54 protein-coding genes (2 of these 54 running past the window's edge) are annotated in these 56,938 nt (G+C 59.6%); 19 read left to right on the top strand and 35 right to left on the bottom strand.

Annotated features, from left to right (window positions below):
- Positions 1-290, top strand: partial view of a hypothetical protein gene (locus AACW87_RS10640; protein WP_241324969.1) — the final stretch only. Its footprint begins 625 nt before the window's first position; only the last 290 of its 915 coding nucleotides appear in the window; its start codon lies off the left edge, out of view; its stop codon occupies positions 288-290.
- A 510-nt stretch (positions 291-800) separates the two neighbouring features.
- On the top strand, positions 801-1,055 hold the full coding sequence (locus tag AACW87_RS10635; protein WP_241324968.1) for a hypothetical protein: 255 nt from the start codon (positions 801-803) through the stop codon (positions 1,053-1,055).
- Positions 1,056-1,090: 35 nt separating this feature from the next.
- Here AACW87_RS10635 and AACW87_RS10630 read toward each other — a convergent pair whose 3' ends face one another.
- The 3 genes from AACW87_RS10630 to AACW87_RS10620 form a co-directional block, all read right to left on the bottom strand.
- Positions 1,091-1,441, bottom strand: a complete 351-nt coding sequence (locus tag AACW87_RS10630; RefSeq protein WP_241324967.1) for a DUF3653 domain-containing protein — start codon at positions 1,439-1,441, stop codon at positions 1,091-1,093.
- Positions 1,442-1,653: 212 nt separating this feature from the next.
- Positions 1,654-2,931, bottom strand: a complete 1,278-nt coding sequence (locus AACW87_RS10625) for a tyrosine-type recombinase/integrase (RefSeq protein WP_241324966.1) — start codon at positions 2,929-2,931, stop codon at positions 1,654-1,656.
- 292 nt (positions 2,932-3,223) lie between these two features.
- A complete protein-coding gene (locus AACW87_RS10620; RefSeq protein ID WP_241324965.1) occupies positions 3,224-3,544 on the bottom strand; it encodes a YebG family protein in 321 nt (106 codons plus the stop codon).
- 172 nt (positions 3,545-3,716) lie between these two features.
- Between AACW87_RS10620 and AACW87_RS10615 the strand changes: the two genes are divergently transcribed.
- Positions 3,717-4,613: an esterase/lipase family protein gene (locus tag AACW87_RS10615; RefSeq protein ID WP_098984040.1), complete on the top strand. Its 897-nt coding sequence runs from the start codon at positions 3,717-3,719 to the stop codon at positions 4,611-4,613.
- Between the two features lie 36 nt (positions 4,614-4,649).
- On the opposite strand, the gene AACW87_RS10610 is transcribed toward AACW87_RS10615, so the two are convergent.
- Entirely contained in the window at positions 4,650-6,620 is a 1,971-nt protein-coding gene (locus AACW87_RS10610; RefSeq protein WP_241324964.1) for an SDR family oxidoreductase, read from the bottom strand.
- A gap of 247 nt (positions 6,621-6,867) precedes the next feature.
- On the opposite strand from AACW87_RS10610, the gene AACW87_RS10605 reads away from it, so the two are divergent.
- From AACW87_RS10605 to AACW87_RS10590, 4 genes are all read left to right on the top strand, one after another.
- Positions 6,868-7,449 carry a phasin family protein gene (locus AACW87_RS10605; RefSeq protein WP_043555724.1) on the top strand — a complete coding sequence of 194 codons (582 nt, stop codon included), beginning with the start codon at positions 6,868-6,870 and terminating at the stop codon, positions 7,447-7,449.
- A gap of 93 nt (positions 7,450-7,542) precedes the next feature.
- Positions 7,543-8,727, top strand: a complete 1,185-nt coding sequence (locus AACW87_RS10600) for a patatin-like phospholipase family protein (protein ID WP_241324963.1) — start codon at positions 7,543-7,545, stop codon at positions 8,725-8,727.
- A gap of 1 nt (position 8,728) precedes the next feature.
- A complete protein-coding gene (locus tag AACW87_RS10595; protein ID WP_241324962.1) occupies positions 8,729-9,379 on the top strand; it encodes a TetR/AcrR family transcriptional regulator in 651 nt (216 codons plus the stop codon).
- A 42-nt stretch (positions 9,380-9,421) separates the two neighbouring features.
- Positions 9,422-10,222: a hypothetical protein gene (locus tag AACW87_RS10590; protein WP_241324961.1), complete on the top strand. Its 801-nt coding sequence runs from the start codon at positions 9,422-9,424 to the stop codon at positions 10,220-10,222.
- Between the two features lie 80 nt (positions 10,223-10,302).
- Here AACW87_RS10590 and AACW87_RS10585 read toward each other — a convergent pair whose 3' ends face one another.
- Together AACW87_RS10585 and AACW87_RS10580 are read right to left on the bottom strand one after the other, a co-directional pair.
- Entirely contained in the window at positions 10,303-11,730 is a 1,428-nt protein-coding gene (locus AACW87_RS10585; protein ID WP_241324960.1) for a wax ester/triacylglycerol synthase family O-acyltransferase, read from the bottom strand.
- Positions 11,731-12,031: 301 nt separating this feature from the next.
- Positions 12,032-12,364 (bottom strand): polyhydroxyalkanoic acid system family protein, encoded by a 333-nt coding sequence (locus AACW87_RS10580; RefSeq protein ID WP_043555719.1) that lies wholly within the window; start codon positions 12,362-12,364, stop codon positions 12,032-12,034.
- Between the two features lie 258 nt (positions 12,365-12,622).
- On the opposite strand from AACW87_RS10580, the gene AACW87_RS10575 reads away from it, so the two are divergent.
- A complete protein-coding gene (locus AACW87_RS10575; RefSeq protein ID WP_241324959.1) occupies positions 12,623-13,366 on the top strand; it encodes an FFLEELY motif protein in 744 nt (247 codons plus the stop codon).
- Positions 13,367-13,450: 84 nt separating this feature from the next.
- Here the strand turns inward: AACW87_RS10575 and AACW87_RS10570 are convergent, their stop codons facing one another.
- From AACW87_RS10570 to prpB, 3 genes are all read right to left on the bottom strand, one after another.
- Entirely contained in the window at positions 13,451-14,896 is a 1,446-nt protein-coding gene (locus AACW87_RS10570; protein WP_103470754.1) for a bifunctional 2-methylcitrate dehydratase/aconitate hydratase, read from the bottom strand.
- A gap of 137 nt (positions 14,897-15,033) precedes the next feature.
- A complete protein-coding gene (gene prpC, locus AACW87_RS10565; RefSeq protein ID WP_098984050.1) occupies positions 15,034-16,161 on the bottom strand; it encodes a bifunctional 2-methylcitrate synthase/citrate synthase in 1,128 nt (375 codons plus the stop codon).
- 11 nt (positions 16,162-16,172) lie between these two features.
- Complete coding sequence (prpB, locus tag AACW87_RS10560) at positions 16,173-17,060, bottom strand: methylisocitrate lyase (protein WP_241324958.1); 888 nt, start codon at positions 17,058-17,060, stop codon at positions 16,173-16,175.
- Between the two features lie 148 nt (positions 17,061-17,208).
- Between prpB and AACW87_RS10555 the strand changes: the two genes are divergently transcribed.
- The 4 genes from AACW87_RS10555 (at position 17,209) to rsmF (ending at position 22,675) form a co-directional block, all read left to right on the top strand.
- Complete coding sequence (locus AACW87_RS10555; RefSeq protein WP_043134795.1) at positions 17,209-17,841, top strand: paraquat-inducible protein A; 633 nt, start codon at positions 17,209-17,211, stop codon at positions 17,839-17,841.
- On the top strand, positions 17,819-18,427 hold the full coding sequence (locus AACW87_RS10550; protein WP_043134796.1) for a paraquat-inducible protein A: 609 nt from the start codon (positions 17,819-17,821) through the stop codon (positions 18,425-18,427). The genes AACW87_RS10555 and AACW87_RS10550 overlap by 23 nt, the downstream gene beginning before the upstream one ends.
- 133 nt (positions 18,428-18,560) lie before the next feature.
- Positions 18,561-21,113 carry an MlaD family protein gene (locus tag AACW87_RS10545; RefSeq protein ID WP_241324957.1) on the top strand — a complete coding sequence of 851 codons (2,553 nt, stop codon included), beginning with the start codon at positions 18,561-18,563 and terminating at the stop codon, positions 21,111-21,113.
- Positions 21,114-21,244: 131 nt separating this feature from the next.
- Entirely contained in the window at positions 21,245-22,675 is a 1,431-nt protein-coding gene (gene rsmF / locus AACW87_RS10540; RefSeq protein ID WP_098985132.1) for a 16S rRNA (cytosine(1407)-C(5))-methyltransferase RsmF, read from the top strand.
- Between the two features lie 212 nt (positions 22,676-22,887).
- Here the strand turns inward: rsmF and AACW87_RS10535 are convergent, their stop codons facing one another.
- The 16 genes from AACW87_RS10535 to AACW87_RS10460 all read right to left on the bottom strand — a co-directional run bounded on the left by AACW87_RS10535 (position 22,888) and on the right by AACW87_RS10460 (position 36,183).
- Positions 22,888-23,160 (bottom strand): RepB family protein, encoded by a 273-nt coding sequence (locus tag AACW87_RS10535; RefSeq protein ID WP_241324956.1) that lies wholly within the window; start codon positions 23,158-23,160, stop codon positions 22,888-22,890.
- Positions 23,161-23,329: 169 nt separating this feature from the next.
- Positions 23,330-24,271: a site-specific integrase gene (locus tag AACW87_RS10530; protein WP_241325031.1), complete on the bottom strand. Its 942-nt coding sequence runs from the start codon at positions 24,269-24,271 to the stop codon at positions 23,330-23,332.
- Between the two features lie 375 nt (positions 24,272-24,646).
- Positions 24,647-25,426 (bottom strand): TatD family hydrolase, encoded by a 780-nt coding sequence (locus AACW87_RS10525; protein WP_241324955.1) that lies wholly within the window; start codon positions 25,424-25,426, stop codon positions 24,647-24,649.
- 25 nt (positions 25,427-25,451) lie between these two features.
- On the bottom strand, positions 25,452-26,399 hold the full coding sequence (holB, locus tag AACW87_RS10520; protein ID WP_241278753.1) for a DNA polymerase III subunit delta': 948 nt from the start codon (positions 26,397-26,399) through the stop codon (positions 25,452-25,454).
- Entirely contained in the window at positions 26,384-27,025 is a 642-nt protein-coding gene (tmk, locus tag AACW87_RS10515) for a dTMP kinase (RefSeq protein ID WP_103470764.1), read from the bottom strand. The genes holB and tmk overlap by 16 nt, the downstream gene beginning before the upstream one ends.
- Complete coding sequence (gene mltG, locus AACW87_RS10510) at positions 27,025-28,026, bottom strand: endolytic transglycosylase MltG (protein WP_043555702.1); 1,002 nt, start codon at positions 28,024-28,026, stop codon at positions 27,025-27,027. The genes tmk and mltG overlap by 1 nt, the downstream gene beginning before the upstream one ends.
- Positions 28,016-28,870 carry an aminodeoxychorismate lyase gene (pabC, locus tag AACW87_RS10505; protein WP_241324954.1) on the bottom strand — a complete coding sequence of 285 codons (855 nt, stop codon included), beginning with the start codon at positions 28,868-28,870 and terminating at the stop codon, positions 28,016-28,018. Before pabC ends, mltG begins: the two co-directional genes overlap by 11 nt.
- Positions 28,871-28,890: 20 nt before the next feature.
- Positions 28,891-30,132: a beta-ketoacyl-ACP synthase II gene (fabF, locus tag AACW87_RS10500; protein ID WP_241324953.1), complete on the bottom strand. Its 1,242-nt coding sequence runs from the start codon at positions 30,130-30,132 to the stop codon at positions 28,891-28,893.
- Positions 30,133-30,213: 81 nt separating this feature from the next.
- On the bottom strand, positions 30,214-30,450 hold the full coding sequence (gene acpP / locus AACW87_RS10495) for an acyl carrier protein (protein ID WP_005300909.1): 237 nt from the start codon (positions 30,448-30,450) through the stop codon (positions 30,214-30,216).
- Positions 30,451-30,607: 157 nt separating this feature from the next.
- Positions 30,608-31,342 carry a 3-oxoacyl-ACP reductase FabG gene (gene fabG / locus AACW87_RS10490; RefSeq protein WP_043555697.1) on the bottom strand — a complete coding sequence of 245 codons (735 nt, stop codon included), beginning with the start codon at positions 31,340-31,342 and terminating at the stop codon, positions 30,608-30,610.
- A 13-nt stretch (positions 31,343-31,355) separates the two neighbouring features.
- Positions 31,356-32,291 (bottom strand): ACP S-malonyltransferase, encoded by a 936-nt coding sequence (gene fabD, locus AACW87_RS10485; RefSeq protein ID WP_042866378.1) that lies wholly within the window; start codon positions 32,289-32,291, stop codon positions 31,356-31,358.
- A gap of 72 nt (positions 32,292-32,363) precedes the next feature.
- Positions 32,364-33,323: a beta-ketoacyl-ACP synthase III gene (locus AACW87_RS10480; RefSeq protein ID WP_043555695.1), complete on the bottom strand. Its 960-nt coding sequence runs from the start codon at positions 33,321-33,323 to the stop codon at positions 32,364-32,366.
- Positions 33,324-33,330: 7 nt separating this feature from the next.
- The gene (gene plsX / locus AACW87_RS10475) at positions 33,331-34,350 is read right to left on the bottom strand and encodes a phosphate acyltransferase PlsX (protein ID WP_241324952.1); all 1,020 of its coding nucleotides are present in this window, start codon (positions 34,348-34,350) and stop codon (positions 33,331-33,333) included.
- A gap of 9 nt (positions 34,351-34,359) precedes the next feature.
- The gene (gene rpmF, locus AACW87_RS10470; RefSeq protein ID WP_005311492.1) at positions 34,360-34,527 is read right to left on the bottom strand and encodes a 50S ribosomal protein L32; all 168 of its coding nucleotides are present in this window, start codon (positions 34,525-34,527) and stop codon (positions 34,360-34,362) included.
- Positions 34,528-34,546: 19 nt separating this feature from the next.
- Positions 34,547-35,068: a 23S rRNA accumulation protein YceD gene (gene yceD / locus AACW87_RS10465; RefSeq protein WP_241324951.1), complete on the bottom strand. Its 522-nt coding sequence runs from the start codon at positions 35,066-35,068 to the stop codon at positions 34,547-34,549.
- Between the two features lie 716 nt (positions 35,069-35,784).
- Positions 35,785-36,183, bottom strand: coding sequence for a hypothetical protein (locus tag AACW87_RS10460; protein ID WP_241324950.1), 399 nt, complete (start codon positions 36,181-36,183; stop codon positions 35,785-35,787).
- A 55-nt stretch (positions 36,184-36,238) separates the two neighbouring features.
- On the opposite strand from AACW87_RS10460, the gene AACW87_RS10455 reads away from it, so the two are divergent.
- A complete protein-coding gene (locus tag AACW87_RS10455; protein WP_241324949.1) occupies positions 36,239-36,550 on the top strand; it encodes a hypothetical protein in 312 nt (103 codons plus the stop codon).
- An 84-nt stretch (positions 36,551-36,634) separates the two neighbouring features.
- Here AACW87_RS10455 and AACW87_RS10450 read toward each other — a convergent pair whose 3' ends face one another.
- The 3 genes from AACW87_RS10450 to AACW87_RS10440 all read right to left on the bottom strand — a co-directional run bounded on the left by AACW87_RS10450 (position 36,635) and on the right by AACW87_RS10440 (position 39,600).
- Positions 36,635-37,300: an START domain-containing protein gene (locus AACW87_RS10450; RefSeq protein ID WP_241324948.1), complete on the bottom strand. Its 666-nt coding sequence runs from the start codon at positions 37,298-37,300 to the stop codon at positions 36,635-36,637.
- A 99-nt stretch (positions 37,301-37,399) separates the two neighbouring features.
- A complete protein-coding gene (gene yidZ / locus AACW87_RS10445) occupies positions 37,400-38,368 on the bottom strand; it encodes an HTH-type transcriptional regulator YidZ (protein WP_241324947.1) in 969 nt (322 codons plus the stop codon).
- A gap of 2 nt (positions 38,369-38,370) precedes the next feature.
- Entirely contained in the window at positions 38,371-39,600 is a 1,230-nt protein-coding gene (locus AACW87_RS10440) for an MdtL family multidrug efflux MFS transporter (protein WP_241324946.1), read from the bottom strand.
- 272 nt (positions 39,601-39,872) lie between these two features.
- Between AACW87_RS10440 and AACW87_RS10435 the strand changes: the two genes are divergently transcribed.
- Entirely contained in the window at positions 39,873-40,454 is a 582-nt protein-coding gene (locus AACW87_RS10435) for a Maf family protein (protein ID WP_241324945.1), read from the top strand.
- A 78-nt stretch (positions 40,455-40,532) separates the two neighbouring features.
- Here AACW87_RS10435 and AACW87_RS10430 read toward each other — a convergent pair whose 3' ends face one another.
- Positions 40,533-41,180, bottom strand: a complete 648-nt coding sequence (locus AACW87_RS10430) for an HAD-IA family hydrolase (RefSeq protein ID WP_241324944.1) — start codon at positions 41,178-41,180, stop codon at positions 40,533-40,535.
- Complete coding sequence (gene rluC, locus AACW87_RS10425) at positions 41,180-42,124, bottom strand: 23S rRNA pseudouridine(955/2504/2580) synthase RluC (RefSeq protein WP_241324943.1); 945 nt, start codon at positions 42,122-42,124, stop codon at positions 41,180-41,182. The genes AACW87_RS10430 and rluC overlap by 1 nt, the downstream gene beginning before the upstream one ends.
- A gap of 413 nt (positions 42,125-42,537) precedes the next feature.
- Here rluC and rne point away from each other — a divergent pair, with 413 nt between their 5' ends.
- Positions 42,538-45,699, top strand: coding sequence for a ribonuclease E (gene rne, locus AACW87_RS10420; protein WP_241324942.1), 3,162 nt, complete (start codon positions 42,538-42,540; stop codon positions 45,697-45,699).
- Positions 45,700-46,534: 835 nt separating this feature from the next.
- Here rne and AACW87_RS10415 read toward each other — a convergent pair.
- The 4 genes from AACW87_RS10415 to apbC all read right to left on the bottom strand — a co-directional run bounded on the left by AACW87_RS10415 (position 46,535) and on the right by apbC (position 50,922).
- Positions 46,535-48,007, bottom strand: a complete 1,473-nt coding sequence (locus AACW87_RS10415; protein ID WP_042866360.1) for an inorganic phosphate transporter — start codon at positions 48,005-48,007, stop codon at positions 46,535-46,537.
- Positions 48,008-48,440: 433 nt separating this feature from the next.
- Positions 48,441-49,022, bottom strand: coding sequence for a dCTP deaminase (dcd, locus tag AACW87_RS10410; protein WP_043134827.1), 582 nt, complete (start codon positions 49,020-49,022; stop codon positions 48,441-48,443).
- 63 nt (positions 49,023-49,085) lie between these two features.
- Entirely contained in the window at positions 49,086-49,730 is a 645-nt protein-coding gene (udk, locus tag AACW87_RS10405; protein WP_042866357.1) for a uridine kinase, read from the bottom strand.
- Between the two features lie 109 nt (positions 49,731-49,839).
- Positions 49,840-50,922, bottom strand: a complete 1,083-nt coding sequence (gene apbC / locus AACW87_RS10400) for an iron-sulfur cluster carrier protein ApbC (RefSeq protein ID WP_241324941.1) — start codon at positions 50,920-50,922, stop codon at positions 49,840-49,842.
- A 186-nt stretch (positions 50,923-51,108) separates the two neighbouring features.
- Between apbC and metG the strand changes: the two genes are divergently transcribed.
- Together metG and AACW87_RS10390 are read left to right on the top strand one after the other, a co-directional pair.
- Complete coding sequence (gene metG, locus AACW87_RS10395; RefSeq protein ID WP_241324940.1) at positions 51,109-53,142, top strand: methionine--tRNA ligase; 2,034 nt, start codon at positions 51,109-51,111, stop codon at positions 53,140-53,142.
- A gap of 195 nt (positions 53,143-53,337) precedes the next feature.
- Positions 53,338-53,973: a glutathione S-transferase family protein gene (locus AACW87_RS10390; RefSeq protein ID WP_241324939.1), complete on the top strand. Its 636-nt coding sequence runs from the start codon at positions 53,338-53,340 to the stop codon at positions 53,971-53,973.
- Positions 53,974-54,042: 69 nt separating this feature from the next.
- On the opposite strand, the gene AACW87_RS10385 is transcribed toward AACW87_RS10390, so the two are convergent.
- Complete coding sequence (locus AACW87_RS10385; RefSeq protein WP_241324938.1) at positions 54,043-54,315, bottom strand: acylphosphatase; 273 nt, start codon at positions 54,313-54,315, stop codon at positions 54,043-54,045.
- Positions 54,316-54,400: 85 nt separating this feature from the next.
- Between AACW87_RS10385 and AACW87_RS10380 the strand changes: the two genes are divergently transcribed.
- Both AACW87_RS10380 and AACW87_RS10375 read left to right on the top strand, forming a co-directional pair.
- Positions 54,401-55,831 carry a methyl-accepting chemotaxis protein gene (locus tag AACW87_RS10380; protein ID WP_241324937.1) on the top strand — a complete coding sequence of 477 codons (1,431 nt, stop codon included), beginning with the start codon at positions 54,401-54,403 and terminating at the stop codon, positions 55,829-55,831.
- 114 nt (positions 55,832-55,945) lie between these two features.
- On the top strand, positions 55,946-56,938 hold the 5' portion of the coding sequence (locus AACW87_RS10375; RefSeq protein WP_241324936.1) for a class I SAM-dependent methyltransferase. Its footprint extends 198 nt past the window's final position; only the first 993 of its 1,191 coding nucleotides appear in the window; its start codon is at positions 55,946-55,948; the stop codon falls past the right edge of the window.

The raw sequence follows: 56,938 nt of genomic DNA, 5'->3' as shown, positions 1-56,938 counted from the left end.
ATTCACAGATGCGCATTGAGTCCGAAGAAGATTTTGCGGTGCCAATATCTTTGCAGAGATACCTTTTGAAGAAAAGTTCAGATACCTCAATGCAAGTTGTAGAAATGACTAGCGAGTTTAAAAAGCAATATCCAAATACAGCTGGAATTAAACCGCTGAGCGAAAATTCTCCTGAAACGAAAGCTTATAGGGCTCTGGCTGAGTCAGCTTCGGCTATTGGAAAGGTCTCGCCTTATTCAGCTGGAACGGTTGGTGGATTATTAAATGGGGCTCATGATGTTAACAAATAAAATGAAAGTTATTATTAGATGGGGCGGGATTATATTCGTCTCATTAGGCTATTACTTTTGGATAGCAATTGCGGCTATGTCCTTCGGGCATATATCGGAAAAGGAAAGCGTATTATTATCTGGCCCGATCTCCCTGGAACAGCACCAAGCAGTTGTGGCAAGCCTTAGAGAGGCTACAGGCGTTGTATTTGATGCAGCTACATGGGGCTTCTTGGTGTGTGTCTCATTGATATTGCTCATCTTCAAGAGGGTAAGGTAAGTCCCCTAGCCCGCCGATGCTGTGGCCTCCCCCCGTGTAGTAATACGGGGGGAATTCATTGCACAGTGCCTCCTGATGCTCAGGGTTACCTTGATAGGTGTTATCTCTCCTTAGATTAGTATCAATGCTTGCTCTGTCTCCTGTTTTACCGCCAGAAAAAATGATGAAAAAGCCATCAGCAAAGGGTTGATTTATAAGCAATCGCCCCCACATCACTATCGAGCATGTAGCTCGCTAACCTAGGTAATTTTATGTCTGATAAAATTGTGCTTGAAACAGAGAAGGCTGGTGTTTTTGCTGAATATTTTGGTATCCCGAAGCGCTCGGCTGCTTCTGGTGTGAGGTTTAATGAAGCGACTCCTGAAGATCAGCGTGCCATTGCTGTAGCTTGTGCTCTTGAACTGATCAAAGTTCGCATTGCTACAGGTGGGGTTGCTCCTCAGCTGGAGCTTAATAGCCTCTCTGTGTATGCAGATCGTATTGAGGCTGCGTTGAAGACTAAGTAGTAGATTTTACTAGGGGGCTCCTGCCCCCTCCCCTGTCAATTGATGCCTAGTTTCTTCCGCCAGTAGAAAGCCGCCATCTGCCGTTCGGATCTCTCGACCTGAATGATGGCCAGGGCCTCAATCCTTCTTCTATCGAACATCACACCGTTAGGCGAGATAAGGCAGTCGTTCTTCATCCGCCAGCCTTCCCAGGCTTTGAAAATGGTGGGCAGTTCCCGCCCACATGCCATACGCATAAGCCGTTTATAGACAGGGGGTATCTCTGTACCCTTATCCCAATACGTGACCTGCCTCACAGAAACGAAACATAGATTTGCCACCTCTTCAACGGATAAGCCGCATTCAAACCAGCGAAAAATGAAGTTTTTGGTCAACTCTCGTTCCATCCAAGTAAATACCTGATAAACCAGCAAAATTGCGTGGAGTGGCTTATCGGCGGGTTTCGGATGGGCATTTAACAAAACGTGGCATTATGCGCAGTTGTGGTTTGTTGGGCCGAGCGAGGTGCTAGGTCCGGGTTTATCAGGCCGGAGATTCTCGCTATTGGGTTGGCCATTGAGCATGTCATCTTGATTGTTATCTCTCACTCATTGCCCGTTCATTCGTGTAACCGGTCCAGCGGTTTGTGGTTGGCACTTTCATGGCGTTCGCTGTTGCCTGTGTGCAGATACTTTGAGGTGGTGTCTATGCTGTCATGGCCCGCATCGGCCTGTACATGGGATAGCGGCCGCCCGTTGAGATTGATGTCGTGGGTAATGCCGGTGTGGCGAATGGAATGCGGGGTCAGGTTGCTCATCTCGGCGGCGTCCTGGCTAAAGCCGTCTTGCTCAGCCAGGTTCGCTGCGGTTTGGATGACCGTCATGACCAGTTCACGCAGTTGGCGGATCCCGAGATTGGCATTGAGTTCGCCTCGTTCCCGGCCGTGTGCGGCAGCCTTGTGGCGTACAAAGAGCGGCGTCTGCTCATTGGGTGCCGGTAATGGCGACAATCCCAGAAAGATGCGATAGCGTTCGAGAGCCTCCAGCAAGGCATGGGATACCGCCACTGTGCGCCGCTTGCCACCCTTGCTGCGTGGAATGTAATACCCCCAGACGCCGGTTTTTCCATCGCGGCGAAACTGGCCCATGACGGGCGTGAAACCGGGTCTGGCTGCCACCTCGGAGATGCGCAGATAACAGGCGTACATCAGGCTTATCAGGAAGCGGCTGCGCTCGTGCTGATCCTGTGATTCGGTTGCCAGCCGGTCGGCGGCCTGCATCACGTAGGACCATTGCAACTCACTGAAGGCCTGGCCCTGATCATCAGGCTCCTGCTGGACCGGTCGCTTGACTCGCTGCAGCAGCAGAGCCGGATTTCTGTCCATGTACTCTTCCTGGATCAAAAACTGGAAGAAGGCCGACAGGATGGCGAGCTTGGTCTTCATTGCCTGCTCGCTCAGACGGTATGGCAGCTCGCGGCCCAGTTCCCGTTTGCCGAGAAAGGGTCGCCACAAGGGATTGGGCAGCCGCTCTCCCCACTCCTTGTCGAGGATGAACTGTGCCACGTTGCGGTAGGCAATCAGCGGCTCTGGCGGTGCCTGGCAGTAGTCGAGATAACGCATCATGATGCGCCGGGTCAGATCTTTCGGGCTGATGGCCAGCTCGCTGAAACACCAGTGCAGAAACGTCGTCAACTCGCTGCGGTAGGTCTTGTAGTTGTTCTCGTTGTGGCGCTGTTCCAGCAGCCAGTCGACCGCCAGTTCGTAGACGAGACCCGCATCGGGCACGTCGTTCAGGCTGAGGTTGGCCAGATACTGGTTGACCTGGGGATTGCCCGCCTCCAGGTGAGCCAGGCCATCAAACAGCGGCATGGCGGGCGGAAGTAACATAGAGGTCATGGTGGTGCTTGCTTGGTTCATGGAATGGAGGCCGGCAGCCCCGCTCAAAAGCTGATGCCGATAAATGGGGTTATCGGCATCACTGTGTGACTGACAATCCGGGCGTGTGTGAGATTGAATCGTCCGTTGCAACCTGTGTGCACAACATGCCGTCATTACTCAATGGATATGCACGCTGGTTGGAAAATTCTCGGGACAAATAGCCGTAAAAATGATTTTTAATGCTCAATATGTGAATGGTTTGTGGAGGCGCCATGAGGATAATGTCAACCCGGCGCCTCTCCCCCGTCCCTCAGGCCACGCTCTTGAGGGATTTTCCCTTGGGCTTGTCGGCATCGCTCTTCTCTGCCGTCTTTTGGGGCTCCTCTTTGGGGCTCCCCTGCCCCTTGCCACCGCGCAGCACGTTTTGCAGTACATCACGCTGTTCGGCCAGGTAGAAGGCCAGGCTCTCCTGCTGGTCGGGTTCGAGGGCGACAGGTGCCCCCGCCAGCAGGGTCATCAACTCATCGGCGGTATCCAGCAGCTTGTCATAGGCATCCGCCTCTTTCTTGCTGGCAAAGGTCATCTTCTCCACTCCCCCACGCACGACAACATATTTGATCTCAACGGCCATAGTGGCGTCCTCCTCATGATAGTGACCACAAGTATATGTACGGATATACAGTATTGCAAATAACCCTGTCCAACGGGCGTTTATCATGGTGGTCGAGCCGATTACGCGGCCGTTATCACATTGATGAAAGGGTCATTTGACATCCGCTTTACGCAAGTCGGATGATGGGCTCATGACGATCACAAGACAACTGCTCATATTGCTGCTGGTTGAAGTGACGCTCCTCGGGGGCATCGCTCATCTGGTCATTGGTCTCTCTCCCCTGCTCTCCCTGCTGTTTGTGGTGCTGGCGCTGCTGGGGCTGCGCTGCCTGGTGGTATTGCTGACCTGGGGGTTCTCCCGTTTCTACCCTGTCCCCGCCATCGGTCTGCGTGCCTGGCTGCACATGGTGATCCGGGAGATGTTCGCCTACCTGCTCACCTTCACCTGGCTGCTGCCGTTTGAGCGGCTGCTGATGGCGCCGGACAGGCTCACCCCTTCTCCCCTGCCCCTGCTGCTGGTACACGGTTACGGCTGCAGTCGCGGGATCTGGCGGCTGCAGCGCGCCCGCCTGGAAGCCGCCGGCCACGTGGTTGCCACCGTGACCCTGACCCCTCCCTTCGGTCATCTCGATGACATGGTCCCCCTGCTGGCCAGGCGCATCGACGAGGTGCTGGCCGCCACCGGCGCCGCTCAGCTGGTGCTGATCGGCCACAGCATGGGCGGGCTGGTGTGCCGTGACTATCTGGCCCTGGCCGGTGGTGGCAAGGTGGCGCAACTCATCACCCTGGCGACCCCTCATCAGGGCAGTCAGCTGGCTGCCCTTGGCCTGGGAGACAACGCGCGGGAGATGGAGCCGGGCTCCGGCTGGCTGCAACGCTTCGCCGCCGTGCCACTGTGCGTGCCCGGGATTTCGGTGCGCACCAGCCATGACAACTTCGTGTTGCCCCAGTCCCGTCAGCGGATGGAGGGCATGGAGGACATAGAACTCGCCGCCCTTGGTCACCTCTCCCTCATCTACTCGCGCCGTACCACGGCCCTGCTGCTGACCCTGCTTGCCCGCTCCCAGCCACAAACGAAAAGGGCCTGATTGCTCAGGCCCCGGCTTATCGCATGCTTCCTCAAATCAGAAGTGAATGCCCTTGATCAGGGTAGATACCGCCATCTGATCCGCAGAGGCCTTGGACTCGCCGCCCTCTTTGGGATCCGAGAAGGTGCGGAAGCTGGTGTTCATGATCACCTGGGCCACCCGCGGCGCCAGGGCATGGATCACCTGACCGAACACCCCGAGCCGGGTGGCCAGTCGCACATGCTTGTTGATGATGGTGTCGCACACCAGATCGGCTGCCTCTTCCGGTGTCATCATGGGCACCTGTTCATACACCTTGGTCGGTGCCACCATGGGGGTTTTCACCAGCGGCATGTTGATGATGGAGAAGTTGACCCCCTTGTCGGCAAACTCGGACGCCGCGGTGCGCACCCAGGCGTCGAGCGCCGACTTGGAGGCGACGTAGGCGGAGAAGCGCGGCGCATTGGTCAGCACCCCGATGGAGGAGATGTTGATGATGTGGCCCTTCTTCTTCTCGATCATGGTGGGCAGCACCCCCATGATCACCTTGAGGGTGCCGAAGTAGTTGAGCTGCATGGTGCGCTCCAGATCGTGGAAGCGCTCGAAAGAGTCCTCGATGGCGCGGCGGATGGAGCGGCCGGCATTGTTGATGAGGATGTCCACCCCGCCATGCTCGGCCACTATCTGCCGGGTGATCGCCTCCCCCTGCGCCAGATCCGCCAGATCCCCCTGATAGACCTGCAGGGTCAAGCCCTGCTCGGCAAACTCGGCCTGGGTTTCGGCAATCTTGTGTTCGTCCCGGGCAATGGTCAGCACTGTTGCACCCGCCTCGGCCAGCTTTCTTGCGGTGGCCTTGCCGATGCCGGAGGTGGCGCCGGTGATCAGCACCACCTTGCCCTCGACCCGGCCGCGCAGGGTGCGATCGATGAACAGCTCGGGGTCGAGGTGACGCTCCCAGTAATCCCACAGCCGCCAGGCATAGCTGTGCAGCGGGGGCACTTCGATGCCGGTTCCTTTCAACACCCGCTGGGCTTCGCGGTTGTCGAAGCGGGTGGGATAGTTGATGAGCCGGAAGATGTCCTTGGGCAGGCCGAGATCGGCGATCGCGGCATCGCGAATGCGCCGCACCGGCGTCAGCGCCATCAGCATGGTCATCAAATGGCGGGGAATGAAGCTGAACAGGGCCGCATTGATGCGAATGGCGGGCTTGGGCGCATGGGCTGCGCGGGAGAAGGTGCTCAGCATGTCGCCAACCCGCATCGGATGGGAGTCGGTCAGGTGGAACGCCTTGTTGTCCTCCCCCTCCAGGTGGGCGATGTGATCGATGGCATCCACCACGAAGTTGACCGGCACCAGGTTGATGCGGCCCCCTTCGACCCCGATGGCGGGCATCCAGGGCGGCAGCATGCGGCGCAGCTTCTGGATGGTCTTGAAGAAGTAATAGGGGCCGTCCACCTTGTCCATCTCGCCTGTATTGGCATCCCCCACCACTATCCCGGGTCGGTAGATGCGCCAGGGGATGGTGCTCTCCTGGCGCACTATGCCCTCGGCCTCGTGCTTGGTCTGGAAATAGGGCATGTCGAGGTGTTCTGCCTCATCGAACATGTCTTCCCTGAACAGACCGTCGAACAGGCCGGCCACTGCTATGGAGCTGCAGTGATGGAAGCAGCGGGCGCCGAGTCGTTCGGCCAGTTGCAGTGCCTGGCGGGTACCCTCGGCATTGACCTGCTGCTGAATGCCCGCCTTGGCGTTGAGATCATAGATGGCGGCGAGATGGAGGAAGTGATCGATCCGGCCGATGAGTGGCTCCTGCTCGGCCACACTCACGCCGAGTTGCGGATGGGTCATGTCCCCGACAACCGGAATGGCGCGCTGCGCGTCGACCCCCCAGTAGGCCAGCAGATCGGGTACCCGCTCAAGATGGGCTGCGCGCATCAAGAAATGCACCCGGCTATTTGGGCGCTGCAGCAGTTTTTTAATCAGCCGGCGGCCGATAAAACCGCTGCCCCCCGTGATGAAATAGTCCATGGTATTTATTTCCCTTACTGATTGGGCTGTTAGTTGCTGTTAGATATATCACGCTTCAAATGGAAATATTCATTTGAACGTCATCTTCGTGACCCAGACCAAAATTACCACGACTGCCTGTTCCGTTATTAGGTAGAACCCTCTATTTTTTCTCCATAGACTGAGGATGAAAGCTCAGTAATGCCACAACGAATGTACCAAGGTTGTTGTCATTACCTATATCCCACTCACCAGTAAGGAAACAATCATGGCCAAGAAATTGAAAGCGCTGGCAAGCTCGGTGACCGACAACCAGCTCACCTCGACCATCAAGGAATCCACCCAGCAGATCTGGCTGGCGGGCTTGGGCGCCTACGCCAAGGCGCAAGAGGAAGGGGGCAAGATCTTCGAAGCCCTGGTACAGGAAGGCGAGGCATTGCAGACTCGTACCCGTCAGAGCGCAGATGAGAAGATCGCTGCCATGACCGACAAGACCACGGGTACCTGGGGCCGTCTGGAGCAAGTGTTCGAGGATCGCGTGGCCCGTGCCGTCGCCAGCCTCGGCATCCCGACCCGCAAGGACATCGACAAGCTCTCCAAGCGCATGGCCGAGCTGACCGAGGTGGTGCAACAACTCATCGATGCGCAGGATGAAGAGGACGCGCCGGCCGCGGAACACAAACCCGCCGCCGCGACTGCCGCCAAGAAACCCGTTGTCAAGAAGGCACCGGTGAAGAAAGCCGCCGCAGCCCCTATCGCCAAGGTGAAGGAAGAGGTCAAGGCGCTGGCGACCGAGGTCGAGAGCGTAGTGAAAGAGGTCAAGGAGAAAGGCGAGACCGCACTCTCCTGATCTGACAAGCAACGCCTGATTGGCCTTGCGTCATAACCCACCGGCCCATGCCCTCTTGCTGGGCCGGTTTTGCTTGAGAAGGGAGGCCATGTCATGAGCACGATTGCGATTGCCCTCGCCGGAGGTGGACCTCTGGGAGGGATTTACGAGATCGGAGCCTGCGCCGCCCTGGCCGACAGCATCAAGGGGCTGCGTTTCGAGCAGGCCGACATCTACGTGGGGGTCAGCTCGGGGGCCGTGATCGCCTCTGCGCTGGCCAATGGCATCTCCCCCGACAAGCTGGTGCGGATCCTGCTCAGCGACGACAGCGGCGAATTTTTCGATCCCTCCACCCTGTTGCGTCCCGCCTTCGGTGAATACGCGAAGCGGCTCTCCTCCTTGCCGCCACTGGCCTGGGAGTGCCTGGCCGATTACCTCTCCGCCCCCTGGCACAAGAGCCTGCTCGGTTCCTTGCAAGGCTTGGCCAAGGCGATCCCGACCGGCTTGTTCGACAGTCGCGGGGTGGACAGGATCCTGACCCAGTTCTTCTCTCGCCGGGGCCGCAGCAACGATTTTCGTGAACTCAAGAACCGCCTGTTCGTCATCGCCACCGAGCTCGATACCGGCCGCGCGGTCGCCTTTGGCAGCCCGGGGCTGGATCAGGTGCCCATCTCGGCGGCGGTGCAGGCCTCTGCCGCCCTGCCCGGTCTGTTTCCCCCGTCGCTGATCAATGGTCGCTACTACGTGGACGGGGCCCTCATCAAGACGCTGCACGCCTCGGTGGCGCTGCAGGAGGGGGCCGATCTGGTGTTCTGCATCAATCCGCTGGTGCCGTTTGATGCAGGGCTGGCCAGCGAACACCCCGCCAGCCTGGTGGATAGCGGCTTGCCGGTGGTGCTGGCCCAGACCTTTCGCGCCATCATCCACTCGCGCATGCACGTGGGCATGGATCGCTACAAGCACCAGTATCCACAGGCCGACGCCTTGCTGTTCGAGCCCTCTCCGGCCGATGGCAAGATGTTCTTCACCAATGTGTTCAGTTACCGGGATCGCCGCCGTCTGTGCGAGCACGCCTTCCAGCATACCCGCCGGGATCTGTGGCAGCGACGGGCTGAGCTTGGCCCCATTCTCGCCAGGCATGGTCTGGAGCTTGATCTGAGAGCACTGTCCGATGAACAGCGCTCCCTGCTCACCCCTGGCACCGGCTCGGTAGCGGCGCTGGATGCCTCACTGACCCAGTTGCAGCACTGGCTGACCCACCGTTATGGCGGCAAGGGTCATCGCCAATCGAAGGAGTAGCATGGATCGCAAACCCAAGCGGCGGACGCGGGATCGCATCCTGGCAACCGCCCTCGCCCAGTTCAACCTGCTGGGAGAGCCGACCGTCACCACCTCCGCCATCGCGGCCGAGCTGGAGATGAGTCCGGGCAACCTCTATTACCACTTCCATAACAAGGAGGAGATAGTCAACGCCCTGTTCGGCGAGTTCGAACAGGAGATGGCCCATCTGCTCGACACTGTCACCCCCCCGCTGGACGAGACGGAAGACATCTGGTTCTTCTTGCACCTGATGTTCGAGCTCATCTGGAAGTATCGCTTCTTTTACTACGACATCAGCACCCTGATGAGTGGCAACCACAAGGTGGAGCTGCGCTTCTCGGCCCTGCTGAGGCGCAAGGAGCAGACCGCAGCCGCCATCTGCCACAGCCTGTCCGGCAGTGGCTTGCTGCTGGGCAGCAACGCCCAGATCGGCGCCCTGGCGGCCAACATAGCGCTGGTGGGCACTTTCTGGATCTCCTATCAACGGGCGTTGCACCCGCGTGCGGATGCCGACATAGCCCTGGGGGTGTTTCAGGTGATGCAGCTGGTGGCACCTCGTCTGCGGCCCAATGCCCGCGCCCATCTGGATGCCATCGCCACCCATTACCAGCCCGCTACGACGGCGGGTTAACAGAACTGTGTTTTTGATTGTGTTTTTAACAGGGAGAATCATATGACCACTTCACAACCCAACTTGTCCGACTTCACCCCCTTCCCCTGGCCGGAGGCGGCCTATGACTATGCCGGGGAGCGCCTTGAGCAGAACTGGGATCGCCTGCACCAGGGGGATGCCGAACCCTGGCCGGAAGATGAGCAGGTACAGGAAGCCTGGCGGGCCTATCACGCCGGTGATTTCGCCCGGGCCGTCGCCCTGGGTCTGGGCGCCGGCGAGGATGGCCTCAACGTGGCGAACAAGGCGCTGGTGATCCACGCCAGCTACCTGCTGGATGACAAGTATGCCAAGCGGGAAGCATTCGAGCTGGCCGCCAGCAACGCCGAGAAGTTGCAAAAGCGTCAGCCCGACAACGTCAACGCCTGGTATTTTCACGCCCTGGCACTGGGCCGTTACAGCCAGGTGATTTCTGTCTCCAAGGCGTTATCCATCGGCATAGGTGACAAGATCAAGACCAGTCTGGAAAAGGCGCTGGCGCTGGCCCCCGACCATGCGGAAGCCCACATCGCCTTCGGTGCCTGGCACGCCGAGATCATCGACAAGCTGGGAGCCATGATAGGTGGCATCACCTATGGCGCCAAAAAAGAGGAGGCCGATCGCCACTTCAAGGCGGCGCTGGCCATCATCCCCCACTCCGCCATCGCTCGCATGGAGTACGCCAATGCCATGGTGATGATGCATGGCAAGAGCAAGATGGCGGCCGCCGAGGCGCTCTACGGCGAAGCGGCCGAATGCGAGCCGCTGGATGCCATGGAGCGGCTCGACGTGGAAGCCGCCCGTGAGGAGCTGGAGGACGAATAGTCCGGCGGCGCTGCGCAATGAGAGAGGCCAACCCCCGGGTTGGCCTCTTTGTTTCATGTCAGGTGGCGTGCCTGAGCGGTTCAGCCGTGCAGCAGCTGATCCAGCATCTCGGGATCGTAGAGCAAGTCCGGCTCCATCAGCACCAGCAGCAGCAGCTGTTCGAACTCCACGGCGAAGCGCAGGGCAATGAGATCAGGGTCCGGCACCCGCTTCTTGTCGGTGATGAGGCCGAGCTGCACCTTGTTGTCATAGGAGAGGATGGAGACGCCGACCCCGATGTCACCGGCCTGAGGTACCCAGAACAGCGGCTGGCGCAGGCGGGCACCGGCCAGATAGAGGGTCTGCTGGGGGCCGGGCACATTGGTGATGACGGCGCTGGCCTTGGCCGAGAGGATGTCGATGGCCTGTTGCTGTACCGCCCTGGGGGCCATGCCCATCACCTCCAGCAAATTCAGCACCACGGCCGGTTGCAGGGAGGATTTGAGCGCCTGCATCCGATCCCGCACCGCATGGAGCCGCTGCAGCGGGTGTGCTATGTCGATGGGCAGATCCAGGGCCACCAGCCCGAAACGGTTGCCTAGCGCCCCCTTGTCGTCGGGGGCGCGCATGTTGACCGGTACCAGCGCACGGATCTCGACGCCATCGACCTCGTCCCCCTGCGCCAGCAGATAGTGGCGAAACGCCCCTGCGGTGGCGGCGATCAGCAGATCGTTGACCGAACAGCCGAGCACCCGTCCCACCGCCTTCACGTCCGGCAGCGGGATCTGCTCAGACCAGGCCACCCGCTTGGTGCTGCCTGTCTCCCCCTTCAGCCGGGTCTTGGCATCGTCGGAGAGGGTGGCTATGGTGTAGAGTTCGGCGGTCACGTCCCGGCTGGTTTTGAGGTAATCCATCGCCTTGGTGGGATGGGTCAGCACCTCGACATACTTGGACCAGAGGGTGCCGGTCAGCTTGAGCCCGGCTCGCAGCAGGCGGCTGCCCTGATGATCGTGATCCTCGTCGCTGTCGTCGTTGGCCACCGGCTCGGGTTGCGGTCTGGGGGCCGAGATCGGGCTCTCGTCCATCATGGTCAGCATGGCCCGCACCAGGGAGAAGCCATCCCCCATGGCGTGATGGAAACGCACCACCAGTGCCTGCCCGCCGAGGGAGGTATCCACCAGGTGCATCTCCCACAGGGGGCGCTGGTGGTTGAGCGGGGTGGAGGCAAAATCGGCCACCAGCCGCTCCAGCTCCTCCTTGCCGGCCTTGCCCGGCAGGATCACCCGCTTGAGGTGCAGGTCGAGATCAAAATCGGGATCGGTGCGCCAGTAGTATTCGCCCCCCTCCAGACAGGCTTTCTGCCCAAAGCGCGGCTGTACCCGTACTGTGTGCAGCAGGCTTTCTCGCAGTCGGGTTTCATCCAGCTGACCGTCAAACATCAGTACGCCGACGATCTGCATCAGATTGTTGGGCCTGTCCATCCGCAGCCAGGCGGTATCGACACAGGAGATAAGTTCACAGGGTGACATGGTATTTTCCCTACCGTTTCGCTTATTTGTCCGCGCCCTTCTCATGAAAACCAAATACTCGATGGCGAACAAACAGGTGTCGTATATGTTGGTGCCAATACGCTTCGATTAATTCTTTCTGCCGGAGCAGAACAACACGTAGCGCCGTGAACATTTCATCGCAGAACACATAATCCGCCCGCTCGCATCCTCCCGAAATATGGTTATCCGGAGGATGTGCTTCGTTCAGTTAATATACAGGAACACGAACTCCCTGCTATTTCGGCGACTGTATTGGGTGAATGTTGAATGCCTGCTCGGGTTATCCCTGACTGGGACAAGGCAGACGATGATCGACATATTCGAGGATCTCCTGCTCCAGCACGCTGCGTACCGGCAGCAGCATCAGGCCGAGACGCACCTCCAGCTGCAGGCTGTTGTCGGTCAGGCAGAGAAAGCCATTGACCCCGGCACCACGAAACATCAGCCGGGTCTCTTCCTCATCTTCCCACTCACAGTCGAGTTCGTACTCTTCGCTCATGTCCTGCGCGATGGCTTCGGCGGCGAGCCGTGCCCCCGCCAATCCCAGGGGATGCTGGCGGTTGACCTTGATGGTCGACAGGCTGCTGCCGACAAGGGGATCGTATAGAAACATGCTAACTCTCTGAGCGGTGACAATATTTATTGATATTAAACATATGAATCAAACAAGTGAAAGCCATTTGCAACATAATTGGGACTCACTTAACAAAGCCGGTTGAGTAAATGCTCCATGCATTTCTCCTCGTTCCCGCTCGCGTTACACTAACAGGCAAAGGCGTACCCGAGTGGCAGTTCCGCTTCCCTTTCAGGGTTCATGTCCTCGTTTTATCTAGCCGTCAGGCCATTCGTGCAGGTCACCAGAGAGCAGCATATGACCCAAGAAACACACATAGCCGATGACCCAGAAGCTGACGACGAGAGTACCCTGGGGCGGCTCTATCGCCAGCTCAACCGGGTTGCCTCCCTGCGCGAACAGATGCGTACCCACCCGGAAGATCAACAAGACAGGGACAGCTTGCGCCAGTGGCAGGCGGATCGGTTGGGCCGCACCCACGGTGATCTGCTGCAGAGCAAACGCTACGGGCCGGCCGCACAGTTCTTCCTGACCGACCTCTACGGCCCGGGGGATTGCGCCCGCCGCGATGCAGACGTGATGCGGGTCATGCCCACCGCCGAGCGATTGCTGCCGGAGTCCGGCCTCAAGGTGCTGGCGCAGGCTATTGAACTCGATGCTCTCTCCGAGGAGCTCGACTACCTGATGGTGGTGGCGCTGCGCCGCAGGGGTGCCATCCATCGGCTGACGGCAGAGGCGTATGCCCTCGCCTATCGGGAGGTGGGCGAACCCGAACGGCGCGCCCATCAGATAATCCTGGTCACCGAGCTGGGGCTCACCCTGGACAGACTGGCCCGCAAGCCTTTCCTTGGCACCACTCTCAAGCTTATCTCGGGACCGGCCCATCTGGCGGGGCTCGGCGAGCTCTTCTCGTTTGTCGAGCGCGGCTATCGGGTCTGCCATCAGATGGGGCGGGCCAACGAGTTTCTGGAAACCATCGCCAGCCGCGAGACGGCCATCATGCAGGCGTTGCTGGCGGGTGACAGCACAGTGCTGGATTGACCTCGGGAGTCATGCAGGCAGACATGAAAAAGCGGGCCGAATGGCCCGCTTCTCGTTTCTCGCTGTACGCCGATAGGCGAGCGGTCAAATCACCAGCAAGTCCATAAAGGCGTGGACCGGCGTGGCGGCCAGTTGCTTGCCATCCTGGCAGAGGGCGAGGATCTCGTGTACCCGCTTGGCCGGGAAACGGGTGGCCAGGTTGTGCTGGAATTTTTCCACCAGCAGCGGTATCCCCTCCTCCCTGCGACGGCGGTGACCGACCGGGTATTCCACCTCTACCTTGGCGCTGTGGCTGCCATCCTTGAAGAAGACCTGGATGGCATTGGCAATCGACCGCTTGTCCGCTTCCAGGTATTCGCGGCTGTAGCGCTTCTCTTCCTGCACCACCATCTTGGCGCGCAGCGCATCGATGCGGGGATCGGCCGCTATGCCATCCTCGTAATCCTCGGCAATGAGGCGCCCGAATATGAGCGGCACGGCCACCATGTACTGCAGGCAGTGATCCCGGTCCGCCGGGTTGTTGAGGGCGCCGACCTTGCTGATGATACGAATGGCCGATTCGTGGGTAGTGAGCTCGATGCGGTCGATCTCGTCGAGCCGCCCTTTCACCTCCCCATGCAGTTTCATGGCGCACTCGACGGCGGTCTGGGCATGAAACTCGGCGGGGTAAGAGATCTTGAACAGCACGTTCTCCATCACATAGCTGCCGTAGCCCTGATGCAGGGCGAACTGATTGCCCTTGAACAGCACGTCGTAGAAGCCCCACTTGGGTGCGCTCAATACGCCGGGATAGCCCATCTCGCCGCTCATGGTGATGAGCGCCAGACGCACGGCGCGGGAAGTGGCATCCCCGGCGGCCCAGCTCTTGCGCGACCCGGCGTTCGGCGCATGGCGATAGGTGCGCAGGCTCTGGCCATCGACCCAGGCCTGGGAGACCGCATCGATCACCTGATCCCGACTCCCGCCCAGCATATGGGTCACCACTGCGGTGCTGGCGACCTTCACCAGCACCACGTGATCGAGACCGACCCGGTTGAAGGAGTTCTCGAGCGCGAGCACTCCCTGAATTTCATGAGCCTTGACCATGGCTGTCAGCACATCGGCCATGGTGAGCGGCGCCTTGCCCTCGGCCACGCGAGTGCGCGACAGCCAGTCGGCTGTGGCCAGAATGCCCCCCAGGTTGTCGGAAGGATGGCCCCATTCGGCGGCAAGCCAGGTGTCGTTGTAATCGAGCCAGCGGATGATGGCGCCTATGTCCCAGGCCGCCTTGACCGGATCGAGGCAGAGCTGGGTGCCGGGCACCCGGGCGCCATGGGGAACAGTGGTGCCCGCGACTATGGGGCCCAGGTGCTTGGTGCACTCGGGAAAGCGCAGGGCCAAGAGGCCGCAACCCAGGGTATCCATCAGGCAGTAGCGGGCGGTATCGAGGGCGGCCTGGCTGGTGATGGGGTGGCTGCAGACATAATCGGCAATATCGACCAGCACCTGATCGGGTTCGGGTCTGTGGTTGACGTCGACGTTGGCGGACATCGTGATTTCCTTATCGTTGTTGTGAATAGAAGGAGGTGACGAGCGGCTGGGCCGCCATCGCCGACACATGACCACACAGGCCTGCTTGCGCAGGCGCCGGGCCGTGGTGGATGTCAACGATGGCAGGGCGCTGCATCTTATCGTTGTTGCAAAGAGACGAAATGACGGGGGGCCGGGCCGACATAATCGGCGCTCGGGCGAATGATCCTGTTGTGCTCGCGCTGCTCCATCACGTGGGCGCACCAGCCGGTGACCCGCGAGCAGACGAAAATGGGGGTGAACAGCTTGGTCGGGATCCCCATGTAGTGATAGGCGCTGGCATGGAAGAAGTCGGCGTTGGGGAAAAGCGCTTTTTCCTCCCACATCACCTTCTCCGCCTCGCAGGAGACGCGGTAGAGACGGGTGTCCCCCACCGCCTCGGCCAGCTTGGCCGACCACGCCTTGATGATGACGTTGCGCGGATCCGAGGTGCGATAGACTGCGTGGCCAAAGCCCATGATCTTCTCCTTGGCTGCGAGTTTTGCCAGCAGCTCGCTCCTGGCCTGAGCCTCATCCTGCCAGGGTTCGATCATCGCCATGGCGGCCTCGTTGGCGCCGCCGTGCAGCGGGCCGCGCAGGGTACCGATGGCGGCGGTCACGCAGGAGAAGAGATCGGACAGGGTCGAGGCACAGACCCGGGCCGCGAAGGTGGAGGCGTTGAACTCGTGCTCGGCATAGAGAATGAGGGAGACGTGCATGACCCGGCGTTCCAGCTCGCTCGGGGCCTTCTGGTGCAAGAGGGCCAGGAAGTGCCCACCGATGCACTCCTCGTTGGTATCGAGTGCGATGCGCACCCCTTCATGACTGAACTTGTACCAATAAATCAATATGCCAGGGAAGGCGGCCAGCAGGCGATCGGCCACTTCATGTTCGTGCTCGAAGCCCTCTTCCGGCTCCAGATCGCCGAGCATGGAGCAGCCGGTGCGCAGCACATCCATGGGATGGGCATTGGCGGGGATGAGCTCAAGCACCTCCAGCAGGGCCTTGGGCAAGCTGCGCAGGCGACGCAGCTCGCGCTTGTAGTCCAGCAGTTGCTGTTCACTGGGCAACTCGCCCTTGAGCAGCAGATAGGCGACCTCCTCGAACTGGGCGCCGTCTGCCAGCTCCTGAATGTCATAGCCGCGATAGGTGAGCCCGGTACCGCTCTTGCCCACGGTACAGATGCTGGTCTCCCCCGCGCTCTGACCCCGCAGGCCGGCGCCGCCCAATGGCTTCTGTTGTCCCATAACCTTGCCTCCTAATCCCTGGATGTGAACAGACGATCCAGTGTCTGCTCGTAATGGTGATAGCCGAGGAAGTCATACAAGGCTTCCCGGGTCTGCATGGTGTCCACGACGGCCCTCTGGTGGCCATCCTGGCGAATGTGCTGGTAGACGTTGAGCGCGGCCTGATTGGCCGCCCGGCTGGCGCTTAACGGGTAGAGCACCATGTCGACGCCGTGGGCGGCGAGCGCCTCCTTGTCGAACAGATCTGTCTTGCCGAACTCTGTCATGTTGGCGAGGATGGGCACCCCGGCGGCCTGCTTGAAGCTGTCATACTGACCGAGCTCGGTCACCGCCTCGGCGAAGATCATGTCGGCCCCGGCTGCCACGTAGGCGGCGGCGCGCTCCAGCGCCGGGCCTATCCCCTCCACCGCCAGCGCATCGGTGCGGGCCATGATGACGAACTCCCCGTTCTCACGGGCATCCACCGCCGCCTTGATGCGATCGCACATCTCCTCCAGCGAGACCACCGCCTTGTTGGGCCTGTGGCCACAGCGCTTCTGGGCCACCTGATCTTCCATGTGCACGGCGGCCACTCCGGCGCGTTCGAAGGCGCGAATGGTGCGGGCGATATTGAAGGCGCCGCCCCAGCCGGTGTCGATGTCGACCAGCAGCGGCACCTTGGTCGCCGCAGTGATCCTTTCTGCGTCGATCAGCACGTCGTTGAGGGAGGTCATGCCGAGATCCGGCAGGCCATGGGAGGCATTGGCCACCCCGGCACCGGAGAGGTAGAGGGCCGCAAAGCCGCTACGCTCGGCCATCAGGGCCATGTAGGCATTGATGGTGCCGACGATCTGCAGTGGCCGTTCGTTGGCAAGGGCGGTGCGAAACCGCAGACCTGCCGAGGGGGTAAGGCTGGACATCATGACTCCTTTCATTTGTCTGGTTCGACTATCTAATATCACGTTTACGTTAACGTCAATCATACTTTCGTGGCAGAACGGCGCCAGGCAAGACAGGACGCGGGTTTTAGGGTAAATTTCACCAATTCCTTCAACAGGTTGAATCGTAATGTCGGATCCCAATCCCGTGATCGTCTGCCCGGCTTGCGACTTGCTGATCGAACGCAAGTTATTGCCTCTGCGCCGCCACGCTCACTGTCCCCGCTGTCACCAGCATCTGTATGGACGCTACGCCTTTCGCCCCTCCCAGTTGATGGCGCTGACCATCACGGGGTTCCTGTTGCTGCCCTCTGCCTTCTTCGAACCGCTCATCTACCTGCGTCTGGCCGGGGTGAACTCGGATGCGAACCTGCTCAAGGGCATTCTGGTGCTGATGGTCGAGCACGAATTCTGGGTGGCGGGACTGGTGTTCTGGTGCGCCGTGCTGGCGCCTGTGGGTTTGCTGCTCGGGATCTTTGCGCTGGCCTCCGGCCTTGCCAAGCGCTGGCACATACTGGCGCCGACCTTGAAGGCGGTGGAGGTGTTTCGTCACTGGGCCATGCTGGAGGTCTACATCGTCAGCCTGCTGGTCGCCCTGTTCAAACTGATAGACATCGCCGATGTGCGTCTCGGCGGCGGCTTGCTGAGCCTGGGGATCCTGATGCTGCTCAACATGACGCTGCTGATCCTGTTCGATCCCGCCCCCTACTGGGAGCGCGTACCCCTGGAGGAGCCTGATCATGTCCCAGACCAGCGCCCGTGAGCTGGGGCTGTGCCGCTGCCACACCTGCGGCCTGCTGGTGCGCTATCGGGCGGGCAGCGTCTGCCCCCGTTGCCACAGCCGGTTGCAGGTGCGCATCCCCCACTCCCTGGCCTGGTCCTGGGGTTTGCTGGCGCTGGCCACCTTCATGTTGCTGCCTGCCAATCTGCTGCCCATCACCCACTTCTACAACAAGGGATTATTGCAGTCCGACACCATCTTCAGCGGTATCATGATGCTCTATCGCAGCAAGATGTCGGGGATCGCCACCATAGTGCTGACCGCCAGCATCATAGTGCCGGTGGGCAAGATTTTGGGGCTGGGCTGGATCTGCTGGCAGCTGCAGCGGAGCAAGCCGGTGCGCCGCAAGCGCCAGCTCATCATGTATCGCATCATCGACTTCATCGGCCGCTGGTCCATGCTGGACTTGTTCGTCATCTCGCTGATGGTGGCCCTGGTGGACCGCGGCGTGCTGCTCAATGTGCGGGCTGGGCCCGGCGCCACGGCGTTTGCCGGTGTGGTGGTACTGACCATGATGTCGGCCCGCATGCTGGATACCCGCTTGCTATGGGACAAGGCGGCCCGTTGATGACCTGTTGAACACGCATCCCGCCTGTCCGTGGATGCCCGAATGGTGAATAACCGCCTGCGCTGTCACAAGGCAAAGCGCGGGGGATTATGTATCTGAACTGCTGTTTATCTCAGCCAATTAAGGAGTCGGTATGATCGGGGCTGAACCCGTCATTGAGAAGCGTCGCTGGTTGTCGCCAGTCTGGTTGTTGCCCGTTATCGCCCTCTTGCTGGCGGGTGGCTTCATCTACCAGCAGTTTGCGAGCAGTGGCCAACTTATTCGCATCAACTTTGCCCAGGGCAACGGCATCTTGCCGGGCAAAACTCAGCTGCGCTATCAGGGCGTGGCCATCGGTGTGGTGCAGGAGCTGGAGCTGGCCGCGGACGGCCGCAAGATAGCCGTGCTGGCCAAGATAGACAGCCGGGCCCGGCCGCTTATCCGCAAGGGCTCCGACTTCTGGCTGGTGAGCCCCAAGGCCTCGCTCACCGAGATCTCAGGCCTGGATACCCTGGTCTCCGGCAACTACATCAACCTGCAGCCCGGTCGGGACAACAACCCGCTGGAAGAGGAGTTCGATGCACTGGACGGCCCTCCCCCCGGCTATCAGGCACAGGGGCGCATGCTGCACCTGACCGCCGATTCGCTGGGATCGGTCGGCATCGGCGCCAAGCTCTATTTTCGCGGTATCGAAGTGGGCAGTGTCATCAACACCCGCCTCGGCCAGGACAACCAGAACGTTATCCTGGATCTGGTGATCGAGCCGCGTTTTGAACACCTCATCAAGGCCGACACCCGCTTCTGGAACATCAGCGGCATCAAGGGCTCCTTCAGCCTGGCCGGGGTCAATGTGGAAGCCGGCAGCCTCACCTCCATACTGAGCGGCGGCATAGCGTTTGACTCTCCCCAAGCCTCCCCCGAGCCGGAGAAAGGCCAGACCTTTGTCCTCTACAAGGGGCTGGCCGAAGCGGCCCGTGGCGAGCGGATCGACATAGTGGCTGGTGATCTGCCCATCAAGGAGGGGATGCCCATCCTCTATGAAGGGATCGAAATCGGCCGGGTTGACCCCATTCGTCTGACCGACAAGGGTCGGGTGGTGACGGCGCTGATCAACCCTGAACAGGCATTTAGGATCACCGGCAACAGCCGCCTCGTCTGGGAGACTGTCTCCCTCGGTGCGGCCGGTCTCAAGCATGCGGATCGCCTGCTGGCCGGCCCGGCCATTCGCCTCGACTACGTGGAAGGCGACAGGGTCAAGGCCATGACACTGAGCAGCAAGGATCAGGTCAGTGGCACCTGGGTCACTCTGCAGGCCGACGATCTGGCGGGGCTCAATGAAGGGGCGCCGCTCTGGTACAAGGGGCTGCAGGTCGGCCAGATCAGCCAGCTGACCCTGGATGCCAGGGGCAATGCCAGCGTCGCCCTGGTGGTCAACAGCCAGTATCAGCATCTGCTGGCACGGGCCCGTTTCTATCGGGCGGCGCCGCTGCAGATCGATGCCGATCTCAGCGGCATCAAGGTGGAGACAAGCCCGGCCAGCGCCTGGATCGGCGGCGGTATCAAGCTGGTGCAGGCGGCGAGTGGTGAGCGGATCAACCGTCTCTACCCGAGTCAGGAGCTGGCTCTGCTCGGCACCCGGGACGCCAAGCCCCAGCGCTGGTTGTTGAAAGCCGAACAGGCCGATGGCATCGGCATCGGCTCCCCCGTGCTCTATCTGGGGCTTGAGGCTGGCAAGGTCAAGCAGCTGCGCGCCGCCAAGGAAGGGGTCGAGATCGAGCTCGAAATTGACGGCGTCTATGCCCCTCTACTTTCACAGCTGCCGCAGTTCTGGAAAAAACCGGCGCTGGATACCCGAGTGCGGGTCGATGGTGTGCAGGTGAAGGTGGGCAATCTGGCCACCCTGCTGCGCGGCGCCATCGAGTTTGATCGGCTCGGCACCGGCCGCAGCAGTCACCAGCTGTTTGACAGCAAGGAGCAGGCCAAGGCGAAAGTGCGCAGCCTCTCCCTGGTAGCCGACAGCAACCCGGGTCTGGGCCTCGGCAGCCCGATCCGCTATCGCGGGGTCGACATCGGCAAGATTGAGCAGATCGAGCTGGAACCGTCGCTGGGTCAGGTGATCTTCAAGGCTGAGCTGGATGGGCAGTATGCCGAGCGATTCCTGCAATCCGGCGCCCGCTTCACCCTGGTGCAGGCCAAGCTGGGGCTGGGCGGCGTCGCCCACCTCGACACCCTGATCAAGGGGGCCTTCGTGGAGGCTCAGCCAGGTCAGGGAGCCGGCAAGGATCACTTCCCCTTGAGTCAGAGTGGCCCGGTTGGCCTGGCCTTGACCCTCAAGAGCCCCTCGGTCAATGGCCTGAGTGTCGGCAGCCCCTTGCTATTTCGCAAGATGGTGGTGGGCAGCGTGACCAAGGTGGCGCTGGCGCGCGATGGCAGCGAGGTGCTGATCGAGGTGAATGTCGACAAGGAATATGCCCATCTGGTGCGGGCCAACACCCGCTTCTGGAATGTCTCCGGGGTCAAGGCCGACATAGGCCTGACCGGCGGCACCATAGAGGTGGAAACAGTGCAGAGCCTGCTGGCGGGCGGCATCGCCTTCAATACCCCGGAGCGGGAGATGGGCTCGACCGTCAAGGCCGGCCACAGCTACCCGCTGTATGGCAAGGCGGAGAAGGAGTGGCAGGAGTGGAGTCCTCGCATCCAGCCCTGATCTTCTCACTTGTTTCAAGCCCGGCCCTGTGCCGGGCTTGTTCATTTTCCCCCTTGCTCATTGCCCGTTAAGAATATTCCTGGCCGTGTGATAAGATGTCGCCCCTCTTTTTGGGTCAGCGAGACGGCACAGTGCACGACAATACCTACCTTCCCGATCACTTCTTGCACCATATTGCGGCCATCATGCCGGCGCATCTCACCATGGATGCGTTCGTGGCCAGCTGCCGGCGCCCACTGCGCCGCAGCATACGGGTCAATACCCTGAAGATTTCGGTGCCCGCATTTGTCGAACAGATGCAACCGCAGGGCTGGCAGCTTGAGCCCGTACCCTGGTGCGAGACCGGCTTCTGGCTGAGTCGCAGCGACGAGAGCGTGCCCCTTGGCAATACCGCGGAACACCTGAGTGGCCTCTTCTATATCCAGGAAGCGAGTTCCATGCTGCCGGTGACGGCGCTATTTGCCAGCGCTCAGGTCAAGCGGGATGGCATGCTGCTGGACGCCGCCGCCGCCCCCGGCTCCAAGACTACCCAGATCGCGGCCTTGATGAACAACCAGGGCATGCTGGTTGCCAACGAATATTCCAGCAGCCGGCTCAAGGTGCTCAGCGCCAACATTCAGCGCTGCGGCGTGACCAATGTGGGCATGACCCACTTCGATGCCAAGGTATTTGGCCAGTGGTTGCCGGAGACCTTCGACGCCATACTGCTCGACGCCCCCTGCTCCGGCGAGGGGACGGTACGCAAGGATGAAGACGCCCTGCGCAACTGGAGCATCGAGAGCATCGATGAGATTGCGGCTGTGCAGCAAGGGCTGTTGGAGAGCGCCTTTCATGCCCTGAAGCCCGGTGGCGTGCTGGTCTACTCCACTTGCACCTTGAGCGAACAGGAGAACCAGGCGGTCTGTCAGTCCCTGCTGGACAAGTTCGGCGATGCCCTGAGCGTTGACTCGCTGGCCGACCTGTTCCCCCACGCGGAGCAGGCCTGTACGCCCGAAGGATATCTGCATGTTTGGCCCCAGATCTTCGACAGTGAGGGCTTTTTCGTCGCCAGATTGCGCAAACATCACTCTGTGCCCAACACCATGTTCAAGCCGGGTAAACTCGGCAAGTTCCCCTTCTCGCCACTACCTGTCAAAGAGGCCGAGCCCATGTTGCGCGAGATTGAAGCCAACTTTGGTGTGGCCCCCCTGGGTCAGCTGTTTGGTCGCAATGACGAGATCTGGCTGTTCCCTCACCTGTTTGGGCAGGTGCAGGGCAAGCTGCGGTTCGATCGCATCGGCATCAAGCTGGCGGAGACTTTCAAGAAGGGTTATCGCCTCACCCATGAGTGGGCGCTGGCCTATGGAGACAAGGCCACGCTCGGGGTTATCGAACTCGACAGCGCCAATGCACGGGAGTTCATGATGGGGCGGGATGTCTGGCCAGCGCAGGAAGCTGGCTCGGGCGAGGTGATAGTTCGTTATCAGGGTCATACCCTGGGCATGGGGAAATGGGTTGGCAGCCGGGTCAAGAATGCCCTGCCCCGCGAGCTGGTGCGCGACAACAATCTGTTCGGCGCCTGAGTGCGTGATGACTCACGTCTGATCGAGTCTTGAAAACCCACACTCGGGTTGAACTTTTGCTCGGATCTTGAAAAGCCTTGAGCCTTGTCTAAGCTTAAGGCTATCCGAACACCAGTTAGCGCACGGCTCTGCAAGGAGCCAATTCCCCTATGCCAGGTACAAGGAATTCGTACCTGGCTTTTTTTATGTCCGCACTTTCAGTTTCCCGTCTCTCACTCGAGTGCCTCAGCCATCTCTTGCTCAACCTGGGGTTGGGATGACAGCTCATGTTGATAGAGCAGATCTATCGCCTGCTCGATGAGCGAAGCCTGACTGTCTTCGAGGTGCAACCCCAACGCCTGCAGCCGCTCTGCGTGACGATTGCTGATCCAGCACTGCAACCGGCTGTGGGTTTCCTGTTTGCGTTTTACATGTTGACGCTGCCGCTCGGCATTGTTGTGCGGGACCGCCTCTTGGGCCTCATTCACATTTATTTCCTGGCTCATATGACCTTGCAATGTTCTGCTTTAACGTTTGTTATCTCTAACCTGTGGCGCATTGTTGCCTGAACAAAAGAACTCTCCCCTCCCATCGAGCTCCTTGGCAAAGCGCGATAAATATATCATCAGATCAACAAGATGTAATTTAACATAAAAAATGCAGTGACGCGGAATGTCACAACAAGCCATCCAGTGCGTGATCGGAGAACTTGTGGGCGTCGTCGAAATACTCCTGCAGGGTACGCATGTCCTTGTGACGAGTCACCTCGATGATCTTGTTCATGGGTTTGCCAGCGGTGACGGCCGAGGTGATGAATCCCCGTCGCAGGCTGTGGCCACTGACATAGAGATCATCGATGGCCTGGCCGGTGCGCCGCTTGATCATCAGGTTTATCCCCTGGGGACCGAGGGGTTCCGACATAAGCTGACCCCAGCGGTTCATGCGACGAAACAGCGCCCCCTCGCCGATCCGGCTCTTTTTAAGCCAGGTGTGCAGCGCCGAGACGGGACAATATTGCTTGCCGGGTATGAGTGCTATCTCGGTTTCATGGAGCTGATGCTTGCTCGGCTTGAGTCGAAGCCGGATCCCCTGCCCCACAAAATCGAGGTCACTGACCTCGATTCTGGCCGCCTCCGAGCGGCGCAGAGCCCCGCTGAACATCAGCAGCAACAGGGTGTGATCCCGTAAACCGGCCAGACTGGAAGTATCGATTTCATCGAGTACCCTGGCCAAGGGTTGCAGGGTCAGCGCCCCCGTCTTGCGCTTGCGGTTATCGCCAAGACGCACTATGCCACGCATCATCTCCTTGATTTCGGCATGTTCGGTCGGCATGGGATGAATGCCTTTCTGCTTGAAGGCGTAGCGGATCCCGGCCAGTCGTCTCACCAGGGTCGCGGGTTTGCGCGGCTCGCCGTTGCGCAGTTCCCCCTTGCCCTCTTCCTTGTCCAGCCAGACCCAGTCCGCCAATATGCCATCGGCCTGATCTGCCAGAAAGTTCATGATGTCGTGATGGGTGGTTTTCAGTGGATCCAGCCCATGCAGCTGGCACCAGAACACGAAGATACGGGTGTCAGCCTGATAGGCATTGAGGGTTGAATCCGCCTTGGCACTGCGCAAGAAGCGTCTCGCCCGGCTATTGAGCTGAGGATCGAACACAGTCTGCAATGACTGATGAGCGGAGGGAGCAAGGGTCGGATAAGCCACGTAAGTCTATGATTCAATATGAAGTTTGGGAGGATCTTACAGGATCCTTCATATACATCAAGTATCGATAATGAATATTATCGATACTTATAGAAACCTTGATTAACCCCTTTGAACCTCGATGATCACCTGCAGCAGCAACATCTTTAGTCGACCGGTTTATCAGCCATATCATTATGCTGACATTCAATAACAGTGAGAGATAACAGGTCGCATAGGCAATGCTGACGAGGGGAAGTATGAGGATGATTTGAAATAAAGAGGCCCCGTTATCCGGGGCCTCATCTTCTATTTTTTTGCCAACTTGAACAGTTCGAAGAAGTTGCGGCTGGTCGCTTCCGCCAGCTCGGCCAGCGGGATCTGGCGAAGGTCGGCAACGAATTGGGCAACATCGCGTACGAAGGCGGGTTCGTTCTCCCTCCCCCGATGAGGAACGGGGGCAAGATAGGGAGAGTCCGTTTCGACCAGCAAGCGCGCCAGCGGCAGCGCCTTGACCACGGCTTGCAGCGCGGACGCATTCTTGAAGGTCGCTATGCCGGAAATGGAAATATAGAAGCCCATCTCCATGGCGGCCTGGGCCATCTCCAGGGATTCGGTGAAACAGTGCAACACACCACCCACCTGGTCGGCGCCCTCTTCACGCATGATCTGCAGGGTATCTTGCTGGGCATCACGGGTGTGTATGATCAGCGGCTTGTTCAAGGCGCGGGCGACCCGGATGTGTTCGCGGAAGGAGGCTTGCTGTACCTCCTTGTTTTCCGGCGAGTAGAAGTAGTCGAGCCCGGTTTCCCCTATGGCCACCACTCTTTCATCGCTGGCCTGCACCAGCAACAGCTCGGCATCGACACCGGGTTCCTGATTGAGCGGATGCACGCCACAGGAAGCAAACACCTGAGGATAAGGGGCGATCGCCGCCAGCATGGTCGGGAATTGTGCCTGGGTGACGCTCACACACAGAAAGTATCCCACATCCTGCTGCGCGGCCTTGGCCAGCACATCAGCCATGTCGGTCTGCTTGCTGCCATAGCTGAGGCGATCGAGGTGACAATGGGAATCAACGAGTAACATAAAGAACCTTTGCGTCTTGTCAGTGTTATAGCCAGCGGCTGAGCCAGTTCATCAGATGAATGGTGGGATTGGAGAGCTGGCCAGGTTGGCAGGCAGCCTTGAGCGCCACGAGCTGCTGCTCCGCCTCCAGCAATTTTTCGCTGGAGTTGCCTTCGGCCAACTGCTGGCTGAGGGCCGCCAGATCCGGCATCGCCAGCTGATGATGACCACAGCCGGCCTGAGTCTTGAGTGCATCGCACAAGAACAGCTGCAACCAGTGCAGTCTGACCTGGGTTTCATCCGCCAGCTGGCTGCAGACATGGGTGGCCCGGGTCGGGGTCTGTGACAGGGAGACGAAACTCTCCAGCAACTCCCGGCGTTTGCCGTCCTGCTGCTCGTCGATGTAGCGCAGCACCCGCAGCGGGGCACCCTGACAGATCCGCACCTGGGCCAATGTGGCCTGATGACCCTGCTCGGCCAGCCAGCGAACCGTCTCCCCTTCCGTCGGCAACTGGCAGACGTGCTTGTGGCAGCGACTCAAAATGGTGGGCAACAGACGGGAAACCTGGGAGGCGATCAGCAACAAGAGACTGTCGCCGGCTGGCTCCTCCAGGGTTTTCAGCAAGGCGTTGGCGGCTGACTCCGTCATGCGCTCCGCATCCGGGATGATCACCACCTTGCCCCGGCCGAGCTGGGCCGAGTTCTGCAAGCGAGCACAGATCTCGCGAATAGCCTCGACCCCTATGGTCTTGCTGTCAGCAGGCAGGGTGCCGAGATCCGGGTGATGACCCTTGTCAAACAGTTGGCAGGAGTGGCACTGGCCACAGGGCTCTCCGCGATCCGGTTGCTGGCAGAGGTGCAAGCGCGCCAATCGTTCTGCAAGCTGCTCCTTGCCAAGACCGGGATCGCCGAGCAGCAGCCAGGCATGGCCAAGCCGGCCGGCCTGGGCCGTCTGACTCAGGGCATGCCAATCCGGGATCAACCAGGGATACATAAGTGCTCGTTCGACAGGTAGTGGTCCAGTGCAGCCTCGATGGCGGCCTTGACCTGATCCGGGGTTTGTCCGGCATCGATCACCCGGATGGAATCATCCATGGCGGCCAGTTCGAGATAACGGCTGCGAGTGCGCTCGAAGAAGCTGAGCTGCTCCAGCTCGATCCTGTCCAGCTCGCCGCGATGACGGGCACGCTGCAAACCAAGGGCAGGATCGATATCGAGATAGAGGGTGAGATCCGGCTTGAAGTCACCGAGCACCGCCTGCTTGATGGCGCCGATGAGCCCCGCATCTATGCCACGCCCGCCGCCCTGATAGGCCTGGGAGGAGAGATCGTGACGATCCCCCACCACCCAGCGACCCTCAGCCAGTGCCGGTTTGATCCGGGTTTCGACCAGTTGCACCCGGGAGGCATACATCAGCAGCAACTCGGCTTCTATGGTGAGGCGCTCGTCGTGCACCTCTTTGACGATGGCACGCATCCGCTCGGCCAGCGGGGTTCCCCCGGGCTCACGGGTGCATTCGATCTGGTCTATGCCGTGGCGTTGCAGATAATCGGTGACATAACGCACCGCGGAGCTCTTCCCTGCCCCTTCCAGTCCTTCAATCACAATAAATTTAGACATTAGGGCTTCTTCAATATGTATTCGCGAACCGCCCGATTGTGTTCATCGAGGGTCTTGGAGAAATAGTGGGCACCGCCCCCCTTGGCGACAAAATAGAGATAGTCGGTCGACTTGGGGTTGAGCGCCGCTTCGATGGAGGCCTTGCCCGGCATGGCGATGGGCGTGGGCGGCAGGCCGTCTATCACATAGGTGTTGTACGGATTCACGTCCGTCAGATCGCTGCGGCGGATATTGCCATCATAACGATCCTTGACCCCATAGATGACGGTGGGATCTGTCTGCAGCTTCATGCCAAGACGCAGGCGGTTGACGAACACCGAGGCGATCTGCGCCCGCTCGTCTGGCTGACCCGTCTCTTTTTCGATAATGGAGGCCATGATCAGCGCCTCATAAGGGGTCTTGTAGGGCAGATTGGCCTGGCGATTGTCCCAGCTCTGTTGCAGGAAAGCTCTCATGTCCTGATAGGCACGACGCAGGATCGAGATATCGCTGGCATGGGTGGTATAGGCGTAGGTCTCCGGCAGGAACCAGCCCTCCAGCTTGCCATTGTCGATGCCGAGCTCCTGGGCCAGGTCGGCTTCAGATTGCTCCACTGTCAGCCGCTCCAGATAGGGCGCGCCGGAGAGCTGCTTCAGCCAATCCTCGAAACGGGAACCCTCGACGAAGGTGAGGCTGAAGTGAAACTCCTTGCCGGAGGCGAACAGGGAGAGGGTCTCCTTGAGTGGCGCCCCTTCCTTGATTTCATAGGTGCCCGACTTGATGGCAACCAGCTCGGGATGGCCTCGCAGCCAGAGTCGCACCGCCCAGGGGCTGGATTCCCCCTCCCCCAGCTCGGCGATCAAACGCGCCGCGTGGGCTCCCTTCTCGACGGTAAAGAGACGCGTCGGCCCCTTGTTGGTGAGCGTCTCCACCTGCTGCCATTTGTAATGTACATAGCCCCCGGCCACGGCAACTGTCAGTGCCGCGCCCGCGAGCAGGGTGTAAAGCCGATTAAACTTCAATGACCAAACGCTCCTGTAAACGGCGGATCAATACCGGGCTGGGATACTGGGTATCCCCGATGCCGCTCACCGGCACTATGCCCATCAGGGTATTGGTCAGCCATACCTCTTCGGCCTGCCACAGTGACTCCAGTGGAGCCTCCACGACACGCAGTTCAATACTCATCTGTTTTAGCATCCCCATCACGTGTCGCCGCATGATGCCATCAACACCGCAGTGAGAAAGATCCGGTGTAAACACCGTCTTGCCACGGCGCCAAAACAGATTGGCACTGACACCTTCTACCAGAAATCCGCGACTGTTCAAGACTATACCTTCGACTCCCGAACGCGCCGCAAGTTCGCTTTTCAGCAACACCTGCTCCAACCGGTTCAGGGTCTTGAGTCCGGCCAGCATGGGGGCATCACCGAGCCGTTGTTGACAAACCAGCAGTGGAATCCCGTTTTGCTGCCAGCCCAGATAGTGGCTCGGATAATCGGCAAGGGAGACGATCCGGGTCGGCGTCTGGCAGCCGCTGCCGTCATAGCCTCGACCACCAGTACCACGGGTCAGCATCACCTTGGCGACAGCCTGCGTCTGGCCAGCGGCAAGCTGCGCCACCTCGCGGGTCAGGGTTGACCAGTCCATCTCGGCAAACCCGAGTCTGGCACTGGCCTGCTGCAGGCGCGCCAGATGGGCCGGCCACCAGACAACCTGACCATGCTTGATCAGCATGGTGGTGAAATGACCATCCCCATAGGCCAGCCCACGATCCCTAGCGGACACAGCATCTGTCTGCATTCCATTGATAAGCAAAAGGATCCCTCCGATAAAAAAGGCCCGATACTGACGTATCGGGCCCATACTGTCCGCCCTGGGGCGAATTATACGCGTTTGAAGATCAGTGAGCCATTGGTGCCACCAAAACCGAAGGAATTGGAGAGGGCATACTCAAAGTGGCCGGCCTTGGCCACGTGAGGCACCAGATCCAGATCACACTCTTCATCCGGGTTGTCCAGATTGATGGTGGGCGGTGCCATCTGATCACGCAGCGCCAGCACTGTGATGATGGCTTCGATCGCACCAGCCGCACCCAGCAGATGGCCGGTCATGGACTTGGTGGAGCTGATCATCAGGGCGCTGGCATGCTCGCCAAACACCTGCTTCATGCCGCGCAGCTCGGCCACATCCCCCAGCGGGGTAGAGGTGCCGTGAGCATTGATGTAACCAATCTGCTCGGGGGCAATGCCGGCATCCTTGATGGCGTTCTTCATGGCGCGCGCGCCACCGTTGCCGTCAGCGGGCGGTGCCGTCATGTGATAGGCATCGCCACTCATGCCAAAGCCAACCAGCTCGGCATAGATCTTGGCGCCGCGGGCCCTGGCGTGTTCGTACTCTTCCAGTACCAGCACACCGGCGCCATCACCCAGCACAAAACCGTCGCGATCCTTGTCCCACGGACGGCTTGCCTTTTGCGGCTCGTCGTTGCGGGTAGAGAGCGCCTTGGCCGCAGCAAAACCGCCCATCCCCATCGGGGTGGAGGCTTTCTCGGTACCACCGGCCACCATCACGTCCGCATCACCGTAGGCGATCATGCGGCCGGCCATGCCGATGGCATGGGTACCCGTGGTACAGGCTGTGGTCACGGCTATGTTGGGGCCTTGTAGTCCCTTCATGATGGAGAGATGACCGGACACCATATTGATGATGGTGGACGGTACGAAGAAGGGGCTCAGCTTGCGCGGGCCACCGTTGATCAGGCTGCTGTGGTTCTGTTCGATCAGACCCAGACCGCCGATGCCGGAACCTATGGCCACGCCAACCCGTTCTGCGTTCTCTTCGTTGATCACCAGACCCGAGTCATCCAGTGCCTGGATCCCCGCCGCCACGCCGTACTGGATGAAGGGATCCATCTTGCGGGCTTCTTTGCGGTTGATGCCGTACTGTTCGGGATCAAACTCTTTGACCTGGCCTGCGAAACGGGTCGCAAACTCGCTGGCATCAAAGTGTTCGATGGGAGAAATGCCGCTCTGCCCGTTGAGCAGGGCTTGCCAGCTGGATTCGGCAGTGTTGCCCACCGGGGAAAGCATCCCCAGGCCGGTCACCACGACTCTGCGTTTTGACACTGAGCTAGTCTCCGAGAGCTATTTTGAAAGGGGTAAACATAAAAGAAGCGGCCCTTGGGCCGCTTCTTTCAGAACAGGAACTTATTCCTGATTAGCGGTGATGTAATCGATAGCCGCTTGAACAGTGGTGATCTTCTCGGCTTCTTCATCAGGAATTTCGGTATCGAATTCTTCTTCCAGCGCCATTACCAGTTCAACGGTATCCAAAGAGTCAGCGCCCAGGTCGTCGACGAAGGAGGCAGCGTTTTTAACGTCTTCCTCTTTAACACCCAGTTGTTCGATGATGATTTTCTTTACGCGTTCTTCGATGTTGCTCATGACCTGAATTTTCCTTTAAAAATACGCTATTGCGTCTGGTTGGGGTAGTTTATTCAATTGACGTGAGTTTGCAAGTAGCTTGCCGCTGGTCAAACCACGAAATTCGCCAAACTTCGGCGTACTATCGCAAATTTGAACAGATCTCACGACAAATTGATTACACCATGTACATCCCGCCATTAACATGCAGGGTTTCGCCAGTGATATAGGCGGCGTCATCAGACGCCAAGAATACCACAGCTGCGGCAATTTCTTTTGGATCGCCCAAACGGGCGGCAGGCACCTGATTCATGATGCCGGCACGTTGATCGTCATTCAGGGCACGGGTCATGTCGGTCTCGATGAAACCGGGCGCAACCGCATTCACTGTGATACCACGGGATGCCACTTCCCGTGCCAACGATTTGGTAAAGCCAACCAGACCCGCCTTGGCGGCGGCATAGTTGACCTGGCCCGCATTGCCCATGGTACCGACCACTGAGCCTATGCTGATGATCCGGCCATGACGCTTCTTCATCATGGCACGCAATACCGGCTTGCTCAGACGGTACAGTGAGGTGAGATTGGTGTCGATGATTTCATTCCACTCATCATCTTTCATGCGCATCAACAGGTTGTCGCGGGTGATGCCGGCATTGTTGATCAGGATGTCGATCTCGCCAAAGCGTGCCTTGATGGCCGCAAAGACAGTTTCGATGGATTCCGGACTGGTCACGTTCAGTGCCATGCCGCAACCCTGCTCGCCCAGATAGGCGCTGATCGCCTCTGCGCCGCTCTCGCTGGTCGCAGTGCCGACGACTTTTGCGCCACGGGCCGCAAATGTTTCGGCAATCGCCCGGCCGATGCCACGACTGGCACCTGTCACCAACACAACCTTATCGGTAAAACTCATGATCTGCTCCTGTTTACTTGGACTGGGCCAGCGCCAGCTCGAAAGAGGCAGCATCGTTGGCGTGAATGCCTTCCACGCGCTTGTCAATGCGCTTGGCCAGCCCGGTCAATACCTTGCCCGGCCCCATCTCGATCTCGAGGGTGACACCCTCATTGGCCATCCGCTCCACCGTCTCGGACCAACGGACCGGACTGAACAGCTGACGCACCAGGGCCTGCTTGATGGCGGCCGGATCCTGTTCACAGGACACGTCGACATTATTGATGACTGCGATGGTTGGAACCTTGATCTCGATCCCGTCCAGCGCAGCCGCCAGTTTTTCTGCCGCCGGTTTCATCAGAGCGCAGTGGGAGGGTACGGAGACCGGCAACGGCAGCGCACGCTTGGCACCAGACTCTTTCATCAAGACGTTGGCGCGCTCAACCGCTTCCTTGTGACCGGCGATCACCACCTGGCCCGGGGAGTTGAAGTTGACCGGGGACACGACCTGACCTTGCGCCGCTTTTTCGCAGTTGGCGGCGATGGCCTCGTTGTCCAGACCTATGATGGCGGCCATGGCACCTGTGCCTTCCGGTACCGCTTCCTGCATGGCCAGACCACGCAGTTCAACCAGTTTGACCGCGTCGCCAAAGGCCAGGGCACCGCTGCACACCAGGGCGGAATATTCCCCCAGGCTGTGACCGGCCATGACGGCGGGGGTTGCCCCACCCTGCTGTTGCCACAGACGCCAGAGCGCGACGGAGGCGGTCAGCAGCGCCGGCTGGGTACGCCAGGTCTTGTTCAGATCTTCAACCGGACCATCCATCACCAGGGCAAACAGGTCATAACCCAGCACCTGGCTCGCCTCGGCGAAGGTTTCCTTGATCACGGCGTGCTGCTCGGCCAGCTCGGCCAGCATGCCGACGGTTTGGGAGCCTTGTCCCGGGAAGGCAATGGCAAATTGGGTCATCATTGATTCCTTTAAGGTAAGACGAAAACGAAATCGGTCGCGGGATGGCGCAGGGCCCCATCCCGCTGAAGATCAGAGGCGAACCAGCGCCGAGCCCCAGGCAAAACCACCGCCGAAGGCCTCCAGCAGCACCAGCTGACCCGGTTTGATCCGGCCGTCGCGCACCCCTTCATCGAAGGCGATGGGCACGGAGGCGGCAGAGGTATTGCCGTGCTTGTCGAGGGTCAGCACCACCTTGTCAAGGCTCATGCCGAGCTTCTTGGCGGTCGCGCTGATGATGCGGAAGTTGGCCTGATGCGGCACCAGCCAGTCGAGCTCGCTCGGCTCGACACCGGCTGCGGCCAGGGTTTCGGTCACCAGCTCGCTCAGGCGGGTTACCGCTACCTTGAACACATCGTTGCCCTTCATATACATGTAGGCTTCGAGTTCGGCGCCCGGCATGCCACGACGAGGGTGTGGCAGCTTGAGCAGATCGCCATAACGGCCATCGGCATGGAGATGAGTCGACAGTATCCCTGGCGTCTCGCTGGCACCAACCACTACGGCGCCGGCACCATCCCCGAAAATGATGATGGTGCCGCGATCTTGCGGATCGCACATGCGGGACAGCACATCGGCACCGACGACCAGCACATGGCGGGCGGCGCCGGATTTGACGAACTGATCGGCGATGGAGAGTGCGTAGGTGAAACCGGCGCAGGCGGCCGCCACATCAAATGCGGGGATGCCGGGCACGCCGAGCAGCCCCTGCAGCTCGCAGGCGGCGGCCGGGAAGGCGTTCTCGGCGCTGGTGGTGGCCAGCACTATCATGTCGAGATCGGCTGCGGTCAGACCCGCAGCATCCAGGGCGCGCAGGGCGGCCTGGTGAGACAAGGTGGCGACGGTTTCGTCGGCACCGGCAATACGGCGTTCACGGATCCCGGTACGTTCCACGATCCACTCATCACTGGTTTCAACCATTTGCTCGAGATCGGCGTTGGTACGCACTGAACTCGGCAGATAACTGCCAGTACCCAGAATTTTGCTATGCATAGAGTTCTTATAGATCCCTGTCGGAAAAGACAGATTCAAGGCGATCTGCTATTTGCAATGGAAGTTGATGCTTGGCCTCTTGTGCGGCCAGCAGGATCGCATTACACAGAGCGCGCCGTTCGGCCCGCCCATGGCTTTTTACCACAATGCCGCGCAATCCTAACAGACTTGCGCCGTTATACTGGTCGGGGTTCAGGTAAGAAAAACGTCGTTTGAACATAAATCCGGCGATACGGCCAAGAAAACTGCGTTTCTTGCGGGGATATCCGGCCAGTTGGGCCATCATCCGTACCACACCTTCCGCCGTCTTGAGGGCGACGTTGCCGACAAAACCGTCGCAGACAATCACGTCGCACTCGCCGCTGAAGATGCGATCCCCCTCGACGAAGCCGACGAAATTGAGCGCGCTGCACTGACGCAGCAGCTCTGCGCTGTGACGCACCAGATCGTTGCCCTTGATCTCCTCCTCCCCCACGTTGAGCAAGGCGACCCGGGGAAAGGCGATGCCTTCCACCTTCTCGGCCACCACTGAGCCCATCACCGCAAATTGCAGCAGGGTGTCGGCATCGCAGCTCACGTTCGCCCCCAGATCCAGCATCACGGTACGCTTGCCACTCAAGGTCGGCAGCGCCTTGATGAGCGCGGGTCTGTCGACACCGGGCAGGGATTTGAGCACGCACTTGGCCATGGCCATCAGGGCACCGGTATTGCCGGCACTGACGCAGGCATCGGCCTCACCGGCTTTCACCAGATTGAGCACAACCCGCATGGAGGAGTCTTTCAGGGTACGCAGCGCCACGATCGGCTTGTCGCCCATGCCAACCACCTGGGATGCATGTACGAAACGAACGCGAGGATGAGTCAGCAAGCCATGTTGCTGCAACAAGGAGATAGTCTGGTGCTGATCACCGACCAGGATCAGTTTTAACTGGGGCAAAAGAGACAGTGCCTGCACGGCGGCAGGCACTGTTTCCGAGGGGCCAATATCTCCCCCCATTATGTCTAGCGCGACAGTTTGCGTAGACAAAGGCAATCCTTAAGCGATTACCTTTTTACCGCGGTAGAAACCATCGGCAGTCACGTGGTGACGACGATGAATTTCACCACTGGTCTGATCAACAGTCAGAGCTGCACTGGTCAGCGCATCGTGTGAACGACGCATGCCACGCTTGGCACGGGTTTTACGGTTCTGTTGTACGGCCATTGTAGGCTAACTCCTAGATTCACTTACGTTTAAGCTCTTCAAGAACTGCAAAGGGATTCGGCCGCTCATCAGCAGGTTTGATATCACCCCAAGTCATCTCCATGTTACCGCGCGGGCAAGCATCCATCGGATGCATCGCCACCTGAGGCAACGAGAGGATGAGTTCATCCTCCAGGATTTGATGAAGATCTATCTCGCCGTTTTCGTCCAACTCAATGGGCTCATAAGCTTCCGGCAGTTCTTCCTCGTTTGTTTTTTCAAACAGCGGAGTGTAGATAAAATCAGCTTCACAAAGGTGTTCGAATGTATCTCCACAACGCTGGCAAACCAGGTCGACCTTGGCATGGGCAGTGCCTTTCATAACGGTCAACTTCTGGACATCTTTGCCAAAGTGCAGTGATACGTCGACATCACTCTGCAAGCCTGCGGTTGATGCCTCCAGCCTGGGCATCTGCGACTTTTCCACTATCCCGACATAGTCGAGCAGCTTCAAGGCATTACGGACTGGATCAACCTTAACGGGCAACTTCACCTTTTGCATAGGGCGCGAATATTATAGGTCCAACAACTGATAGTCAAAGGAAAAAGTCCTTACCGCCGATGATTTTAACCATACAAGTCCCTGAGATGCCGGGACTTGTTCTCATCGGTGGCTGATTATGCCATAAACCTGAGGATCCTACACAGGATCCTGCCTGCATTCGGCACATATCGAGTGTGCCGCGGTCTCGCTGACCTTGTCTCTGTTGCCGCCTCAGGAATGCGTAATCCGAAGTCTTGTTGTCAAATGACCGCCACAGGGCCCCGCCCCCTTCATCCGCCGCGGCAATCTGCGGGCAATGTCTGCTGACCACTGGCCATGTTTATCTGGCGGCAGCGTACCAACTCAGCCACTTCACTCCAACCCCCTGCGATCGACCGAGGCACCGATACTGCGAGAGGATGCCGGTTCACAGATGCTTTTTCATGCCAAGTCATGACCGTCTTTCATTCACGTCCCCCTGTAGTTACCAGCAGCCTCTTATATCCAGCCACCGATTAACGATATTGAGCCTTCTTAAAACAAGGGCGTTATCACGGTCAGCAAGGGCAGAGTCAATATTTGGTGAAGAGGAAATAGAAGTAACTCCCTCATATGACTGCGATGGGGAATATGTTATATCAACTGTTCTGATTACATGTCATGGCTTATCGGGAAGCTCCCCCCTAGATTAAATACGCCAGCAGTGCTGGCGCATGACATGTCATCAATACCCATCACTGGGTATAACAAGAGTGGGTTTCAAGGTTCATGAATGACGTTTTACTCGCATCCAGCAGAACCGGGGCACAATGGGCATAACCTGTTGCCCCATCGGTGGCGCGCAGGGTACTGATATAGGTCCCCCGAGGATAAGATATAAAGGTGGAGCCTCCCGCCGGAACATCTCTGGTGTCATAAATGCCCTCTCCTATGATTTCAATATAGGCGCTGGCACGGGAACTCTGATTCATCAGCGTCAGGCTCACAAAGTCTCTTGGCGTCTGCGCAGCCGCGGCACTGAGCGCGTCCATCGCCGCCGGAGCGGCCGCAGGCTGCACCTCATCAGCCGCCATGACGCCCATAGTGCCCAGTGACAAGCACAGCAGGGCCGCAAATATAGGTAATTTTTTCATGATATATCCTTATATGGTCAGATGGTGACTAGCACGGCAAGAAAGATCCTGTTTCTTGAGGATCGCTATATTAGCCTCCTTGCCATTGGCTCTTCATTCGGTTTTAACGGATGGAGATATTGGCGCCAGAAATGACGATAAGGTAAAAAGGGTGTTAAAACCTGAACTGGAAATTAACGAAAATGATTTATTCATGCGTGATATTCCCTCCCCGGTCAAAACAACTGACAAATACTTGTCTGCCACAATGCAGATAAAGATGGGAAATGAACGAAGTATGATAAATATCATGGGGTTGGCGCTATATACTGTTTTTCATGACCTAGATATGAGCGACTTACTATTTATCCTGATGGTCTGGCAGTGAAAAGACACAGGCAAGTCTCTTGATAAAGATCATATTTAAAGACGCCCAGGCTTAAGCCTGGAGAATACCCATCAAGGGCACACCTCAAGGAAGAACCTGGCATGAATGCCACTTGCCAGCAGAGTGTTGCCGCGCACACGCGCAAGGTTGGGGTGGCACGGCTTCCATCAGCCGGCGAATGGCTCGAAAGCTGTCCAGCGCCGCCTGGGTGGCAATCGGATTGACGAGCCAGCTCGGCAGGCTGTCGCCCGGGTTGGTGTAGGTTTCAAGACGCACCAGGGTGGTGCCGTTCAGTTGTGGCAATGCCTCCCAGCGCCCTTCACTGGCCCGGATCCGCACTCGCCCCGGATGGGGTGGCAGTGCATCGGGCGCCGCCCATACCGTCAGTTGCAGGCTGCAATCGGCATTGCGCCGCAGGCGGGAATGAGTGATCAGCTCTCGTTCCTGCACCGGCCAGGGAGCTGACAAGCGGGTATACACCAGATCTTCATCGGGCGCCGGCTTTGCCAGCACGCGCACCTCCAGGCTCTGGGGCAGCCACTCCTGATGACGGGCGGTATCGCGCAGCACGGCCAGCAGGGCGGATGGGGGCGCCGCTACGTTCATTTCCAGGCGCAGGGCCAGAAATGTCCCCGGTGGGTGGGCGCGGGTCCATAACAAGATGCCGGCCTCCCCCGTCTGCAGTTGCCACCCTTGTCCCCATGCCGGCAAACAGAGCAGCCACAGCAGCCATATTCCATGTCTCGTCATCTGATGCCCTCGCCTGATCCTGCTTATGCTTATAGCCGCTTTTCGGCTGGCAGGGCGGTCTGTCTGCTGGCGGGCCGACATGTCCCGGGCAGATGGTGGCTAGCCGGGCTCCCCCATGTGTTCGTGATAGAGCCGCTTTATCTCGTCTCGCAGCCAAAGCACCTTGGTGTTGTAGTTGTTGCGCTTGTGCCAGAGCAGGATAAAGGCGATGTCGAGCTGTCGATACAGTGTTTCTTCCAGCGGCAGTGGCAAGGAGATCAGGCTGTCGTGATGCAAGCTGGCATAGCTGGCGCAATAGGACGGCACGACCGCTATCAGCTCGTGGGCGGATTGGGCGGCAATGTGCAGCGCCTGCTCGAAGCTGGAGACCCGGATCGGCACCCGCCGGCTGAGTCCCTCATCATCGAGCAGGCTGTCGAGCGCCCAGGCATCGCTGGCCTCCCACACCACGCTCACATGGGGGTAGGCGAGAAAATTGTCCAGGCTCCACTTGCGGGCCAGCAGGGGGTGATCCTTGCGCAGAAACACCACGGGTCTGTCTTCGAACAACACCTCGTGATCGATGTAATAAGGCAGGCGGTTGACCCGGGCCAAGGAGCTAGGGTGCGTCTCGCGAGCACAGAAACCGAGATCGGCATCGCCATTGATGATGTCGCTGAGGGAGTGGTGATCCCAATTCATCACCTTGATGGTCGACTTGCGGTACTTCTCGTAGATGACCATGGGCAGGCTGTTGAGAAAGCTGATGTAAAAGGGGGACTCCAGCACCAGTCTGAAGGCTGCCCCTTCCGGAATCGCGTTGCCGCAGAGGGAGGCTATGTTGCCCGACAGCTGAAACCACTCCTTGAGCTCCTCTTCCAGACTCAGCGACAGGTTGGTGGGCTCCAGTCCCCGCTGCGTACGGATAAAGAGCGGATCGTCAAACCAGTCGCGCAGGCGAGCCAGCGCCTTGCTGACCGTCGGCGCCGTGACATTGAGCCGCTTGGCCGCCTTGGTCGCGCTGCGCTCTTGCAACAACAGCCTGAAGACCACCAACAGATTGAGATCGAGTTCGACCAGGGGGCGCATGATCAGATTTTCTCCACGGACTGGGGATCGCAGGGCACCTGGTCGGCCATAGGCCCCATGATGCGAAAGGCGAGATAGAGTAGCACGGCGAGAAGGAGCGAATAAGCCAGCAACAGGAGGGGCGCCAGACCAAGCCAGCCCATCAGCCAGATATAGAGCGCCGAGCTGGCTATCTGAATGATGCACAGAGTCGCACTGGCCAGGGCGATCTGGTGCTCGCAACTGGCGAGGGCCTCGCCCATCGCGATGCCGAAGCTGGCGGAAAAACCGATGCAAACGAAGGCAAAGCCAAGACGGATCAGCCAGAGCGCCCACAACGGCGAGGAACCATCATGGGCCAGCGCCATCAACAGTGCCTCCTGCCGGGAGGCCAGCAGCAACAAGAGTGCCACCCCCAAGGCGCCGTGGGCCCAGGCCAGCACCCTCTCCTTGCCCCACCGGCGGATCAGCACGGGATTGAGAAAAGAGGTGATCATGCTGATCGCGGCCATCGCCATCATGATCTCGGCGTAACCTGCGGTATCCAGCCCCATCCCCGTCATCAATATCATGGGTGAGGTACTGACATAGGTCAGGATGCAGGTCATGCCGGTACTGGTCAGGCCGCACATCCACAGATACTGTCTCGTGCGCAAAAATCCAAGGCGTTCGGCAGAATGGGAAACGGTCTGTCTCCCCTCCCCTGGGCGGGTTTCCCGCAGCCAGAGCAGGGTCACCAGCGCCACCACGGCGCCGAGCAGGGCCATGGCCTGGAAGATGGCAGGCCAGTCGAAGCGGGCCAGGATCAGATAACCGAGCAGCGGCGCCAGCACGGGGATCACGCAGATGACACCGTTGATCATCGACAGGACAGCCGCCAGCCTGGCCGGCGCCAGCACATCCCGCAGCACGGTAAAGGTCATGATGTAGAGGGTGCCGGCCCCTATCCCCTGACCGATGCGACCCAGCAGAAATGCCGTGATCGAGTCGGCACTGCCGGCAGCCAGCGAGGCCAGCACAAAGATGATGGCGCCCCCCAGGATCACCGGCTTGCGGCCATATCGGTCGGCCAGCAGCCCGCCCGCCAGCACGGTAGCGGCCATGCCAAACAGATAGGCTGAAAACGCGGTATGCAACTGCGCCGCACTGGCCTCCAGCGCGACTCCTATCTGGGGGAGCGCGACCAGATAGAGATCTATGCCCACCGGGTAGAGGGTGATCATCAAGAAACAGCAAACAAGGTAGGGACGCATGACAACTCCAGCAGCAGGGGACTGTCGCCCACCCAGGGCATGACAGTCGGATAAGCCTGCCACTATAGGGAAGAGGCCGATGAATGAGTCGATAGCGACACTTTCCAATCTGGAAACCGGGGGCAATCGCACGCCCTTCGCACTGCGGCCACACGGAATGAATCCGGGATACCAGCAGATCATGCCAAATACGAAAATCCCATCAGGTATTTGCCCGGCTCACGGCGCGGCGATACCATCGGCGCCTGACCGCATCGAACCAGGACATCACAATGCCAACACAGCTGATCCTCGCCTCCACTTCCCGTTATCGCAAAGCCCTGCTGGAAAAGCTCGCGCTTCCTTTTGAATGCGCGGCCCCCGAGGTGGATGAGTCTCCCCTGCCCGGCGAACCGGCCGAGGCGCTGGTGGCGCGGTTGGCCCTTGCCAAGGCAAGCGCCATTGCCGACCGGTTTGATCAGGGACTGATCATAGGGTCCGATCAGGTGTGTGTCTGCGACGGCCAGATCCTGGGCAAACCGGGTACTGTGGAAAAAGCAGTGGCACAACTGATGGCCGCGCAAGGCCGCAGCGTCACCTTCCATACCGGCCTGTGCGTACTGGATGCCGCCAGCGGCCGGGCCGAGCAGCTGGTGGAGCCTTTCACCGTGCACTTTCGCACCCTGGATGAGGCAACCCTTCGCCGCTATGTCGAGGCTGAGCTGCCCCTCGATTGCGCGGGCAGTTTCAAATGTGAAGGCATGGGGATAGTGCTGTTCAAGGGGCTGGAGGGGCGCGATCCCAACGCCCTGATCGGCCTGCCGCTGATCGGCCTGATCGAGCTGCTGGCGCGCCATGGCCTCGCCCTGCCCTGACGGGAGCGACATGCCAGCAATGAAAAACGGGAGCCTTGGCTCCCGTTTTGTCATCTCTTCATCAGACATGTAGCAAGGCTAACCCAGCAACCGCTTGAGCTCATCCATGGTATCGACAACGGCAAGCGGACCATGTGCCTGCAACCGGCGCTTGTCATGCACGCCCCAGCTCACCCCGATCCGCGGCATGGCCAGCGCCTCTGCCATCGCCATGTCGTGGATGGAGTCGCCAATCATCACCGCCTGGTGCGCAGCCAAGCCCAGCTCATCCAGAATTTGCGTCAGCATCAGGGGATCGGGTTTGGAGTTGGCCTCGTCCGCACCACGGGTGGCGGCAAACAGCGGCCGCAGTCCGGTATCATCCAGCACCCGATCCAGGCCGCGGCGCGACTTGCCGGTGGCCACCGCCAGCGCTATCCCCTGCCCGTGCCAGTGGTGCAGCAGCTCGCTCGCCCCGACAAACAGCGGGCTAGGCGTGGCGTCATGCACATAATGGTGACGGTAACGAGCGATCAGGGCGTTGGCCCGCTCGCCCCCCGGCGCCAGCGCAAACAGTTGTGGAATGCCGACCTCCAGGCTGAGCCCTATGATCTGATGCGTCTCTATCGCAGTGGGCACAGGCTCGCCGCAATCGCGAGCCGCCCCCGCGACGCAGGCGACAATCCGGCCCACCGAGTCCATCAGGGTACCGTCCCAGTCGAAAATGGCGAGTCGGACCGCCTTCATCAGCGAGCCAGCTTGTTCAGGAAGTTGTCGAGTTCAGGCGCGAGCGGGGCTTCCACCTGCATCTCGCGACCGTCGACCGGATGGGTAAAGCTCAGCTTCCAGGCATGCAAAAACAGCCGTTTCAGCCCTTGGCTGCGCATTTTCTCGTCAAAGGCCGCTTCCCCATACTTGTCATCACAGGCGATGGGATGACCGGCATGCTGGGTATGCACCCGGATCTGGTGGGTACGGCCGGTGATCGGGCTGCACTCGACCAGGGTGGCCTCGGCAAATTGACGGGCGATGCGGAAACGAGTTTCCGATGGCTTGCCGTCACTGCTGACCCGCACCACGCGTTCACCGGATTGCAGATCGTTCTTGCGCAGCGGCGCATTGACCACCTTGACGTGTGCCTGCCATTGGCCGCGCACCAGCGCCAGATACTGTTTGCGCATGGTCTTGACTCGCAGTTGCTCGTGCAGGCTGCGCAGGGCGCTGCGCTTCTTGGCAACCAGCAGTACGCCTGAGGTATCGCGATCCAGCCTGTGTACCAGCTCCAGGAAGCGGGCATCCGGGCGCAGGGCGCGCAGCCCCTCGATGACGCCGAAGCTCAAGCCGCTGCCACCGTGCACGGCCATGCCGGACGGTTTGTTGAGCACTATCATGGCGTCATCTTCAAACAGGATCTGGCTCTCCAGACGCTGGATGCTGCCGAGGTTGGCCGAGGGCAGTTCGTTTTTCTCGGCAACCCGCACGGGAGGAACCCGCACCTCGTCGCCTGGGCAAAGTTTGTATTCCGGTTTGATGCGCTTTTTGTTGACGCGCACTTCCCCTTTTCGAAGGATGCGATAAATCAGGCTCTTGGGGACGCCCTTTAGCTGAGTCTTGAGAAAATTGTCGATGCGCTGCCCTTCATGCTCAGCTTCGATGGTGAGCAGCTGCACTTGTTGTTGTATCTGTGTCATGGCGCGGATTTTAACACCGCCGGCGGCCCTTGGCTGCATGCTTTGTTGAAAAATGGCGCCTTGCTATAAAAGTGGTTTAAATGGGATAATAAACAAGGTTTTGTCATTGTGTTCAAGCCTTGTACTAAGTGGCCAAAATTTATGCCACCCAATCCCGAAACACCGTGTATACAAGAACATGACGGTTCCCGGGTGCGAGGTACAGCGCATGGAGAACACAAACAGAACCGATTATTTGTCTCCACACCGGCATCCTTAATTCATGCCTTCTCGAGAAGGCCGAACCAGAGCGCCCTTAGTTTGCGCCTCATGCATACCCCAACCGGGAGGTTGCCCAAGTATGCTGAAGACCCGAGGCCGGCGCCGGCAGGATCCTGTGGAGGAAATCAAAATGACAAAATAACGAGAACTCAATGAAAAGAATGCTAATCAACGCGACTCAGGAAGAGGAGTTGCGCGTAGCGCTGGTTGACGGACAACAGCTCTACGATTTGGATATTGAAAGTCCGGGACACGAGCAGAAAAAAGCGAACATCTACAAGGGTAAAATCACCCGCGTAGAACCCAGTCTCGAAGCTGCTTTTGTCGACTATGGCGCCGAGCGTCACGGTTTCCTGCCATTGAAGGAGATCGCCCGCAATTACTTCCCCTCCGGTTACTCCTATCAGGGTCGTCCCAACATCAAAGAAGTGGTCCGCGAAGGCCAGGAAGTCATCGTCCAGATCGATAAGGAAGAGCGTGGCACCAAGGGTGCAGCCCTCACCACCTTTATCAGCCTGGCCGGCAGCTACCTGGTGCTGATGCCGAACAACCCCCGTGCCGGTGGTATCTCCCGCCGCATCGAGGGTGATGAACGGACAGAACTGAAAGAAGCCCTGAGCGGCCTGACAGTGCCGGACGGCATGGGCCTCATCGTGCGTACCGCCGGTGTGGGCAAATCCCCGGAAGAGCTGGAATGGGATCTCAACGTTCTGCTCAACCACTGGGACTCCATCCACAAGGCGTCACAGGACCGTACCGCTCCCGTGCTTATCCACCAGGAAAGCAACGTGATCGTGCGCGCCATTCGTGACTACCTGCGTCGCGATGTCGGCGAGATCCTGATCGACGACCCTGTCATCTTTGAACGTGCCCGTGCTCACATCGAGCTGGTTCGTCCCGATTTCCTCAACCGCGTGAAGCTGTACAAGGGTGAAGTTGCCCTGTTCAACCACTTCCAGATTGAGAGCCAAATCGAGTCGGCCTTCCAGCGCGAAGTGCGCCTGCCCTCCGGCGGCAGCATAGTCATAGACCCGACCGAAGCACTGACCTCCATCGATATCAACTCCTCCCGCGCCACCAAGGGCGGCGATATCGAAGAGACGGCGCTGCAAACCAACCTGGAAGCGGCCGACGAGATTGCCCGTCAATTGCGTCTGCGCGACCTGGGGGGGCTGATCGTCATCGACTTCATCGACATGACGCCGGTTCGCCATCAACGCGAAGTGGAAAACCGTCTGCGTGAAGCCGTGCATCAGGACCGCGCCCGCATCCAGCTGGGCCGGATCTCCCGTTTCGGTCTGCTGGAGATGTCTCGCCAGCGTCTGCGTCCCTCCCTCAACGAGTCCAGCAGCCACATCTGCCCCCGTTGCCAGGGTCAAGGGGTCATCCGTGACAACGAATCACTGGCCTTGTCCATCCTGCGTCTCATCGAAGAAGAGGCCATGAAGGACAACACCGAGCAGGTTCATGCTCAGGTGCCGGTCGATGTTGCCGCCTATCTGCTCAACGAGAAGCGCGCCTCCATCGCCAGTCTGGAACAGCGTAATGAAGTACGTCTGTACATCATTCCGAACCAGCATCTGGAAACCCCGCACTACGAAGTGACCCGCATTCGTCAGAACGAGATCCCGGAAGCGGCCAGCTACGAGCTGAAAACCGAGATTGCCAAGCCGGTCTACCAGCCGAAGCAGGCTCAGGTGATCGAACGCGAGCAACCGCTGCTGCAAGGCTTCGTCCAGGCTCCTCAACCGGCTGCGCCTGCGCCCGTCGCGGCACAGCCACAGGTTGCCGCCGAAGCGGGTCTGTTTGGCAAGCTGTTCAAGGCCATCTCCGGCTTGTTCGGTTCCGACACCGCCCCTGCCGACGTGAAGGCTCCTGCCGAGAAACCGGCTGCGCCGCGGGAAGCGCGCAAGGATGAAGGTCATCGTCACCAGCGTGATGAAAACCGTGGCCGTGGCCAGCGTCCCCGTCGCGACGACAACCGCAGCAACCGCAACACGGCGGAAGCCGGCGAGAAGCGCGAAGGCGCGGCCAATCGCGAGGGTGGTGAGAACCGCAATCGTCGTCCGCGTAAAGAACGCGAACCGCGTCAAGAGCGTGAGCCCCGTCAGGAACGTGAAGCCCGCGGTGAAGTGCGCACTGAACAGCGCATGGAACGTGAGCCCCGCGAACCTCGTCAGGAACGCGAACCGCGCGCCCCGCGTCCGGCTCGTGAGCCCCGTGCACCGCGTGAGCCCCGTGCCGAGCTGGTCGTTGAAGCGGTAGAAACCGTTGAAACTGCCGTCGTCAGTGCCGAGCCCCAGCAGGAAAAAGAGCAGAAAGTCGCCGAGCGCCGCGAACGTCGTCAACTGCGCAAGCAGATCCGTGCCGATGTCCCGGCCAGCAACCCTGCTGCCCAGCCGACTGATGAGCCGGTTGCTGCCGTGGCCGATGCCGCTGACACAGTGGAACAGAGTGACGAACAGGCCGACGGCCAGCGTCGTTCCCGTCGTACGCCGCGCAGCCAGCGTATCGAAGGTCAACGTCGCAAGCGCATCAACGAAGATGCCCGCAGTCAGCGCGATGATGAAGAGCAGCAAGCAGACACCCCTATCCTGACCACGGCAGCCCAGGCTGATGCGGCTCAGGTGAAAGTGGAAGAGCCGGCTGTGCCCGTCATCACGATCCCGAGCGCCGAAGCCATTGCCGCCGCCGTACAAGCCTCTGCTGCACTGACCGAGCATGTGGTGGTGGAAGCCGTTGCCGAGGAAGCCCGTGAGCAAGCCGAAGCCGTGGCGATTGCCGCCCCCGTCGTGACCGAAGCCCAGGTTGAAGCTGCCCCTGTTGTGGCTGCCGAGCCGGTTGTCGCAGACGTGGTGGCCACAGCTGTGGTTGCCGAAGCGAGCGTCGTTGTCGCACCTGCTGACGACGTCGTTGCGACTGTGGCCCCTGTCATCGAGGCGGCTGCCGAGGTTGTTGCACCCGTTGTCGTGGAGGCCGCACCTGCAGCTGAACCAGCACCCCAGGTTGCTGAACCTGTTGCTGCCGTGGTCGCCGAGCCAGTTGCAGCCGTTGTTGTTGCCCAGGCCGAGCCGGTAGCACCCGCTGCCGTCGCTGCGCCCGTGGTCAACCAGGCCAAGAAAGGCGCCGGTCTGCTGGCCGGTGCCCGCAAGGCTTCTGCCCCGATGGCAACGCCGGCTGCGGCACCCGCCCTGCCTGCGCAGGCACCTGTCGAGCAGGCACCGCTGGTGCGCAATGACGTGACAAGCTCTGGCCGTCATGGTGGCAGCACGGCTGCTGTCAACATGGCAACCAGCCCGGCTGGTCGTCCTTGATTGCCAGCCAGCTAGCCTGATGGAAAAGAGCCACACACTGCGTGGCTCTTTTTTTATCTTCCGTTTGGGCTCGGGTGTGAACCGAGTCACTGACTCCCAGCCTTCCCCCATCGCTTTTCTCTTGTCGCATCAAGCACTCTGTCACACCAGAGTCACTCCTTCTCCTCGCACGTCCGCCAATGCAAGAAGAGAGTCGCCCTCTGTACGGCCCAATAAGCTGCAACGCCTGGTTACCCCTCTCGCTGCCACATCAGAGCCACTGGTGACCCAAGCCAAGATCTCATCCTTTATCCCCCTGCCGCTTATGAGTCACCCTGTGTGCCCGTCAGACTTGTTGTCCATGCCCTGTGACGGTATCCGTCAATAGTACCCTGGCCTGGAGGTTACCCCATCAGCTCGGCTTGCCCCAGGTGACAACGCTCCCGCGCGCAGCGCCAAGCACAGACAACAGAATGAGAGGTTGCGCCTTTTCGCCCTCTTGGCTCCCCGCTTCAATCCCTATCAAACACTGAGCAAGACCTTATGTCTTGCAACGGATGGCACACAGCGCAGCATAGGAGCGTCCGGGTTTGACGTCCCTATTGCTGTAGACAGTCGTTGAGTAGGCTGGATTATTCACTTCGCTCAATCTATGTTGCTATGTGTTTAACATTACAAGTTTGATGGCATATAAAGAGTCAGCAGCATCAGAAGCAAGTCATCGACTCTTTTCCTGCCCGTCAGCCCGGGCCAGATGATCTGCACTCTCCCAGCCAAAAAACGGGGCTGAGCGGGATCTGCGGACATGAAAAAAGGGCCCGTAGGCCCTTCGTCAATACATGAGGTTGCGCTGTCATCAGCCGCCAAACAGGTGGTGGCTGATGAGGAACAGGCCACCAGAGAGCAGCATGGTGAGCGGCAGGGTCAGCACCCAGGCCATCAGTATGGTCTTGATGGTCTGGCTCTGCAGGCCTGACTTGTTCGCCACCATGGTCCCCGCTACCGCAGAGGAGAGGATATGGGTGGTGGAGACGGGCATACCAGTCAAACTGGCAACACCGATGGAGGCAGCCGCCGTGATCTGGGCGGCGATGCCCTGACTGTACGTCATGCCGGTGGAACCAATCTTCTCACCGACCGTGTAGACGATGCGACGCCAGCCCACCATGGTACCGCAACCCAGCGCCAGTGCGATGGAGACGATAACCCAGGTCGGGGCATATTCGGCGGTCGCCGTCAGATCCTTGCGCCATTTGGCCAGATCGGTCAGCTCCTTGGCCGGTAACGGCAGCTTGGAGACCTTGCGCGCGGTATCGTCGATGCAAAGCAGCAGACGGCGCACTTCACGACGGTCGGTCAGATCCAGCTCTTCATAGGTCCGTACCTGGCCGAGACGATTGTCCAGGGTTGCCATGGCTTGCAGTGCGCCATTCGCCGCACAATGGGTCATCAGCTCTTCCTGGGCCTGAGCAGGCACCTTGAAGTCCACCACATGAGCAACCTGCTCATGGTTGCGCTGATAGATCTCCATGATGCGCTGGTTGGCATCCTGGGTACGATCCAGATCGTAGGAACGGCTGTTCATGTCCAGGGCAAAATAGGCGGGTGCCATGCAGATCAGCACCAGCATCACCAGGCCGATGCCCTTCTGACCATCGTTGGAGCCGTGCACGAAGCTCACGCCCATAGCGGAAGCAACCAGAGTGAGGCGAGCCCAGAACGGCGGATGCTTCTTGCCGTCCACCAGCAGGCGCTCTTCCGGGGTCTTGTGGATCTTGCTGCCCAGCCAGACTCGCTTCATGGCAAACAGCAACAGGGCTGCCACGACAAAGCCGACGGTCGGGGAGATGATCAGGGAAAGCATGATGTCGATCGCTTTGGCGACGTTGATACCCTGAGTCAGCGGCTGATGGTTGAGCCAGGCATAGGCACCGCCCACCCCCAGGATGGAACCGATCAGCGTGTGAGAACTGGAGGCCGGAATGCCCAGGAACCAAGTCCCCAAATTCCAGACAATGGCGGAAAACAGCAGGGAGAACACCATGATCAACCCCTGGGTGGAATCCATGCCCAACAGCAAATCAATCGGCAGCAAGTGGACAATGGCATAGGCTACGCCCAGACCGCCGAACATGACGCCAAAAAAGTTGAAGATCCCGGATGCGACGACCGCCAGGTGAGCCGGCATCGCCTTGGTATAGATAACCGTTGCTACCGCGTTGGCGGTATCGTGAAAGCCATTGATGAATTCATAGGCCAACACAAAAAAAACGGCCAATACCAAACCGATTGACCATAACAAACCCAAACCACTAAACATTTCAAACATAAAAACGAACCTGTTTATGAGTTGCGGCGGATTATGCCAGAAGGCTGGTTGCGCCATACCCGTTGTTGAAATATTTCAGTAAGAAAAAAAAAGAGCTTTCTCTCAAAAAATAGCTTAGATCCAGCAATCATGCGGCTTGTCCATGATTAATTAAACAGATCCAAGCTGACAAAGACAATCTCCAAACGGGAACAATTCATCACGATATCGCCCGGCGGCACCGGATCTTGCTCGGCGTCACCGTCAGCTTTCGACCGACAGAATCGCGACATCTGTACAAAGGGCAAGCAAAAGCAAGCCACTCCCCTGCCCCATCACACCCGTCCCATCTTGCCTTGCCGCCCAAATCCGACGGCGAAGGGCGCCACTGGCGCCCTCTTGTTTAACAGATTGCAACCGGATCCGCTGTCGACCGGATCACGCACCACCGATCTCAATCCTGATTCATACGGCTGGCAACGGCGCCCTGCTGGCTCTTGTACTTGGCATTTTCCCGCTTGTTGTAGGGACGTGCCGCTGCCCCGGAGAGCATCTCGAAGTTCAGTGCGCCTATCTTCATCTTGGGACGCAGCGCCAGCGGCAACTTGCCGCCGTTGTAGAACTCCAGCACGATGCGACCGGACCAGCCCGGATCGATCCTGTGAGCGGTGACGTGTACCATCAAGCCGAGACGGGCCAGAGAGGAGCGGCCATCCAGCCAGCCAACGATGTCGGCCGGCAGAGTAACGGATTCATAAGTCACCGCCAGTGCCAGTTGGCCCGGGTGCAGATAGAAGGCTTCCCCATCCGCGATGTGGATCTCGTCGCTCATCACCCGATCGATGGCGTCGGCCATCTCGCTGCTCGGGCCGCTCAAGTCGATATAGGGGGCCGTGTGATCGCGAAACACTCTAAACTCGTTGCCCAGCAGCACATCGACGCTGACGCCGCTGATCCGCTCAACACCGGGTCTTGGCTCAATGACGATCTTGCCTTCATCCAGATGACGTTCAATATCGGTATCACAAAGGCGCATTGGGCGACTCTCCTGACAAAATGTTCATTTAAAAAAGCCGGGCATCACCCGGCTTGTTTCATCTTAACCAATCAACATGTGGCGGATACGCGCCTTGAGCATGTCGATGGCGATGCGGTTCTTGCCACCGCGTGGCACTATCACGTCCGCGTACTGCTTGGAAGGCTCGATAAACTGCAGGAACATGGGACGTACCGTCTTCTGATACTGCTTGAGCACGGAATCCATGGTACGACCGCGCTCTTGCACGTCACGCACCAGACGGCGCAGCAGACAGATATCCAGCGGGGTATCCATGAAGATGGAGGCATCCATCAGATCCCGCAAGCGGCTGTCGGTCAGCAGCAGGATCCCTTCCAGAATGATCACCCGGCGCGGGGCGAAGGGGGTCACCTCGCTCATGCGGGTGTGCTCTGTGTAGGAGTACTGGGGAATGTTGACCGCGTCGCCTTTCACCAGCTGGCTCAGGTGCTGTACCAGCAGATCGTGATCCAGGGCATTGGGGTGGTCATAGTTGGTCTTGACCCGCTCTTCCATGGTCAGGTGGGTCTGATCACGGTAGTAGCAATCTTCGGTGATCACACCAATCTGACCCGCGCCCAGTTCGGCCACCAGCTCTTCATAAATGGTTTGGGCTATGAGGCTCTTGCCGGACGCGGATGCGCCAGCAATACCGATGATCACACACGAATGTTGAGTATCAGACATTGAAAATACCTAAAGAGAAGAGCAGTGGGGATTGTTTAAACCGATCCATTATATAAAAAAGGGTGAGCCATGCCCACCCTCAAATCCACCTCAACCACACGACAGCCGATTATTCATCCACCACCATCGTATAAAGGGGGGTCGCAATCGGTTTACCGCTGAAATAGAGCTCGGCACCCACTCGACGAGCCAGTTTCATATAGGCCTGAGCCAGGCTTCCTTCCGGTGCACCGAACACGGTCGGGCAGCCATCATCCATGTGCTGGCGGATATCGATGTGCAGCGGCAGCTGACCAAGCAGTGCCACATGATACTGCTCCGCCATCTTCTGACCGCCGCCGGTACCGAACAGGGGCTCGTGATGGCCGCAGGCGCTGCAGACGTGATAACTCATGTTTTCTATGATGCCGAGCACGGGCACATTGACCTTGTTGAACATGGCGACCCCCTTGCGGGCATCCGTCAGCGCCACGTCCTGCGGCGTGGTCACGATCACCGCCGCCGAGGTCGGTACCTGCTGGGCCAGGGTGAGCTGGATGTCACCCGTGCCTGGTGGCATGTCCACCACCAGATAATCCACTTCGCCCCAGCGGGTCTCGTGCAGGATCTGGGCCAGCGCCTTGCTCGCCATGGGGCCGCGCCAGATGGTGGCATCCTGCTCGTCCACCAGATAACCGATGCTGTTGCTCTTGAGGCCGCAGGCCATCACAGGCTCCATCAGCTTGCCGTCATGGCTGACGGGGCGCTCCTTGACCGTGCCCATCATGGTCGGAATGGAGGGGCCATAGATGTCCGCATCCAGAATGGCGACTCGCGCCCCCTCCTTTTGCAGCGCCAGCGCCAGGTTGACGGCCGTGGTGGACTTGCCCACCCCGCCCTTGCCGGAGGCGACCACCAGGATGTTGCGAATGCCCTGCACCGCCGCCAGCCCTTGCGCCCGCGGCAGGCTGGCCACCTCTATGTCACACACCCAGTCGATGCGGGTAGCGCCGGTGGCGCTGCGCAACCGGGCATCGAAGTCCTGCTTGATCTGCTCAAACAGGGAACGCCCGGCAAAGGGCAACACCAGCCTGATGGTCAGGCTTTGCCCTTGCAGCGCTGCACTGCGCACAAACCCGGCCGCAACCAGATCCTTGCCCCACCCTGTCGGCTTAAATTCGGCCAGGATCTGTTTTACTGAATCAATCACCATTAACTCCTCATTATCTTGTCATTATCTTGAGGTGAACGGTTACCGCACACAAATCAGTGGCTTGCCTGCTTGCCAACCAGCGCGAGCACCAGGGCGGACAGCGCCACAACCCTAGGCAGGCTACCCCCAATTCGGGTAACATGCACGGCACTGTATCATCCCAACAAGCACATCAAGAACGACTATATGGCAACTGATCCTCGTACAATGCTGGTAACCTGCGCCCTCCCCTATGCCAATGGCTCCATCCATCTTGGCCACATGCTGGAACACATCCAGGCCGATATCTGGGTTCGTTATCAGCGAATGCGTGGCCATCAGGTGCACTTCATCTGTGCCGATGATGCCCACGGCACCCCCATCATGCTCAAGGCACAACAGCTGGGGATCACCCCGGAAGCGATGATCGCGGCCGTCTCCAAAGAGCACCAGACCGACTTCGCTGGCTTCAACATCAGCTTTGACAACTATCACTCCACCCACAGCGACGAGAACCGCGAGCTGGCGGAGTTGATCTACGGTCGTCTGAAAGCCGGTGACTTCATCAAGGGTCGCACCATCACTCAGCTGTTCGATCCGGAAAAATCCATGTTCCTGCCGGACCGCTTCGTCAAGGGCACCTGCCCCAAGTGCAAGTCTCCGGAGCAGTACGGCGATAACTGCGACAGCTGCGGCGCCACCTACAGCCCGACCGAGCTCATAAATCCGAAATCCGCCGTCTCGGGCGCCACGCCTGTGATGAAGGATTCAGAGCACTTCTTCTTCGACCTGCCGCAGTTTGAAACCTGGCTGGCCGGCTGGGTGCGCGGTTCCGGCGCCATTCAAGAAGAGATGGCCAACAAGATGCAGGAGTGGTTCGAGAGCGGCCTGCAGCAGTGGGACATCACCCGCGACGCCCCCTACTTTGGTTTCGAGATCCCGGGCGCCCCGGGCAAGTACTTCTACGTCTGGCTGGATGCCCCCATCGGCTACATGGCGTCGTTCAAGAACCTGTGCAACAAGCGCGGCGACATCGATTTCGATAGCTACTGGAAAGCCGACTCCGAGGCCGAGCTCTATCACTTCATCGGCAAGGACATCGCCTATTTCCACTGCCTGTTCTGGCCATCCATGCTGGAAGGGGCGGGTTTCCGCAAACCGACCAAGGTCAACGTGCACGGCTATGTGACCGTCAACGGCGCCAAGATGTCCAAGTCCAAGGGCACCTTCATCAAGGCCTCCACCTACCTGAATCACCTGGATCCTGAGTGCCTGCGCTACTACTACGCCGCCAAGCTCAACAGCCGCATCGACGATCTGGACCTGAACCTGGATGACTTCGTGGCACGGGTCAACGCCGACGTGGTCAACAAGCTGGTCAATCTGGCCTCCCGCAACGCAGGCTTTATCGCCAAGCGGTTCGACGGCAAGCTGGCCGCCACCTGTGCCGAGCCCGAGCTCTATGCCGAATTCGCCAACGCCAGCGCCTCCATCAGCGATGCCTATGAAGCGCGCGAATTCAGCCGAGCCATCCGCGAGATCATGGCGCTGGCCGACAAGGCCAACCGCTACGTGGACGAGAAAGCGCCCTGGGTGCTGGCCAAGCAGGAAGGCGCAGACGCCGAGCTGCAGGCGGTCTGCTCCGTGGGCATCAACCTGTTCCGCGTACTGATGGCCTACCTCAAGCCGGTCATGCCGCTGCTGGCCGAGCGCGCCGAACTCTTCCTGGGTGAGACCCTCACCTGGGATGGCGTCGCCCTGCCGCTGACCAACCATCAGCTGACCCCGTTCAAGGCACTGTTCTCTCGCATCGAGCCCGCCAAGATTGAAGCCATGATAGAGGCCTCCAAGGAAGATCTGGCCAAGGAACAGGCACCGAAAGTGACAGGCCCGCTGGCAGACGACCCCATCAGTGAAACCATCTCCTATGAGGATTTCGCCAAGCTTGACCTGCGTGTAGCGCTGATCAAGAAGGCCGAAGCCGTGCCGGAAGCGGACAAGCTGCTCAAGCTGCAACTGGATCTGGGCGGTGAAACCCGTCAGGTATTCGCCGGCATCAAGTCCGCCTACAACCCCGAAGATCTGGAAGGCAAGCTGACCGTGATGGTGGCCAACCTGGCGCCGCGCAAGATGCGCTTTGGCATGTCCGAAGGCATGGTGCTGGCCGCAGGCCCGGGCGGCAAGGATCTCTGGATCCTGGAGCCGCAGGAAGGCGCCCAGCCAGGCATGCGCGTCAAGTAAGCGCGCTGGCTGCAACCCCCATGAAAAGAGAGGCCATCCGGCCTCTCTTTTTTTATCCCCTTTTCCCACGGCATGGCAGCTGCACCCCATCGTCAGCACTCCCATATGGGCTTGTTGCCACCGCGCAATTTGCCTAGACTGCCTGTTCACCTCGGGTCGCACATGGGCCCACCCACCATCAGGCAAGGAGCAAGCATGATCACCTTATACGGAACCCCAGTCAGTCGAGCCCTGCGCATATCCTGGTTACTGGAAGAGTTGGGCGTGGCGTGGCAATTTCAGTTTCTCGACTTCGCCAAGGGCGAGAATCGCAGCGACTGGTTTCTGGCGCTGAACCCGAGCGGCAAGATGCCGGTGCTCAAAGACGGGGACTTCGTGCTGACCGAATCCGCCGCCATCATGCAGTACCTGGCCGAAGTCTATGGTTCGGATTGGCTGCCAGCCAGAGGGACGCAGGCCTCGGCGCTGCACGCCAGGTGGGTCAGCTTCATCACCTGCGAGCTGGAGCAACCCCTGTGGACCATAGGCAAGCACAAGTTTGCCCTGCCGGAGCCCCAGCGCCTGCCAGCCATCTTCCCCACCGCCAAGTGGGAGTTCGACAAGGCGGCGGCCATCGCCGAGTCCTGGGTGCCCGAGCAGGGCTACTTGCTGGGGGAGCAGATCACCATAGCGGACCTGCTGCTGGCCCATACCCTGATGTGGGCCACCCGCTTCGAGCAGACCATTCCACCCAAGCTGGCCGCCTATCGGGATCGTCTGGCCAAACGCCCCGCCCTGCAGGCCGTGCTGGCCAAGACCCAGGCCATCGCCGACGCCGCCCAGGCCGGCTGACGCCAACATGCACAAACGGGAGCCCCAATGGCTCCCGTTTTTATGCGTGGCATGGCGGTTTCACTCCGCTCAATTGGTATGAAAGCCACTCCCTTTGGGCGGCAGCGCCTCTTCATACTCCATCCGGCTCACCTCGGCGGTGCGCGGCCCGTGCTCCAGCCAGCCCAGCATCATCTGCACCCCGTGCTCTGGCCCGCAGATCAGGATCTCCACCGATCCGTCCTCCAGATTGTAGGCGTGGCCGCGCAGTCCCAGTTGCAGCGCCCGCTCCCGGGTGAAGTAGCGAAATCCCACCCCTTGCACCTGACCCCAGACGCGCACGACAAACGATTGCTCTCCCATTTCTCACACCTTCCCCTTAAGAAATTTCCCCCCAAGGCGATAATGAGCGCGACACTCTCTTCCCCTTGCAGGACGCAATACCATTATGAAAGAAGTAAAGTTTCGGTGGGTTGACCGTTATCTCATTCACCTCACGATCAGCGAAAAATTTCTCATCACCTTCTGGTGCCCTCTGTTGTTCATCGCCTTGCTCACCGGGTACCTGCTGGCCGACGGCCATGATCAGCAGATGCAGGTTCGGCTGGATCAACTCAAGCAAAGGGTCGAGACCAGCGCCCAGCTGGTGAGCCAGCAAGCCAGCCTCACCCTGCCCGCCGATCTCATCCTCAGCCCGACTGGCAGTGCCGGCCTGAGCCAGCAGGGCGACCACTACCGTTTCAGCGCCAGCGCAGGTCAGGCCGGTTTCGTGACCGGCAGCCTGGATGCCGGTCGTTACTCCATGTGGGACGGCCAGGGCACCACCCTCACCATCATCGCCGTGCTGGCAGCCTTGCTGGCCCTCATCACCCACTACCTGATGACCTTTGTCTCCGGCGCCCTCTACTCCACCAACAAGGCGTTGCAGACGGTGGCGGGCGGCGATCTCACCTTCCGCCTCAATTTCTTCCCGGTGCGGGACGAGTTCTCCATCCTGGCGGGCAGCATAGACAGATTCACCGACCGCCAGCACAAGATAGTACAGCTAGTGGAAGAATCCGCCGAGGCGCTCACCATGGCCGCCGACGAGTTTCGCGATCATGCCAGCGAAGGGGAAACCATGGCCCGCTCCCAGCGCCAGCACATGGACTCCCTGGCCGCCGCCATGGAGCAGATGTCCGCCGCCATTCGCGAGGTGGCCCGCAATGCCAACGACACCCTGCAGCAGACGCGCCAGTCGAGCGAAGAGGCGGCCAACGGCGCCGCCCGGGTATCACGTACCATAGCCGCCATCCGCACCCTGGCCGACGAGATAGGCAACGCCTCAGGCGCCGTCGAACGGCTGACCCACAACGCCAATCGCATCAACGAGGTGGTCAACGTCATCAACGCCATCTCCCAGCAGACCAACCTGCTGGCACTCAATGCCGCCATCGAGGCGGCCCGCGCCGGTGAGCAGGGTCGCGGCTTTGCGGTGGTGGCCGACGAGGTGCGCACCCTCGCCAGCCGCACCCAGCAAGCCACGGTGGAGATCCAGCAGATGATCGAAGAGCTGCAGGCCGGCACAGGTGCCCTCAACGACATCATGGAGAAGACAGTTGGCCGCGCCGCCAGCAGCCAGGCGCTGATCAGCGAAGTGGGGCTCGACATCGACAAGCTCAGCAACCACAGCGATGCCGTGCTGGAGATGAGCACCCAGATAGCCACCTCCAGCGAGGAGCAGAGCTCGGTCGCCGAGGAGATCACCCGCAACCTGGATCAGGTGCGCCACGAAGCGGGCCAGGTAGAGGGATCCGCCAGCGCCTCTGTGGCCGGCACCGCCGGCCTCAAGGCCACCGCCACCGAGCTGGCCCAGGCATTGAAGGGGCTCAAGATCTGATCTGAAGCTGATGCCGGATCAGACAAGCCGGGCTCTCTTGCCAAGGTTGTTTGAGTTTTACCAGCGGGCCACATAGAATGTGGCCCCTTTTCTTTCTACCATCGGCAAACATCCATGAGCGTTTTCATCTATCTCGTCAAAGGCCGCGAAAAATCCCTGCTGCGCCGTCACCCCTGGATCTTCTCCAAGGGGATTGAGCGGGTTGAAGGCAACCCCGTTGACGGCGATACCGTCGAGATTTACGCCAACGATGGCAAATGGCTCGCCCGTGGTGCCTGGTCAGGCAGCTCCCAGATCCGTGCCCGGGTCTGGACCTTCGATAAAGAGGAGACAATCGATCTCGACTTCTTCCTGCGTCGCCTCAAATATGCCCAGGAGTCCCGGGATCCGCTGATCAAGCGTCAGGGCCTCACCGGTTATCGCCTGTGCGCCGCCGAATCCGACGGCCTGCCGGGTCTGACCATAGACCGTTATGCCGATTTCCTGGTGTGCCAGATCCTCTCCGCCGGTGCCGAGTTCCAGCGCGAGCTGATCACTCAGGCGCTGCGTACCCTCTACCCCGAGTGCAGCATCTATGAGCGCTCCGACGTGGCAGTGCGCAAGAAGGAAGGGCTGAAAGAGCGTACCGGCGTCATCCATGGCGAGACCCCGACCGAGCCTGTGGTGATCGAAGAGAACGGCGTCAAGATCCTGGTGGACATCCGCAACGGCCACAAGACCGGCTTCTATCTGGATCAGCGCGACAACCGTCAGGCTGTCTCCAAGTACACCTCGGCTAAGCGGGTGCTCAACTGCTTCAGCTACACAGGTGGCTTTGGCATCTATGCCCTCAAGGGTGGCGCCAAGGAAGTGGTCAACGTGGATCTCTCCCAGACTGCGCTGGACATCGCCCGCCAGAACGCCGAGCTGAACGGGCTGGATATCTCCAACACCCAGTTCATCCGTCACGATGTGTTCAAGCTGCTGCGCGAATACCGCGAGAAGGGCGAGAAATTCGACGTCATAGTGCTGGATCCGCCCAAGTTTGCCGAGAGCAAGGCCCAGCTGCTGGGTGCCTGCCGTGGCTACAAGGACATCAACATGCTGGCGTTCCAGCTGCTGGCGCCG

It is taken from the genome of Aeromonas sp. MR7, from assembly GCF_963899385.1.
Lineage (GTDB): Bacteria > Pseudomonadota > Gammaproteobacteria > Enterobacterales > Aeromonadaceae > Aeromonas > Aeromonas bestiarum.
The sequence above is the reverse complement of the archived record's forward strand: the minus strand, read 5'-3'. Positions and strand labels throughout refer to the sequence as shown.

Bases quoted from the DNA above. Each gene is read 5' to 3' on its own strand.
- AACW87_RS10635 (WP_241324968.1), top strand. From the start codon at position 801: ATGTCTGATAAAATTGTGCTTGAAACAGAGAAGGCTGGTGTTTTTGCT.
- AACW87_RS10630 (WP_241324967.1), bottom strand. From the start codon at position 1,441: ATGGAACGAGAGTTGACCAAAAACTTCATTTTTCGCTGGTTTGAATGC.
- AACW87_RS10625 (WP_241324966.1), bottom strand. From the start codon at position 2,931: ATGACCTCTATGTTACTTCCGCCCGCCATGCCGCTGTTTGATGGCCTG.
- AACW87_RS10620 (WP_241324965.1), bottom strand. From the start codon at position 3,544: ATGGCCGTTGAGATCAAATATGTTGTCGTGCGTGGGGGAGTGGAGAAG.
- AACW87_RS10615 (WP_098984040.1), top strand. From the start codon at position 3,717: ATGACGATCACAAGACAACTGCTCATATTGCTGCTGGTTGAAGTGACG.
- AACW87_RS10610 (WP_241324964.1), bottom strand. From the start codon at position 6,620: ATGGACTATTTCATCACGGGGGGCAGCGGTTTTATCGGCCGCCGGCTG.
- AACW87_RS10605 (WP_043555724.1), top strand. From the start codon at position 6,868: ATGGCCAAGAAATTGAAAGCGCTGGCAAGCTCGGTGACCGACAACCAG.
- AACW87_RS10600 (WP_241324963.1), top strand. From the start codon at position 7,543: ATGAGCACGATTGCGATTGCCCTCGCCGGAGGTGGACCTCTGGGAGGG.
- AACW87_RS10595 (WP_241324962.1), top strand. From the start codon at position 8,729: ATGGATCGCAAACCCAAGCGGCGGACGCGGGATCGCATCCTGGCAACC.
- AACW87_RS10590 (WP_241324961.1), top strand. From the start codon at position 9,422: ATGACCACTTCACAACCCAACTTGTCCGACTTCACCCCCTTCCCCTGG.
- AACW87_RS10585 (WP_241324960.1), bottom strand. From the start codon at position 11,730: ATGTCACCCTGTGAACTTATCTCCTGTGTCGATACCGCCTGGCTGCGG.
- AACW87_RS10580 (WP_043555719.1), bottom strand. From the start codon at position 12,364: ATGTTTCTATACGATCCCCTTGTCGGCAGCAGCCTGTCGACCATCAAG.
- AACW87_RS10575 (WP_241324959.1), top strand. From the start codon at position 12,623: ATGACCCAAGAAACACACATAGCCGATGACCCAGAAGCTGACGACGAG.
- AACW87_RS10570 (WP_103470754.1), bottom strand. From the start codon at position 14,896: ATGTCCGCCAACGTCGACGTCAACCACAGACCCGAACCCGATCAGGTG.
- prpC (WP_098984050.1), bottom strand. From the start codon at position 16,161: ATGGGACAACAGAAGCCATTGGGCGGCGCCGGCCTGCGGGGTCAGAGC.
- prpB (WP_241324958.1), bottom strand. From the start codon at position 17,060: ATGTCCAGCCTTACCCCCTCGGCAGGTCTGCGGTTTCGCACCGCCCTT.
- AACW87_RS10555 (WP_043134795.1), top strand. From the start codon at position 17,209: ATGTCGGATCCCAATCCCGTGATCGTCTGCCCGGCTTGCGACTTGCTG.
- AACW87_RS10550 (WP_043134796.1), top strand. From the start codon at position 17,819: ATGTCCCAGACCAGCGCCCGTGAGCTGGGGCTGTGCCGCTGCCACACC.
- AACW87_RS10545 (WP_241324957.1), top strand. From the start codon at position 18,561: ATGATCGGGGCTGAACCCGTCATTGAGAAGCGTCGCTGGTTGTCGCCA.
- AACW87_RS10535 (WP_241324956.1), bottom strand. From the start codon at position 23,160: ATGAGCCAGGAAATAAATGTGAATGAGGCCCAAGAGGCGGTCCCGCAC.
- AACW87_RS10525 (WP_241324955.1), bottom strand. From the start codon at position 25,426: ATGTTACTCGTTGATTCCCATTGTCACCTCGATCGCCTCAGCTATGGC.
- holB (WP_241278753.1), bottom strand. From the start codon at position 26,399: ATGTATCCCTGGTTGATCCCGGATTGGCATGCCCTGAGTCAGACGGCC.
- tmk (WP_103470764.1), bottom strand. From the start codon at position 27,025: ATGTCTAAATTTATTGTGATTGAAGGACTGGAAGGGGCAGGGAAGAGC.
- pabC (WP_241324954.1), bottom strand. From the start codon at position 28,870: ATGGGCCCGATACGTCAGTATCGGGCCTTTTTTATCGGAGGGATCCTT.
- acpP (WP_005300909.1), bottom strand. From the start codon at position 30,450: ATGAGCAACATCGAAGAACGCGTAAAGAAAATCATCATCGAACAACTG.
- fabG (WP_043555697.1), bottom strand. From the start codon at position 31,342: ATGAGTTTTACCGATAAGGTTGTGTTGGTGACAGGTGCCAGTCGTGGC.
- fabD (WP_042866378.1), bottom strand. From the start codon at position 32,291: ATGACCCAATTTGCCATTGCCTTCCCGGGACAAGGCTCCCAAACCGTC.
- AACW87_RS10480 (WP_043555695.1), bottom strand. From the start codon at position 33,323: ATGCATAGCAAAATTCTGGGTACTGGCAGTTATCTGCCGAGTTCAGTG.
- rpmF (WP_005311492.1), bottom strand. From the start codon at position 34,527: ATGGCCGTACAACAGAACCGTAAAACCCGTGCCAAGCGTGGCATGCGT.
- yceD (WP_241324951.1), bottom strand. From the start codon at position 35,068: ATGCAAAAGGTGAAGTTGCCCGTTAAGGTTGATCCAGTCCGTAATGCC.
- AACW87_RS10460 (WP_241324950.1), bottom strand. From the start codon at position 36,183: ATGAAAAAATTACCTATATTTGCGGCCCTGCTGTGCTTGTCACTGGGC.
- AACW87_RS10450 (WP_241324948.1), bottom strand. From the start codon at position 37,300: ATGACGAGACATGGAATATGGCTGCTGTGGCTGCTCTGTTTGCCGGCA.
- yidZ (WP_241324947.1), bottom strand. From the start codon at position 38,368: ATGCGCCCCCTGGTCGAACTCGATCTCAATCTGTTGGTGGTCTTCAGG.
- AACW87_RS10440 (WP_241324946.1), bottom strand. From the start codon at position 39,600: ATGCGTCCCTACCTTGTTTGCTGTTTCTTGATGATCACCCTCTACCCG.
- AACW87_RS10435 (WP_241324945.1), top strand. From the start codon at position 39,873: ATGCCAACACAGCTGATCCTCGCCTCCACTTCCCGTTATCGCAAAGCC.
- AACW87_RS10430 (WP_241324944.1), bottom strand. From the start codon at position 41,180: ATGAAGGCGGTCCGACTCGCCATTTTCGACTGGGACGGTACCCTGATG.
- rluC (WP_241324943.1), bottom strand. From the start codon at position 42,124: ATGACACAGATACAACAACAAGTGCAGCTGCTCACCATCGAAGCTGAG.
- rne (WP_241324942.1), top strand. From the start codon at position 42,538: ATGAAAAGAATGCTAATCAACGCGACTCAGGAAGAGGAGTTGCGCGTA.
- AACW87_RS10415 (WP_042866360.1), bottom strand. From the start codon at position 48,007: ATGTTTGAAATGTTTAGTGGTTTGGGTTTGTTATGGTCAATCGGTTTG.
- dcd (WP_043134827.1), bottom strand. From the start codon at position 49,022: ATGCGCCTTTGTGATACCGATATTGAACGTCATCTGGATGAAGGCAAG.
- udk (WP_042866357.1), bottom strand. From the start codon at position 49,730: ATGTCTGATACTCAACATTCGTGTGTGATCATCGGTATTGCTGGCGCA.
- apbC (WP_241324941.1), bottom strand. From the start codon at position 50,922: ATGGTGATTGATTCAGTAAAACAGATCCTGGCCGAATTTAAGCCGACA.
- metG (WP_241324940.1), top strand. From the start codon at position 51,109: ATGGCAACTGATCCTCGTACAATGCTGGTAACCTGCGCCCTCCCCTAT.
- AACW87_RS10390 (WP_241324939.1), top strand. From the start codon at position 53,338: ATGATCACCTTATACGGAACCCCAGTCAGTCGAGCCCTGCGCATATCC.
- AACW87_RS10385 (WP_241324938.1), bottom strand. From the start codon at position 54,315: ATGGGAGAGCAATCGTTTGTCGTGCGCGTCTGGGGTCAGGTGCAAGGG.
- AACW87_RS10380 (WP_241324937.1), top strand. From the start codon at position 54,401: ATGAAAGAAGTAAAGTTTCGGTGGGTTGACCGTTATCTCATTCACCTC.